Here is a 57,671-nt window from a genome sequence, read left to right as displayed (position 1 = left end):
TATGCAGTTCGACCGCGGCTATGCTTCCCCTTACATGGTGTCAGACTCTGACAAAATGGAAGCTGAGCTTGAGAATCCGTATGTGTTGATCACTGACAAGAAGATCACTAACATCCAGGAAGTTCTTCCGCTTCTTGAGCAAGTTGTTCAGCAAAACAAACCAATCCTTATCATCGCTGAAGACGTTGAAGGCGAAGCACTTGCAACACTTGTTGTGAACAAACTTCGCGGTACATTCAACGCGGTAGCAGTTAAAGCTCCTGGCTTCGGTGACCGCCGCAAAGCCATGCTTGAAGATATCGCAACGCTTACTGGCGGCCAGGTTATCACTGAAGATCTCGGCCATGACCTTAAGTCAGCATCTGTTGACATGCTCGGTCGTGCCGGCAAAGTTGTTGTTACAAAAGACAACACGACAATGGTTGAAGGTGCTGGTGACCCAAGCGAAATCTCCAACCGCGTTGCTCACCTTAAAGGCCAAATCGAAGAAACAACTTCTGACTTCGACCGTGAAAAGCTACAAGAACGTCTTGCTAAGCTTGCAGGCGGCGTAGCAGTCGTTAAAGTTGGTGCTGCTTCTGAAACAGAAATGAAAGAGCGCAAACTTCGTATCGAAGACGCCCTCAACTCCACACGCGCTGCGGTTGAAGAAGGTATCGTAGCTGGCGGTGGAACAGCTCTAGTGAACGTATACAAAGCCGTGAAGAGCCTTGAAGAGCAAACAGAAGGCGACGAAGCGACTGGTATCAGCATCGTAGCTCGCGCACTAGAAGAGCCAGTACGTCAAATCGCTCACAACGCAGGCCTTGAAGGGTCCATCATCGTTGAGCGCTTGAAAGGCGAAGAGCCAGGCCAAGGTTTCAACGCAGCCACTGGCGACTGGGTTGACATGATCGCAAAAGGTATCGTAGACCCAACCAAAGTAACTCGCTATGCCCTACAGCACGCATCTTCCGTATCTGCAATGTTCCTCACAACCGAAGCAGTTGTAGCGGACAATCCAGAAGAAGATGGCGGCGCTGGTGCTGCACCTGACATGGGCGGCATGGGCGGAATGGGTGGCATGGGCGGCATGATGTAATGAGAAAAGCGTAAGCGCCTTGGCGAGCGACAGGTACTGGAAGGACTTTGATAGAAGCCGCTTTTTGGCTTCAGAAAAGGCCTAAAGTGATCCCGAACTCGTAGAGACGCTGGAGCTGGACATCTGCCCCTGAAACCCAGTAAAGCCGGGGTTTATTGCCCCTTATATATTTCGGAAATGACCTGAGGGTAACAAAAAGGTAACGTTTTCTAGAATCAGGATATAAACTAGAGGTTTTCCATGAGTTCTTTGAACTTTTGGGAAGCCTCTTTTTTCATTACATCGTGTGGGCGTTTCTAGCGTCTACATTCCTGTTGAAAAATAAAAATTGTATTGGTTCTTTCTCCAATTTCACAAACTCCTGTTTATATTTCCCGCCGTTTTCTCCACTCTCTGGTTCTTCAACCAGTTCCCACAAAAGATGTCTGCAAAAGTGCATTAATTTTTATATGTACATAAACATCCATAAAATGAAAAAAATAAAAGAGTGTTTGGAGGCAAGGTGTTTTTGGGGCTCTCATCATGTTTTGTTAACCAATCATAAAAGGAGCTGAACGTAGTTGAAAATCAAAGCAGCTGTTACACAGAGCCAGGAAGATGAGTTCAAAATTGAAGAAGTGGAGCTTTCCGAACCGAAGACAAACGAAGTTTTAGTAAAAATTGTTGCTACTGGTGTCTGTCATACAGATGCGGTAGCCCGTGATGCCGGGCTGACTCCATACCCTGTTGTGCTGGGCCATGAAGGATCAGGGATTGTTGAGAAAACAGGTGATGGGGTAAAAACGGTGGAGTCGGGAGATCATGTTGTTTTATCGTTTGCTTACTGCGGCCACTGTGAAAACTGTCTCACAGGCCATCCAACGGTTTGTACCGATTTTAACGAATTGAATTTCGATGGAAAAATGGAGGATGAGACTCATCGTTTACAGAAGGAAGGCAACGACCTTTCCACCTTTTTCGGACAGTCTTCCTTTGGCACTTATGCGGTCGCTAATGAAAGAAACGTAGTGAAAGTGGATAAGGATGTAGATCTTGCCTTGTTAGGGCCTTTAGGCTGCGGTATTCAGACTGGCAGCGGGACAGTACTGAACCACCTGAAACCGGCGTTTGGAACCTCCCTCGTTATATACGGCGCGGGAGCAGTCGGTTTAAGTGCAGTAATGGCAGCAAAAATAACGAGCTGCAAACATATCATAGCCATTGATCTCCATGACAGCCGGCTAGACGCAGCCAAGGAATTGGGCGCTACCCACGTGATTAATGGCAAAGATGAAAATATAGAGGAACAAATCAAGGAGATAACGAATGGAGGAGCCCATTACGGGGTTGAAACAACAGGTGTGCCGTCTGTTGTTCGCCAGGGTCTTCGGACGCTTCGCCCGCTCGGGAAACTTGCAATTGTGGGGGTAACGCCGGAAGTGAGCATTCATGTGCATGAGGAAATTATGGCTGAAGGAAAAACAATGGTCGGAGTTATTGAAGGTGATGCCGTCCCTCAAGTGTTTATACCTGAGTTGGTGAAGTATTATAAGGAAGGGTTGTTTCCCTTTGATAAATTAGTGGAATTTTACGAATTCCACGATATAAACCAGGCATTCGAAGATTCAAAAAACGGAACGACAATTAAACCCGTCTTGAAAATAAGCAGCTGATAATATGTTAATGACTAACCAGGGGAAGCATTCACTTCTAAGTGGATGCTTTTTTAAGCTGGTTTCTATAAAAAAATATAAGTGACATCATCTCCCTCTATTCCTACATTAGCACCAGCATGAGCAGTACCCATTTAAACATGCTCTTCCATCAACTGGATCAACATCTACGCTACTACTATGGCGTGCAGCAGGGGCTTCTTCGCCTACTACACTTCTTCGCTCATTCCACATGGTGGTCCTGCTCTAATCATTTATTTTAACCTTCCATGTGAACCTTTAAAGTTCTAAAAACACTCATTTGGACGCGCCTGCATGAATTTCCTCTAATTTATATATTGTACCCCTTTCTTTTAGAAGATAAGATAGTAAATAGGTTTGTTAAATTTTCTGCCATTTAACATGAGAGGTGGGAACTTTCATGTTAGAAAATTTAACCAAAGTAATAACGAAGGTAAAGGGGCGGTGCCATTGAGTACTTTACAGGCAGTGAAACAAGATGAATTAGAAGTGACGCAGCAATATATAGATGAAGTGTTTGAAACGGTGATGAGGCGGAATCCGCATGAGCAGGAATTCCATCAGGCGGTAAAAGAAATATTCGATTCGCTTGTCCCGTTTTTAGCAAAGCATCCTGTCTACCGAAAAAACAATGTGCTTGAGCGGATGATTGAACCAGAAAGGATGCTTACCTTTAGTGTTCCCTGGATGGATGACGAGGGCAACGTTAAGGTGAACCGTGGGTACCGCGTGCAGTTTAACAGTGCGCTAGGACCGTATAAAGGCGGCCTTCGTTTTCACCCTTCTGTTTCTGCAAGCATCATTAAGTTTTTAGGGTTTGAACAAATCTTTAAAAATTCCCTTACCGGTCAGCCTATTGGTGGCGGAAAAGGGGGAGCTGACTTTGATCCAAAGGGGAAATCTGATGCAGAAATCATGAGATTTACTCAAAGCTTCATGACGGAATTGTCAAAGCATATCGGGCCGGACACAGACGTTCCTGCTGGCGACATTGGTGTTGGAGCGCGGGAAATCGGCTATATGTTCGGCCAGTATAAAAAGTTGCGCGGCGCGAATGAAGCAGGGGTACTAACAGGAAAAGGGCTCGATTATGGCGGAAGTTTAGCCCGAAAAGAAGCGACAGGATATGGAGCGGTATATTTTGTTGAGGAAATGTTGAAAGATCAAGGATTAACCTTTGAGGATAAAACGGTCGTTGTCTCCGGCTCAGGAAATGTTTCTATTTATGCAATGGAGAAAGCTCAAGAATTAGGGGCAATAGTAGTTGCCTGTAGTGATTCAAGCGGATATATTTATGACGAAAAAGGAATTGACCTTGAGATCGTTAAAAGTTTGAAAGAAGAACAGAGCAAAAGAATAAGCGAATACTTGAATGAAAGGCCGGAAGCTGAATTTTACGAAGGGGGCCACGGGATTTGGACCGTTCCATGTGAGATCGCTTTGCCATGTGCCACTCAAAATGAACTGGATGAGACCTCGGCTGACGTTCTGATTAGTAATGGGGTCATCGCAGTAGGTGAAGGGGCTAATATGCCTTCCACCCTCGAAGCGATTGAAGTCTTTTTAAAGAATGGCGTTCTGTTTGGTCCGGCAAAAGCGGTCAATGCAGGTGGAGTTGCGGTTTCCGCGTTGGAGATGGCCCAAAACAGCGGGCGCCTGTCATGGTCGTTTGAAGAGGTGGATGATAAGCTGAAAGAGATCATGAAAGACATCTATAAGACGTCCATGGAAGCGTCCGAAAAATACGGATACTCCGGCAACTTGGTCGTTGGGGCCAACATAGCAGGCTTTAAAAAAGTGGCCGATGCTATGATTGCCCAAGGAGTTATATAAGAAAGCTTTTTTATACCCATGGAAGTGTAATTGAAGTAGCAATGTAGGGTTTCCGGATACAGTTTTAGACGAAATACCCTGTGCTTCTGTTAAGTTAACACCGAATGCAAAGGAAGCTGAACCCGGTTTAGTTGAATTTATTAATTCATCTGCTTCAGATAAACAAAGAAGAGGCTTTCCAGAAGTCAAGTAACCTTGTGGAAGCCTCTTCTTTTATGCTTTTAGAAAGGTATATGAGAAATGGAATCTAAACCATTTAAAAAACTCGCCGAAAATGGGAGTTTTGGCTGATAAAGTGATCAAGGCTGGTCAGGCTGAGAAAACAGACTGTTTCTCTCCTTCACAATTGCTGATACTCACCTGAAAGGTGGCCACGAAGGGTTTTGCCCATGGTGATGGTGTCCGTGATGCGGTCCGTGATGGTGCCAGGGGTGATGGTGTCCATGATGCGGTCCATGATGGTGCCAGGGGTGATGGTGCCCCGGGTGATGGTGTCCATGATGCGGTCCGTGATGATGCCCCGGGTGATGGTGTCCATGGTGCGGTCCATGATGGTGCCAGGGGTGATGGTGCCCATGGTGATGGTGTCCATGATGCGGTCCGTGATGATGCCCCGGGTGATGGTGTCCATGGTGCGGTCCATGATGATGCCCCGGGTGGTGGTGCTTATGATGAGACCCATGAGGATGGCCGTGATGAGTCCCGTGTTGCTGTCCTGGCCATTGGCCAAATATAGTCATTTAAATCACTACTTTCTGTTGAGATAGGACATTTTATGAAAGACCTTCTCAAATTGAGCTTTTCCAGAAAAAATGGATGAGCCGCAACGTATGGGGACATTCGTCATCATACCTCTGCTTTTACCTTCTCCGCTTTAGCGTTTTCTTTTCTCCCTCCCTTTCATGGCAATGCCAATAATAAATTTTGGGCGTGTATATTAAAGGTAAATGATCTTTTGCTAGCGATAAGGTAACAAATGAAAGGAGATTCCAATCAATTTGACCCAATATTTTCATAACATACCTCCTTGTTTCTTTCCTAAAGAGTATGATGGGGTGGGTTTGTCTTAATACCGCGGCGTTGTCTTGAAAACAGGAGGGAAGCAGCCGGGTAGAGGCGCCGTACTGAAGGAACGTGACGCTGCACTTAGAACGAGCGACGCCGCACTCAAGCACCAGCAACCGCACTTAAACAAGGCCAATCGGCACGAGAATGCCAACACGCCGCACTCCACATAACTGCCCGCTCTATATTCGCTCTCGATGTTTCTACCAGACGCAATTTTCGACATAAGTTGTTGCAGTAAAATCGTTTTTAAACTGCTAATCTATTCTAGTTTTCACCACTTCCATAAGCACTTTGTAAAAGCGTAACCACACCGCTAAAAACCTAAGAATACCGGTCTACGGCGGTTGTCCTTCTTCGTACTTAGGAAATAACGGCTTTATTTTAGGACCTATTTAATGTAGTATACAAGATGGGTTTCGTCTGTCCTAGATACTTACAGGTTCTTTAATATTTTCTGCATTAATTTGTATGACTTGCAAGATTTTTAGAGTTTCTTGTCGTGTTTCCTAGTATGGAATGAGAGGTGACAGCATGATTGAATTTCGAAATGTCGGAAAGTCCTTTGATGATTTTCAAGCTCTTAAAAATATTAATTTAACAATCGAAACTGGAGAGCTGGTTACACTCATCGGGCCTTCTGGTTGCGGAAAGACTACAACGATGCGTATGCTTAATCGTTTAATCGAACCGTCTGAAGGCGAAATATTAATTGATGGTGAAAATATTCAAAAGAAAGACCCTGTCCAATTGCGGCGTGACACTGGGTATGTCATTCAACAAATTGGGTTGTTGCCGCATATGACAATTGAAGAAAACATTTTAATTGTGCCGAAATTAAAGAAATGGGAAAAAGAAAGAATGATGAAGCGCGTCGACGAGCTGATGAACCTTGTCGGGTTGGACCCGGAGACGTTTAAAAAACGCTATCCCAATGAGTTGTCAGGCGGACAGCAGCAGCGGATTGGTGTCATTCGGGCTTTGGCGGCTGACCCTCCGGTGGTTTTGATGGACGAGCCTTTCAGTGCATTGGACCCCATCAGCCGTGAGCAGCTGCAGGATGAATTAGTAAAGCTGCAGGATGAAATTAAAAAGACGATTGTTTTTGTAACGCATGACATGGATGAAGCTATTAAAATCTCTAAGCGGGTTGCCCTTATGCGGGACGGAGAAATTGTGCAGGTGGATACTCCGGATAAGATGCTGCGAGAACCAAAAGATGATTTCGTTCGTGATTTTATCGGGTCCAAACGGTTGAATCAGGAATTAGGCCAGCCTACTGCGCAGCAGTTGATGAGAAGTGATGTTGCTACAGTACGGGAACAAAGAGGGCTAGCAGAAGCCTTTAACTATATGAAAAAACACCATGTGGATCAATTATACGTTAAGAACAGTGAAGGTGAACTTGTAGGTATCGTCACGTTAGAAGACTTGAAGAACCACTATGAGGACGAAGATAAAAACGTTTCGGATATCATGGCTACTGATATTTTACATGTAACTTCCGACACGTTACTGCAAGAGGTTGCAGAGATCTTTACCAATCAGAAAGTCTATACATTGCCTGTTGTACAAGAAGGACAGCTGGTAGGGTTAATTACCAACTCCAGTATGATTCGCGGCATTGCAGAATGGGAACAGCAGGGAGGTAAAACATAATGGACTTCTTGATGCAACTTGTGGAACTTTTTCAACAGCGTTCTGATCAAGTGTGGGACGCGTTGCAACAACACATGTTCCTCGTCTTTGTTTCTATGGGGATAGCGATAGCGATAGCCGTTCCGTTGGGGGTTGCGTTGACAAGCATGCGCCGCTACGCAGAGCCGGTGATTGGTGTTGCTGCGGTTGCTCAAACGATCCCAAGTTTGGCTTTATTAGGGTTTATGCTTCCAGTTCTTGGGATAGGTACGAATAATGCTATTTTTGCGTTAACCATTTATGCGTTGCTTCCAGTTCTTCGGAATACGTATACCGGGATCCTGGAGGTGGATCAAGCATCCGTACAAGCCGGTAAAGGGATGGGCATGACCCGGGCGCAGATTCTTAGAAAAATTGAGCTTCCGCTCGCTTTTCCAGTTATTATGGCTGGTATTCGCACGTCCACGGTCATTGTTATCGGGATCGCGACGTTAGCAACCTTTGTTGGTGCCGGTGGTTTAGGGGATGTTATTATGCGTGGTCTTGCCGTTCAAAACAGTGCCCTTACGTTATTGGGAGCCATACCGGCTGCAATTTTGGCAATCATTACGGACTTTATATTGAAACGTATTGAAAATTGGGTGACGCCAAAAGGATTGAGAAAATAACAGACGGACGAAAGGAAGATGACTATGAAAAAGTTATTATCTATGATTATCGGTTCATCTTTAATTTTAGGTGCTTGCGGAGATGATGAAGATACAGTCGTAGTAGGCGGAAAAGACTTTACTGAACAAATTATATTAACACATATGATTGCGGATTTGCTTGAGGAAAATACGGATTTAAACATTGATAGAGAAGTGGATGTCGGTAGTACGGATGTCTTAACCCAGGGAATGCAGGATGAAGATATCGATCTATATGTGGAATATACCGGGACTTCTTATATAACAGTGTTAAATGAAGAAATTGACCCGGAAGACCCACCGGAAGCAGAAGTGATTTATGACGCTGTCCAAGAAGGGTATAATGAAGAATTCGACGTCAGCTGGCTTGAACCGTTCGATTTTGAAAATCGTTATGGTTTAGCCATGCGTGAGGAAGACACAGATGAAATTGAAACGCAAACGGAATTAGGTGACCATAGTGAAGAGTTGATTCTCGGCCACAACGCAGACTTTGCTGAGCGTGAAGATGGCTTGGCCCCGATGAATGAAATGTACGAGTATGAGTGGGGCGGAACCGAACAAATGGATGAAGGGCTAATGTACGATGCCGTCCGTAATGAAGAAGTGGACGTTATTGCCGCCTTTACAACAGACGGCCGGATCCCTGCGTTTGACTTAGAAATCTTAGAAGATGACATGGGCTACTTCCCTCCATATTTTGCGGCTCCTATTATTCGAAACGAAGTATTAGAAGCGCATCCAGAGATTGAAGAACAGCTTAATGAGCTTGGCTCTCTTTTAACAGAAGAAGTCATGGCTGAGCTAAACGCTGAAGTCGATATTGACCATGAACTCGAAGAAACGGTGGCCAACGACTTCTTGGTCGAAAATGGATTGATTGAAGAATAATCAATGAGCGAGGCGCTTATAACGGCGTACCTTGATAATCTAAAAAGAACCTTTCTCCCCAACCATGTGGGAGAAAGGTTCTTTTTAGTTGGCTTGATTTATGCGGGAGCAAACCGACTGTTCCATTTTATATTCGTGAGTGCCTTCCTGAAAAAGAGCGGATCGAATACGTGGCGCCACGCTCACCGGGAGAGACGCCAAACCAAAATATCTGACGCCACAAGTGGAGCACGCCACGCCACAATCAAAGTCCACCCTCATTCCTCTAACAGCTGAGTTAACGGTTTAAATATCATTTCCACTACTTCATTCGGACCGGGTACTTGTGGGAAAAACACCAATAAAACAGCGAGCGACCATCCTAAAAAGCTGAGCACTCCTAACGTTATTTTTTCTTTTTTTTGGTCAGGAAGTAATTGTGTCCGTTCATATAAGACCACCAAAACCACAATCAAGGTAATGCCTGCTGCTTGTACCCAATTCATTATTCCTCCACCTCGCCCTTTGGGATTCCTATTGGTTCAACGGTCATACCTGGTCGGTTAACAGTTGTTTCTACTTCAATGTTCACTTCAATCTCTGGATAGATTTCATCCCAATGAAGTTTGGCTTCTTTCCACTGATCGGGGTAATGTCTGCGAAATATCTCCCCAAAATGAAAAACATCTGCCTGGATATCTTTTTGAATGATTTGGAGAGCCAGTTCCATTCGTTCTTTTATCTCAGCGGCTAATTCCTGCTCCAACATTGCGATAGTGTCCGGGTCACCCGGGTCCAGGTGACTAGCATTTTCAAAAATATCGTCTTCACTTTTGGCGTAAATATGTAAACGCCATTTGCCGTTATGAATTTCAGGGGTAAATGAAGTGCTGGACTGAGCCATTTTCATAGTTAATCTACCCTCTACATCTTCAGGGGAGATGGTTACAATGGTTTCTTCGACTTCATCTTTTAACCAGAGCACCCCTCTGGTGGCTTTCATATTAATTGTATTTGTCATGTGTCCTTGTTTAATGATAGCGGCACCATTTATTTGTAAATCTTGTTTTTCATTTTTCCCCTGGCCAATAGGGGTGGTTTCTATGAGAGGCACTGCAATATCTATAGATTCTTCATCCATTGCTTTTAATAGCTCTAAGATATCGACTTCTATGCCAAGTTGCATTCTAGCCAGTTCCTTCATCGTGTCAGATGCGCTTTGTTCAAGATGGGGCGCTGTAGAAAATATCTCCACGGGATCTTCCTGGGTAATAAAAATGTGTTTTCGAAGGCGAGCTCCTGGATGACGGGCGAGAAAGTCCATCGCTCGCTGCATTCCTGATTCAGCCAAGCTTTCGCTGATAATAGTGGTTGACATCTGTCCCCAAAAAAGCTCTCGGGGTACTTTTTGCTGTAAATTTGCTATAGCGTCCATAATTGTTCTTCCCTCGGCTGCTTCTACATAAGTTGAAAGCTCGCTGTCTGCTTCTGCATCCGCTCCTACTTCTTGCTGGGGAAGCACCATTTCAATCGAAAGTTCGATCATTCCATCTTCGGTCTCGTGAAGCCCTGCTCCTAGGACAAACACGATGTCATTTACTTCAACGCGGTCCCAGCAAGCACTAAGCAACAAAAGAGAACAGCACATAAGTAAAAGGAAGAGTGGCTTAAGCCTGCTGGTTGGTTCACGTGAAGAACTCATCCTTTTGCCCCCTTTTGCACTTTCTTTTTGACCAGCACGAAGAGTAACAGAATTAGTGGTAGAACAGTTTGTAGGGAGGTTAAATAAAAAGGCCCGAGCGTGCCTACCGTCTCTTTTACTTCTGTTAAGTTGTCACCGGACCAGATTGCAACTACCACAAGCAATATCCCAAGAGGGAACACGGTTGATTTGTATTCGGAAAGGTTCAGCCATTGGGCCGTCCCCAAAGAAAGGGCGTAATAAAAGACAGATAGTTTAACAAAAGCTCCGGCAACCCAGATGGCCATAACGAGCGATTCAAGTTGTTCGATAAAATCAGCAATGCTTATATAACGAGCTGCAGACATTAATGGGTACAGAAATTTTGCAGTAAGATCGCCAAATAAAAATAACGCCGAGAGGTTTGCTGTTATAAAAGTCAACATAACGAAAACAACAGAAATGAAACTCCATTTCAGACTTTTTTCTCCGTCCGCTAAAAAAGGAAGAAAAAAGGAAATGAGAAAGAATTCACTAAACCAAGCTTGGTGGGTTAGCGCCCCTTTTAGAGAGGGAGTAATCCCTTCTTCAAATATCGGAAGAATATATCTTGGCTCTAAATCTTGAGATAGGAAAATAAAAACAGATAGTAACAAAATCACAACGATCGGCGTACAGATTTGGCTGGCTCTTGCTATCACTTCTACCCCTCCCCGCACCGCAAACGCACCCACTAATATCATGCTGCCAAGTATTACAATGATCGGGGTGTGCAAGAAAAAGATGCCGAGGATAAATTCACTGTATTCGCGCAGGACAATTCCAGTAATGTGTAAATAGAACAACAAATAAATAAGCCCCAACATTTTCCCTAACAACTTGCCAAGTATATCTTCGCTGTATTGTATAACGGTTTTTCCCGGATATTGGGTGTGCAATTTATAAGCAATGTACACCGTTGCGAAGCCAATAAATGACCCCCATATGGGAGAGATCCACATGTCACGGCCGGCATGTACTGCGGTGATGCTTGGAATCAAAAGAACGCCTGTGGCAATGATGGCAGGATACATGAAGATGGCCATTTGTAATGAAGAGATTTTACCTTGTTCAATCATGAAGAATCCCTCCCTCGATGAGGTCCTGGTTGTTGATGGGGAGATGCGCGGTACGTGTTCGCTTTTCCAGATAAGCGCGGGCGGGTGGTCAGCTTCCACTTTGGCGCGCGAATAAGCACATCTTTTATATCCCGGAACTCCATTGGGGCAATTGGGGTTAAATAAGGAACCCCAAAGGAACGCAGCGCACATAAGTGAACAATAATAGCTATGATGCCGAGTATGACGCCAAGCAATCCTAGCCCCCCAGCCAATATCAATAAGGGAAAACGAAGCATGCGAATGGCAATGCCTGCACTGTACCGGGGGATGGCAAATGAAGAAATCCCGGTTAAAGCAACAACAATTACCATTGGGGCAGAAACAATCCCAGCCTGAACAGCAGCTTCACCAATGATTAAACCTCCCACGATACTGACGGCAGGACCAATTTGTTTTGGCAGCCTGAGACCCGCTTCTCGCAATACTTCAAAAATGATTTCCATCACAAAGGCTTCCACTAACGCTGGAAAAGGAATCGGTTCTCTAGCAGCCGCAATGCTAATCATCAATTGGGTAGGAACCATTTCATGATGATACGTAAGGATTGCTACGTAGAGTGAGGGCAGCAGCAATGCAATAAACAAAAAGATATAGCGCAGCCAACGTACCGCGGTGCCGATCAGGAAGCGCTGATAATAATCTTCAGCCGACTGCATCATTGAGTAAAACGTGGTTGGGGCAATCAATACAGATGGACTGCCGTCAACGATAATGACAACATGGCCTTCGAGTAGGTAGGAAGTCGCAACATCAGTCCGCTCTGTATCGAGAACCTGTGGAAACGGAGAAAACGGGTGATCTTCAATAAGTTCTTCAATATCCCCGCTTTCCAAAATGCTATCGATTTTAATACGCTTTATACGATTTCTTGCTTCTTCTAGAAGGTTCTTGTCTGCTATTTCTTCAATAAAAGTAAGAACTACGTCCGTTTTTGTATAGTCTCCGACCTTTAATGCTTCCATTTTTAAGCGTGGGCTTTTAAGGCGGTGCCGCAAGCTGGCGGTGTTCACCTGCAACGCTTCCACGAACCCGTCCCGCGGCCCGCGGACGACATGTTCAGCTTCCGGTTCTTCAATGGAGCGTTTTTCCCAGTTTTCCAATCCTAGAGCAAGCCCCGCCTTATGCCCATTCATCATCAGAACGGGCTCACCTAGTGATATATGTTCAACAATATCGGTATAGGTGTGCACTTTACTGGTACCGGCAACTGATATCGTTTTATCGGTAAGATCATCGATCGTAGTAATTTGCAGGTCGGTGGCTTCCATTAAAGGGGCGAGAACATTTTGGTTTATTTCCTCTGCATGAGAAAGGCCTTCTATATAAATCAACAGAGCTCTCTCTTTTTGAGCGATCCAAAATGACCGAAAAACCACGTCCCAGCAATTTGCGTAAATCGTGCGCAAAGCTTCTTCGTTATGTAGCAAACTGGAAGATAATGGCGTTTGTGCGCTTTCTTCATCCGTGAGGCGAGGAAGGTGCTGCTGCTTATTCTTCGCCATTCTGCTCTTCAAGCGTAATTTTTTAATATGGCGCAGCATCACCCATCCCTCCTTCCGTATATTTACTGTTTGTTATTTTGAGGTGTTGCATGAAATTTATACCTACAAATATTTTTGTTTGACAAGGCTCTGGTAACGAAGCGTGTTGATCGTTCGTCCATAACCTCCCTTTCCGCGGGTGCATCTAGAGCCCCTTTAGCTAGCACCTTGCGAGCTCTCGTCAGGATCGTTGTTTCCGCAGGAGTAGCGGTCTTTCCAAGCATATAAGCGGTCTTTGTCAAAGAAGAAGAGAGCGCTTGAATAGTATCGCGCTGTAATGAGGATAGGTGGTGGAGCAACTAGCACGTATGGACTGGATACATAAAAATAATCGTTCTTCGCTCCCCCCACCCAACCTGCCAGTTGGCACGACCCCGTATCTTATGACTCTGCGGTCCAAGGCCAAGTCACCATTCATGTATTCCAAATTGTAAGACCCTAACCCCCCCTGCCATAAGAATCTTTTTTAGTAAGAGTAACGAGTAGAGCAACTACGTGTTATAAGCGTATAACGGGATCAGGGGTCTATTAAGGAGGGGGTTTTTATGGTGAACGCTCTTTCTTGTATTTATTGTTTATGTATCTAACGAACTGCTCCCAGCCTGAGGAGCAACTGTGGTAGTTGTTTTGAGGGAAATGGTTTAGGTGCAACTAGGGATCCTGCCCCATAGGCTTGGCTTTGTGACGTTTTCTATAGGGGGAAAACGTTGTTTCAAAGGTAAGGTGTGTAATTTCAGAAAGAGGGTAACAATAGAAGAGGAGAACGTTACACGTATGAGAAGGTACACTGACAAATCATAATAAAGCTAGAAGCTACTATAGCAGCTGCTTACTACGCAGTAGGAGAAGAGTATCCTTCTCTTTTGGTAGGCGGAATCTATGGTACTATGAATATTAAACCAATTTTTGTAAATAGGTTTTAAGAAACAGGAAAGCAAGAAAGAATGTTATTATGAAGAAGGTAGAATTCATTTGTTAATCAATGATGGAGGTATGACCTTTGACGCCATATATGACTTCACTTCAAAATATTAAGGAAAATGTGGAACGGGTCGTTGTCGGAAAAAGCCAAGAGATTGAGTTGAGTTTAACCGCACTGCTCGCAGGCGGCCATGTGCTCTTGGAAGACGTTCCCGGTGTTGGGAAAACAATGATGGTGCGGGCAATTGCTCAATCGGTTGGAGCCGATTTTAAACGAATTCAGTTTACGCCCGATCTGTTACCGTCCGATGTAACAGGGGTATCTGTGTTTAACCAACAATCTCTTCAGTTTGAATACCGTCCGGGCCCGGTTATGTCGCACGTTTTGCTGGCCGATGAAATTAATCGGACTTCACCGAAAACCCAATCCGCGCTGTTGGAAGCATTAGAGGAAGGCAGTGTCACGGTAGACGGGAAAACACGCGATTTAAAGAATCCTTTTTTTGTAATGGCCACGCAGAATCCAATCGAATACGGCGGCACTTATCCATTGCCAGAGGCGCAGCTTGACCGGTTCTTGCTAAAAATTGATGTCGGTTACCCGAGCCATGAGGAAGAATTTGAAATGCTGTCTCGCTTGGAAACTGGTCATCCGATTGACCGACTCGAATCAGTGATTTCGTTGGAAGAGATCGTAGCGATGAAAGAAGAAGTCGCGCGTGTGTATGTGGATGAAGCGGTGAAACAATACATGATCGACTTAGTGCAGTCTACGCGCAATGACTCAGAAATTGAACTCGGTGCCAGCCCTCGCGGCACGATCGCTTTAATGAAAGTAAGCCAGGCGTATGCCTTTATCCAGGGGCGGGATTATGTGCTGCCAGACGATGTGAAACAGTTGGCTCCTTATGCCCTCGGCCACCGCGTAATTTTACGTTCTGATTTGCATATGGCAGAACGGCAAGGAGCAGATGTAATACGTGATGTGATGGGCCGCATTCAAGTGCCTGCTACGCGTAAGGAAGCGAAGAAGTGGTCATGATTCGCTCAGCTTGGGAATGGATGAAAATAGGCATTCGTGTGGTCTTATTTATTGGGCTGCTTGCCAGTTTATTTGCCTATGCGATGTTTCAAGGCGGATTTGTCAGTTGGTTCCTCTTTTATGGAATGACCGCTTTGATAGGCGTTAGTGTGCTTTATATTCTTTACCCGCTTCATCAGCTTGAAGTGACGCGAACGGTGGAACCGGATTGGCTGATGCGGGGAGACGAAGCCGAAGTCACAGTTACGATTCGCAAACGCTGGCCTCTTCCGCTTCCCTACCTTTATGTAGATGACCGCTACCCGAGGCTTTTATCCATTCAAGAAGGCGAGTCGCGTTCCGTTTTCTTTTTATCCTGGAAAAGAGAAGCTACTCTCAGTTACCGGGTAAAAGGCTCAGCACGAGGGGAAGCGCAATTTAATGATATTCATCTGTCTACAGGAGACATGTTTGGCCTTTGGAAAAAAGGAAAAGTATGGCGTGAGCCTGCTGAGGTCCTTGTCTACCCGCGCTTGAAGAAGCTCTCCAACTGGGCATTCTATGTGAAAGAACAATCTGAGCGTTCCAATCCGGAACAACGATCGTATGATCAATCCGCTTCAGTGGCAGCGGTCCGGGATTATACGCCTGGGGACCGGTTAACGAGCATTGATTGGAAAGTGACGGCCCGTGCCGGCAAATTGGTCACAAAAGAATTCGAAGCTCAAGAAGGGAAAGGGTACACATTGCTCTTGAACCCGCAGGTAACAGAGTTTTCTCACGAACGGCTTGAAGAAGCGGTAGATTTTACAGCGTCCTTTGCCCATTATTGTTACCAGCAGGAAGTTTTGCTGGAATATGCTGCGCTTGCTTCGACAAAAAAAGAGTTGAACGAGGGCGTGGGAAGTCGCATGTGCATCGCATTCTGCGAAGCTTGGCCCGACAGGAGCAAAGTCATGTACGAGCAAAAGTTCAGGACGTTCACTTTGTCACTGGCCAAGGGTCTGAAATGATCTATGTATCTCCTGTACTTGAAAAAGAGATTCTTGAGGAGTTGCGTTTGTATGTAACGAAGGGGCGGCGGGTTATGTTTGTTTATTTCAGCCCGCGTGCTCAGTTGACAGACTTGGAAAGAGAATGGCTGTCAACCTGGAAGCAGGCTGGTGGAAGTGTCTACCTTGTCATGAGAAACCAGGCGTTTGAAAAAGAAGGGACTACGGTATTATAGCTCAAGGAGCGTGTAGATCATGAGAGAGTCGATGCGAACGCCTCGGCACGCACTTATTTATATATTAGGCTTTTTACTTTTGATGGAATGGCTCGTGCCGCTTCCGGTTATTTCTGATACAGGGTATATCCCTATATTTATGCTGATGACGGCTATCTATTTTCTAATTATGTTTTTGCGCTTGCCGTTTTATGTGACCATTCCTTTATTAGGTTTGGTCAGTTTGTATGGGCTGCACCATATATTTATGCCCGAACCGTTTTTAACACCTGCTTGGTGGGCGGCTTTATTCGCCGATATTCAAAGCAATATTAGTTTATTACTAAATGGGAATTGGCAGCTTCTATCTGAGAAGTTTCGAAGTTTCTTATTTTTACTGCTGCTCGCTATTATGAGTTATTTGATTTACTTTTGGGTTGTGTATGTTAAACGGGTCTTTTTCTTCTTCATCTTTACCGTTGCCTATGTGGCGGTAGTAGATTCCTTTACGGTATATGAAGCTAACATGGCAATGATTCGGATTTTCGTGCTCGGATTTTTGCTGCTCGGTTTGCTCCAAGCTTTCCGGATGGTAGATGAAGGCGGAGTTAGGCAGCGCGGAGGCTTGATGTTTCGCTGGGTGACAGGTACGGTCGTTATCGTGCTCGCTGCAGGGCTTGCGGGCATGGCTGCGCCAAAAGCAGAGCCGCAGTGGCCGGACCCTGTTCCCTTTATCGAAAATGCAGCCGGGATAGAAGATTACGGCGATGGCAGCGGCGGTCCGCAGCGCATCGGTTACGGAGATAACGATGAACGCCTCGGCGGTGGATTTGAAATGGATGATTCTCCAGTATTTGAAGCGGAAATGGAGGAAACCTCTTATTGGCGCGGAGAGTCGAAAAACATTTACACCGGCCACGGCTGGGAAAATGACTATGAATCTGAGGAAGGAAACTTTGATTTATATACCGACAATGTTGAGACCGAAGACGTGCATACAAATGTAGAGATGGCCGAAGGTGCCGATTATCCGCTCGTCTTTTATCCAGGGGACCTTGACTATATAGATCCTGGAGAGAACCCGCGTTTTGAAAATGTATCGCTCGACCCAAATACGGGAATGTTGGAACGTTTGTATGACACAGAGCCTGAAGCTTCTGACTCGTTTACGATCAATTATGAAGCAGCCCGTTTTCCAATTGAGCGCATGCGTGACGTGGAAGGCACTGAACAAGATGAAGCGCACATCCAAGAAGATTACTTGCAGCTACCGAATTCTTTGCCTGAGAGGGTGGAGGATCTGGCCCATGAGCTGACCGACGAATATGGGAACAGGTATGATAAAGCACGGGCTGTGGAAGATTATTTATCTGGGCCTGAATTCACTTATGATACGGAAAATGTAGCTGTGCCGTCGAGCGGTGAAGATTATGTCGATCAGTTTCTCTTTGAAACGCAGCGGGGATATTGTGATAACTTTTCCACGTCAATGGTTGTGCTGATGCGGGCTCTCGATATTCCAGCTCGCTGGGTTAAAGGCTTTACACCTGGGGAAGAGATCGAATTTTCCTCAGGGTATACAACCCGAGAAATAACGAATGCAAATGCTCACTCCTGGGTGGAAGTATACTTCCCTGAGGTAGGATGGGTCCCATTTGAACCAACTCAAGGGTTTTCGTCTACATTCGATTATTACTTTGAAGAGCATGGGGAGAGCAGTGAAGAGTGGGAAGCAGAAGCAAACACTGAAACAGAACAGCCCGATTCTGAAGAGGAACATGAAGAGACTGAAGAAGAGGAAGACGAGGAAGTTGCTGCAGGCAGTGGTACAAATGGCTGGTGGATGATTGCCTTGGGGGCAGGTATAGTTGCTTTGTTAGCTCTTCTCGCAGCAAAGTACCGCCATCGCTTAATCCGCGCGTATTTACTGCGTCGCTATCCAGACTTTAACGAAAAACACAGCTTCGTTTCTGCATATGAATCCTTGCTTGGGTTCTTGAAATTTGCGGGACTTGCGCGCGGAAGTGAAGAGACGTTAAGAGAATACGCAGCGCGTGTCGATCACACGTATCAAACAAAAGCGATGGAGACCTTAACCTCCTTTTATGAACGGCAATATTACGGCAGGAAAGAAGAAAACCAGCCGCCTCTCGAAGTGAAACGGGCCTGGGAACAGCTGGTGGCAAGAATTGAATCTTGACCCTTGATGGCCGTGTTGATAAAATATAGGTCGTATTTTAGAAGTGATACGTGAATAGTGTCAATATTGAACAGGGATGGGCTGGTACTGGTATCTGCCTGAATCAGGATCAAGCTGACGGTTACATCAGCCCTCCTGCGTTTTACTTACTAGAAGGGGAAAGGCAATCCCTTCTAGTTTTTTCAAATAGGAAATCTGCACATAGGCAAGAAACGAGAATGAGTTTGGCATTTAGTCGAACTCTATGAAAAGGTGGATGAAGAATGGAAAAGGTAGAGGGAATGATTGTTGTTCTTGACTTTGGCGGCCAATACAATCAATTGATCACGCGCCGCATTCGTGACTTAGGTGTTTACAGCGAACTGCACCCAAATACGATTAGCGCGGACAAGCTTCGCGAAATGAACCCGAGCGGCATTATTTTTTCTGGTGGGCCGAATAGCGCATATGTGGAAGGAGCACCCTCATGCGATCCGGCCATCTTTGACATGAATGTGCCGATCTTAGGGATCTGTTACGGCATGCAGCTGATGACCCATCACTACGGTGGTAAAGTAGAAGCGGCTTCGCATCGGGAATACGGGAAAGCGACACTTACCGTTGAACATGCGTCTAAACTCTACCAAGGCCTGCCGCATGAACAAAGCGTGTGGATGAGCCACGGTGATTTAATCGTAGCGCCGCCGGAAGGCTTCCGCGTGGATGGAACGAACCCGTCCTGCCCGGTTGCGGCCATGAGTGATGAATCGCGGAATCTCTACGGTGTTCAGTTCCACCCGGAGGTCCGTCATACTGAACATGGCGACGAGCTGCTGAAAAACTTTGCTTACGAGATTTGCGGTTGTGCCGGCGACTGGACGATGGAGAACTTCATTGATTTAGAAGTCGAAAAGATTCGCGAGCAGGTTGGCGACCGTAATGTACTTTGTGCACTTTCAGGCGGCGTCGATTCATCAGTGGCAGCGGCTCTTGTACACCGTGCGATTGGTGATCAGCTGACGTGTATGTTTATCGATCACGGGTTGTTACGTAAAGGTGAAGCGGACAGCGTGATGGAGACCTTTGGTGAGGACTTCAATATGAACTTGCTTAAGATTGATGCGAAGGACCGTTTCTTAGGTAAGCTTGCAGGTGTTTCAGACCCAGAAGAGAAGCGTAAGATTATTGGTAATGAGTTCATTTATCTGTTTGAGGAAGAAGCGCAAAAGCTGACGAATATGGACTTCTTGGCGCAAGGCACGCTTTATACAGATATTATTGAAAGCGGAACGGATACGGCTCAGACGATCAAATCACACCATAATGTCGGCGGTCTGCCGGAAGACATGCATTTTGAGTTGATCGAACCGCTCAATACGCTCTTTAAAGATGAAGTACGGAAGCTGGGCGAAGAGTTGGGCGTGCCGCATGAAATTGTGTGGCGCCAGCCGTTCCCAGGGCCAGGTCTTGGTATCCGTGTTCTCGGAGAAATTACAGATGATAAGCTCGAGATCGTTCGGGAATCAGATGCGATTTTACGGGAAGAAATTAAAAATGCTGGTCTCGACCGCGAAATCTGGCAGTACTTCACCGCACTTCCGGACATGCGCAGTGTCGGTGTAATGGGGGATGCACGTACGTATGATTATACGGTCGGCGTACGCGCTGTTACGTCAGTCGATGGTATGACCTCAGATTGGGCACGAATTCCATACGATGTGCTGGAGAAAATTTCGACACGCATTGTAAACGAAGTTTCACACGTCAACCGCGTAGTGTATGACGTAACCTCCAAGCCACCTTCGACGATCGAGTGGGAGTAAGAAAGCGAACGAATTATTTGGAAAAATGATGAATGTTCGGTTTTTATGTTGACACATGACTGTTCGCTTGCTAGACTCATAGACAGTTAAATAAATGAACGACAGGCGTATAATCGCGAGAATAGGGCTCGCGAGTCTCTACCAGGCCACCGTAAATGGCTTGACTACCTGTTGGATGCAGGGAGCTGCGGGCGTATGCCCGTAGTGTCCTGATTCCATCCAAACCCCGGGTAGCCTTTTACTTCCGGGGTTTTTTCTATGGTAGTTGGTTGGCTTTGTCGTTCTTCAGTATAGGGGGAGAGCCTGCATGAAGAACTATTTTCAGTTTGAAGAAAACCATACGAATTATAAGCGCGAAACGATGGCGGGGCTCACGACCTTCTTATCGATGGCTTATATTTTATTCGTCAACCCGACCATCTTAGCAGACGCTGGCATGGACGAAGGTGCTGTATTTACGGCCACAGCCGTTGCAGCAGCAATCGGGACGCTCATTATGGGGCTTGTTGCGCGCTATCCGATTGCGCTCGCACCAGGCATGGGCTTAAATGCGTTCTTTGCGTATACGGTCGTCATCAACATGGGAGTGGATTGGGAAATTGCTCTTTTTGGTGTGTTTATGTCAGGTATTATATTTATTATTATTACCTTGCTCCGAATTCGAGAATTAATTATTAACGCAATACCAGCTGAATTGAAATATGCAGCTGCCGCCGGTATTGGCCTTTTTATTGCGTTTATTGGTTTGAAAGATGCTGGAGTTGTTGTTCCAGATGAATCGACAGCAGTAACGCTCGGTGATATGACTTCACCGTTAACGTTGCTGGCCTTATTTGGTTTAGTCGTTACAGTCGTCTTGATGGTGATGGGCTATCGCGGCGGTATATTTTACGGCTTGATTTTAACCTCAGTGGCAGGAATTGTGGTGGGGCTTATTGATATGCCGGACGCGATTGTCGGTTCTGTGCCAAGTCTTGCGCCAACATTTGGGGCGGCCTTCACCGGTCTTGCTGAAGTAGAATGGACAACGGGCATGATCGTCCAGCTCTCCATTGTCATTTTAACCTTCTTGTTTGTCGACTTTTTTGACACAGCGGGGACGCTGTATGCAGTAGCAAACCAAGCTGGTTTTATTAAAAATAATAAACTGCCACGGGCTGGGAAAGCATTGTTGTCCGACTCGTCCGCTTCATCAATCGGAGCTGTGCTCGGAACTTCAACAACGACTGCTTATATCGAATCATCTGCCGGGGTTGCCGCCGGCGGCCGCACCGGTTTCACCTCAGTGGTGACAGCAGGATTGTTTCTAGTAGCACTATTTTTCTCACCGCTTCTTGGTGTAGTCACAGAACAAGTAACCGCAGCCGCCTTGATTGTAGTTGGAATCCTGATGGCCGCTTCACTCAGCCTGATCGACTGGAACAAGTTCGAGATCGCCGTTCCTGCCTTTTTAACAGTAGTGGCCATGCCGCTCACCTACAGCATCGCAAACGGCATCGCCCTCGGCTTTATCTTTTATCCAGTCACCATGCTATTAAAAGGACGCGGAAAAGAAGTCCATCCGATTATGTATTTCCTCTTCTTCGTCTTCCTCGCCTACTTCTTATTTTTAGGTGAATAAAAGTTTGAGGGTGTTAGGTGCCTGACCCCCGTCGTATTAACGTATTAACGTACCGGGGGCAGGCACCCCTCAAAATTTGTTGAAAAAAGCTGTTGCATGAGAAAGCATGGAATGATAATATTACATTTGTGGACAAAATGCCACTCAATCCCCTTTTACATAAGGTTTCTCTTAATTGTTACGGGGCCATAGCTCAGCTGGGAGAGCGTCGCGCTGGCAGCGCGAAGGTCAGGGGTTCGAGCCCCCTTGGCTCCACCATTAATAGTGAGTGCAAGTACGTTGAGTTGACTGCAAGGCAAACGAACATCAGTCAGTACTCGAACGGTGCACTATATTTCAACTAGTCTCACTTGAGAGGCGACCAAATATAGGGCGCTGGGCACTCAAAAGGCTACATAACCACCGTGAATAACGACTCAGTTCTTGATAAAAATCAGGAATTGGGTCGTTTTTTTATACTGATTGTACAAATTTTGAAGATTACCACAGCTTACTATAAAAATATTGAATGAATGCAGAGCGAAACAAATCACATACCAGGCAGCGTTACAGTAATGTTTAATAGTAACATAAGGGGAAACTAGGTTACTAAATTCACCAGAAATGAGTTATGTTACTACTGTTTAAAAGGGTGGATATAATGTACAAGATAGTTACTGCTTGTTTTGGTGCTCCCGCTACTAATGAAAAGTTTTTTAAATTTTTTCATTGGGGAGCTATTATAGTGTATTTTGCAGCTTTTCCTTTTCTTATATTTAACATTCTCTAGACGGGAGAGTGGCTTGAAGGTATTATTCCTATTGTGATTTTCCCTGCACTAGTCAGGATCATAAATTGGTGCAATAGGAAGTATCGATCCTTACTTTTAAAAAAAAGCTGATGTCCTAGATACTAAACTTTGCATAAAGTGAAGCTTTTAAGCCAATGTGGTGGACATACTTTGCAACCGCAAAACTGATTTTACTTAGAGTTAATGTTTGTTTTAAGAGAGGCCCCGAGTCTTCGAAGGAGGGCTAGTTAATCTTTATTGCCCCACCCTCCACCCGCTTATATCCCCGTATTTTCGCTATTTCTTCTATTAATTTCAAAGCAGCTTTATCTTTGGCTTTTGCTTCAATCATAATATCTGCCGATTGGCCATAGGCTTTGAGCGCTTTTATAAATGGCAGGGCAAAGTCCAGGTCAACGTAGTCTGCGTGAGATCTGAATTCTGTCTCTGATTTAGGAGAAGAGAGATGGAATTTTGCCGGTTGGCTCCTGTTTTTCCATGTATCAAAAATAGCAGGTAGCAAGTTTTCGAATGAGTCGTTTCCGGGATTGGCCCAATGGTGGTGATAATCAAAAACGAATGGCAGGGAATGATGTTCGCAAAGGCGCAATGTTTCTTCTGCCGTATAGGTTTTATCGTCATTTTCAAGTGTGGTTTGGGCTTGGATAGAAGGATCCAGCTTGGCGAAATTCTTATTGAATGTGTTGAGTGCTGCTTCTTTATCACCGTAGGCGCCACCGATATGGATATTAATGGTAGATTCCTTATCGAGGCCCATTGCTTCTAGCATTGTGTAATGATAGGTCATGTCCGTTATCGAATTTTCAGTTACGTGCTCTTTAGGGCTTGTGAATAAGGTGAACTGATTTGGGTGGAAGCTAACGCGCAGTTGGTGCTTTTTAACCAGGTCTCCAATCTCCGCAAAACGATGTTTAAATGGAGTGACATAATCCCAGCCTGCCTCGGGATGGGTGGCAAGCGGGACGAGCGATGATGACATCCGGTAAACAGAAATGCCGTGGGCAATATTATAATGCAAGGCTCGGATTGTATTTTTTAAGTTCTGCTCTATGGAATCGTGAAGTTTTTCTTTGCGTTCTTCTTTATTAAGTTTTTTCCAGTTGGTGAACGTTAATGTCCGTGAAGGAGAGGCTTCCCACAGTGAAAGTGCTGTGGAGACGTATCCGAATCGTAGCAGCATGACTAATAACCACCTTACATAATGGTGAGGCAAGCTACACGGTAGTATGCCCTCTACACTTTAGAAATAATATGTTTTCCCTTCCCTTGTAAGTTTTACCACCTAATAAACCTGATAGAGGATAAACGCATGAGTAACACTATAGTGAAGAATATCCTTAAGGAAGCAAGGTGAAGGAATGTATGAATCAATTTGATGCCGAAACACACTATCAACCAGGCGAGATTGTTTATGTGATGTATCGTAATCCCCATACCCAGGACGTAGCTCATATTCAAGAAGCGGCCGTTGTAGAGAATCCAGAAGAGCCGGGCGAAATGGCATTATTTTTATATGAGACGTATTATCCGCTCAATGAACAGCTGGCCATTTACAAAACCGAAAATGAAGCAGAAGCCGCTTATGAGTATTATTTTGGTGACCCGGAACATGGTGATATAAATGCTTAAACCCTTTTATCCCCAATTGGTGTATTTTGAACCTGGAGCTTTAGAATATCCGCTTGGCAGAGAGCTAATGGCCAAGTTTAAAGAAAGTGATGTTGAAATTAGAAAAACTACCTCCCACAACCAAGTTCGTAACTTGCCGGGGGAAAATGATTTTCAAAAGTATAGAGTGGCAAAATCCACGCTTGTCGTGGGGGTCAGGAAAACATTAAAATTTGATACATCCAAGCCGTCGGCAGAATATGCAATTCCGTTGGCTACTGGCTGCATGGGCCATTGCCATTATTGTTATTTGCAAACGACAATGGGAAGTAAACCGTATATACGAACGTACGTGAACACCGAGGAAATTTTTGATGCGGCCGCTCAATACATGAAAGAACGAGCGCCGGAAATTACCCGGTTTGAGGCGGCGTGTACTTCCGATATTGTAGGAATTGATCACCTGACCCATTCCTTAAAACAAGCGATAGAATACATGGGGCAAACAGATTACGGCAGACTCCGGTTCGTGACAAAATTTTCTCATGTGGATCATTTATTAGATGCAAACCACAATTATAAAACCCGTTTTCGCTTCAGTATTAACGCTGATTATGTAATCAAATATTTTGAACCTGGCACCTCACGCTTAGATGATCGTTTAGAAGCAGCCAGAAAAGTAGCAGAGGCCGATTATCCCTTAGGATTTATCGTTGCTCCGATTTATTTGCATGAAGGCTGGAAAGAAGGATACTATACGATGTTTGAGAAATTACATGAACAAATCCCGCAAAGGTTAAGAAAGGATTTAACCTTTGAATTCATTCAGCATCGCTTTACAAAACCAGCTAAGAAAGTCATCCAAAAAAATTACCCGATGACGAAGTTAGAACTCGAGGAAAACAAGCGCAAATGGAAGTGGGGCCGTTACGGCATTGGGAAATATGTTTATACGACCGAAGAACAAGAGGACATTAAAAATACACTGACTGAATATCTAAACACATTTTTCCCAGAAGCAGCATTTGAATATTTCGTATGAACAGGTGGTTGTTTGGTGCCTGACCCCCGGCGCAGTAACGCGTCAGGGTCAGGCACCATTTTTGTTTGCGATTTGCGTCGATGACCTGTAAAATAGGCATGATGTAAACCATAAGATTAAGATTTTGACTATAGATAAGTAACCAGAAGGGGGGAAGGGCTGTTCTGAGGAAACCTCACTCGAACGCCCGCACGAACGATGAAAAATGAACGAGCTGTTGTCGTGTTCAGTGGGGGGCAGGACAGTACGACTTGCCTGTTCTGGGCACTGGAGCGTTTTGAAAAGGTCTATGCGGTCACGTTTTCTTACGGTCAGCGTCATGACGACGAAGTGGAAGTGGCGAAAGAGATTGCTGCTGAGCTGGGGGTTGAGCATGACGTTTTGGATATGGAGTTGTTAAATCAACTGGCTCCCAATGCGTTGACGCGCGATGATATTGAAGTGACAGAAGGAGAAGATGGGGAACTGCCGTCAACTTTCGTCGATGGGCGGAATCTGTTATTCTTATCTTTTGCTACGATTTACGGGCGCCAGCGCGGAGCGAAGCATGTCGTGACAGGCGTCTGTGAAACAGACTTCAGCGGCTATCCGGATTGCCGGGACGTGTTTGTGAAATCACTCAATGTGACACTCAACCTGTCGATGGATGACAGCTTTGTCCTGCATACCCCGCTGATGTGGCTGGATAAAAAAGAAACGTGGGAACTCGCTGATAAGTTGGGTCGTTTGGATTATGTGAAAAACCGTACCCTCACTTGTTACCACGGCATTCGTGGCGGAGGCTGCGGAGAGTGTCCGTCCTGTAAGCTACGTCAACAAGGGCTTGATCAATATATTGAAGAAAAAGGAAGCGATCAGTAATGCTTCAACAATTTTACCCGCAGGTGCCTCACAACTTTCGCTATGAACTGAATAAAGATATGCACCTGGCTGCTGCTCATTTTATTCCAGATGAGCGGGCGGGTGTTTGTCAAAACGTTCATGGCCACACGTATTTCATTAATGTGACCCTGGCCGGAGATGAACTGGATGAGACTGGTTTTCTCATTAATTTTAAAGAACTGAAAGAAATTATTCATAAACGCTATGACCACACGATTTTAAATGACCATGAAGAGTTTCAGGTGGATGATGAAGAACCTTTACCGACAACGGAAGTTGTGGCGAAATCGATCTGGAATGAAGTGGACAAGCAGCTGGCCAAACGCTCCAACCGGCCGTACTGCCTGCAGTTAATCGTCCGGGAAACACCGACAAGCTATGTGGTGTACCGGCCAAAAGAGGAGGACCACCGATGAGTAAGCGAATTCCAGTCCTCGAGATTTTTGGGCCGACGATTCAAGGTGAAGGCATGGTAGCGGGGCAAAAAACGATGTTCGTGCGCACGGCCGGCTGTGATTATCGCTGCGCCTGGTGTGATTCGGCCTTTACGTGGGACGGCTCGCAAAAGCCGGAGATGATGGCACCAGATGAGATTGTAGCGCAGCTGCGTGACAAAGCTGGCTCTAATTTTGCCCATGTCACGATTTCAGGCGGCAACCCGGCTCTTCATGCTGGCATTGGAGATTTTGTCACGCTTTTACATGAACACGGGATTGCCACCGCGGTGGAAACGCAAGGGAGTGTTTGGCAAGACTGGATGCGCCAGATTGATGAGGTCACCGTTTCACCGAAACCTCCTAGTTCAAAGATGGAAACGAATTGGGGAGAGCTCGATCATTATATGAATGAACTCGCAAATACGTCTGCTAACGCCCACAGTATAAAAGTGGTCATCTTTGATGAGGCGGACCTCGAGTATGCTAAAACGGTGCATGAACGATACAAAGAGGTGCCGTTTTATCTGCAGGTTGGAAATGATGATTTGGGCGCAGGCGATACAGGCAGTTTGCGTGAGCGCTTGATGGTCTCTTATGAATGGCTCGTGGAGCAGGTCGCGGCTGAGCCGGCCTTTAACCGCGCGCGCGTATTGCCGCAGATTCATGCGTTGCTCTGGGGAAACAAGCAAGGTGTCTAATATTTATAATTTGGAATAAAAACTGGAAAAAAGGAGGGTCTCTGATGGCAGGACGCGAACCAGAAGATTTAGATGGAGTTACACATCTCGGCAGCGAAAAGACGTCGTATACATTTGATTACGACCCAAGTCTGCTGGAAACGTTTGAGAACCAGCACCCAAACCGCGATTACGTCGTGAAATTTAACTGTCCGGAATTCACCACTCTTTGCCCGATGACCGGCCAGCCTGATTTTGCAACTGTATATGTCCGCTACATTCCTGACGTGAAAATGGTGGAGAGTAAATCGCTGAAACTCTACTTGTTCAGCTTCCGCAACCACGGCGGCTTCCACGAAGACGCGATCAACACGATCATGAACGATCTTATTGAATTAATGGACCCGCGCTTTATCGAAGTGTGGGGCAAATTCACTCCGCGCGGCGGCATTTCTATTGATCCGTACGCTAATTACGGCAAACCTGGCACGTCATTTGAAAAAATGGCGCAGGAACGCTTGTTATACCACGATCTGTATCCGGAAAATATAGATAATCGATAACGTGGGGAACGACCTCGGCAGCGGGGTCGTTTTTTTAATGGAGAAATGTAGGGATTGCGCGAGCAGAAGTGGATGCGGCTGTGGCGCTAATGGCGGGGTGGTGCTGCGATGGGAGTTTTAGCGGCAGACGGATGTATAGTTGCGCAGTGACCGTTCCAATTTGCACAATCACGCTAATTCGTTGCGTAGTGTGCCCGCAGCGGCCCCCTCATACGGCGCTTCCACCTTTAAAAACGTCCAAATTTCAAGGGTGAACGTAACAGAGTTTTGTCGAAACGTCTGAGAATCTTGTCGAAACGTCCAAATTGGAGCCAAAAGCGTCCATTTATATGTCGAAACGTCCAAATTGCGCGCGTTCTTCTATCTCTGCTCTTATAAAAAACCTGGATTCTGCTCAAGAATCCAGGTTCCTTATTGAATTTAAGAATTCGACATCCCGATCGGTTTATTATTTTTATCATAGGTGAAGCCTTCACCGGTCACTTCGCGAACGTCGTGGACGGAGAAGAAGGCGTATGGATCGACATCATTGACAATCGTCCGAAGGTGAACGAGTTGATTTCGGTTGATGACACAGTATAAAATGTTACGTTCTCCTTTTGTGAAGCTACCCCGTCCGGTGATGACGGTGGATCCGCGAGCCATACGTTCAATGATGGCATCGCCGATTTCATCGCTTTTGTCAGAAATGATCATGGCAGATTTTCCAGCGTTAGCCCCTTCGATGATAAAGTCGATTACTTTAGCGGCGACAAAGACGGTGACCAGTGTATACATCGCTTGCGGTAAACTTAAATGAATCAAGGAAGACGTAATAACAAACGAGTCAAACATGAACATAAACGTACCGAGACTGATCCCGAAGTATTTTTCCGCCAAACGGGCTAAAATATCGACGCCTCCGGTAGTGCCTCCTGCCCGAAAGATAATGCCCAGCCCTGCGCCGGCAAAAACACCAGCAAACAAGGCAACGAGTGTCATATCTTCTTGGAGCGGGACAGCGACATTCCAGTAGGTTTCAAAAAAATGCAGCCAGGCCGACAGACTCAACGTTCCGATGATGCTGTACATTAACACCTTACGTCCTAATAGTTTATAGCCGATTAAAAAAAGTGGCACATTCAAAATCAGATTTGAGATGGATGGTTCAATGGCAAATAAGTAATAACCGAGCAGAGTAATGCCGGTAAAGCCGCCATGGGCCAGGCCGTTTTGTAAATTAAAATGGATGATGCCGAACGCAAAAATGATCGTTCCGAAAATAATGATGGCGATGTTTACGAGCCTGAGCCCGGAAAACCATGCGCGTACTTGAGCCATTTTCATGCTCCTTTCTGTGTGTTCTCTATACTTTATTAATTGAGTGATACAGCTTGTTTAGCAAGGCGAAAGCTTGCCAATACGCCTTTTTTAAAATGCTGTGCTGTTTTTCATACGAACTGAAGCAGTATAACATATTAACAGTTTGCACCCAACCATAAAACATCAAACATTATTGGTAGCGTTATCAACATGAAAGTAGGTACAATTAAAACGAAAGGTTTGAATTTTCTGGAGGTGTGCATACATGGCAACATTTCAAGCACTTGTCGTAGACCAACTGGAAGAAGAGGTTGAAACGAAGATTCGGGAAATCAGCCTTGATGATTTGCCTGCGGGTGAAGTACTCATTAAGGTGCATTATTCCAGTGTCAATTTTAAAGATGGCTTAGCCACGAAGAAAAATGGAGGCATTGTTGAGAGCTATCCTTTCATCCCTGGTATTGACTTGTCCGGCGTAGTAGAAGCCTCAGAGGATAGTCGCTATGAGCCAGGCGATGAAGTGATTGTAACGAGCTACGATTTAGGGGTCACACATGACGGCGGTTTTAGTGAATATGCCCGGGTCCCTGCAGATTGGGTGGTTTCCTTGCCTGCAGGACTTTCATTGCGGGAAGCAATGGTCTTCGGGACAGCAGGATTTACAGCTGCCTTGTCTGTTGATCGCTTGGAAGAGGCAGGACTTACCCCAGACAAAGGACCGGTTCTCGTAAGCGGTGCGACAGGCGGCGTGGGCAGCATGGCTGTTGCGATGCTCGCAAAACGAGGATTTGAAGTGATCGCAAGTACCGGCAAAGAGTCAGAGCATGACTATTTGCAACAGATCGGTGCCACTGAAGTCATTGACCGTAAAGAACTCACTCCTGAAAAAATTCGCCCGCTTGATAAACAGCGCTGGGCAGGAGCAGTCGACCCGGTGGGCGGAGAAACGCTAGCTTATATGTTAAGTGCCACCAAAAAAGATGGTGCCGTAGCCGTTAGCGGTCTAACTGGGGGGACGAGTGTTCCAACTAGTGTCTTTCCTTTCATTTTGCGCGGTGTAAGCCTGCTTGGCATTGATTCCGCCTATTGTGAGATGGAGAAGCGCCAGCACGTATGGTCACGACTGACTTCTGATCTGAAAATTGCAGACCAACTTGAGACGATTGCCGAAGACATTTCCTTGCAAGAGCTTCCCCAGACGCTATCATCGATTCTCACAGGGGAAATCAAGGGAAGAAAAATTGTGAAGCTCTAATCTATGTAACTGTAAAACGATAAAGGTAGATACAGCTCTTTGCTCGTATTCATATACAGCAAGAGCTGTCCTATTTTTTAGCTTTCAAATATTTTAATGCCTCGGTTCGACTAAGTTGTGATAGATTGTGCTGGTTCACAAACTGAACCACAGAAGGTCCATTGGTTTTAGAGTATTCTCTTAACGCCCATCCAATCGCTTTATTGATAAAGAACTCCTCTGACCCTAGGCATTGGTTAATATAATGGTACAGAATTTCTTCATCAGTGTCTTGTTTATACTTTAATTGAAAGAGAATAGCAGATCTTTTGAGCCAGAAATTGTTCGATTGAATCCAATGACCCGTTATGTTTTGAATATGCTGAGGGTAATGTTGAAAATAAGCCCCTGCATGTTTGCTGGCGATCCAATCCACGGTATCCCACCACGATTTATGTGTAATCAAATACTCTAGCAGTTGAATGTCTTTATCTTTGAACTCTTTTCTTCGATCAAGTATATCTAGAGCGGCATACTGACACTCTCTTTCTGGAAGTCCCCATAGCTCTTTTATAATCTTGCTGAACTCTTTTTCTGGAGGAGGACCGTACTCTTTCATTACTTCGCGCACAATTTTCCTTCTGGGAGTTGCCTTGACGCCAAAAAAATCGTACTTCTCTCGCATATATTTTTTCATTCCTATAGCTTGATCTTGAGTACCATGTTCAACCAATTTAGAATGAATCCTTTGCGTATACAGATGATTCATTTTGCCTTCCTCCTTAAACACTCTTTCACTCAATTTTTACATATTCTCTATCCATTTGTAGGGTGTTGCCGAAGAAGTAGAGCTGTGCTACGAAGGCCATATTCAAACCCAATCACTACGAGCTGGGGTTATCGAATATCTCGAAGAAGCAAAGGCATTAGGCTTGAAAGTCGCCATTGCTTCAAGTTCCGAGTATAAGTGGGTATCGTACTATTTGAAAACTCATCAGATTCATCATTATTTTGATGCTATAGCAACATTTGATGATGTAGAACGAAAGAAACCTTGCCCTGACGTATATAGTAAAGTATTAGAAAAGTTAAATGTACAGGAAAAGGAAGCCATCGCATTTGAAGACTCTCTTAATGGTCTAAAAGCAGCAAAAAATGCAGGATTAAAATGTGTAGTAGTTCCAAATAGTATTACAAAAAATCTACCATTTGAACAATATGACCGCAGATTAAACTCGATGGCTGACACTTCATTACAAGATATAATAAAAGCAGACAACTAAATGATAGTTACTTCGACAAACTTAGCGTGGGCTATGCTATTCGCTTTGGCAACATGGGAATTGTTCCATGTTGCCAAAGCTTTTTTATAGGCTCTTTATGATGGCTGAATCCTATGCTTCGGCTCTTTCCCGGCCAGGGCAAGCTTGATATCTTCAGCCGCTAAGCGGGCCATGTTTTCTTCGTTTTCATGGGTGGATGAACCGATATGGGGTGTCGTTACGACCTGTTCCATCTGCAAAAATGGATGGCCTTCCGGCAGCGGTTCTTCTTCGAAGACGTCGAGTCCGGCGGCTAAAATTTCGCCTTGGTTAAGGGCCTCAATTAATGCTTTTTCATCAACGGTGCTGCCGCGTGAGCCGTTGATAAAAATGGCGGAGGGTGTCATTTTTTTAAAAGCGGAAGCGTCGATTAAATGCTTGGTGTCTTCGGTTAACGGTACCATGATGCAGATAAAATCAGAGGTTTCGAGCAGCTCATCCAGTGATAAGCGGGTGGCGTCCAGTGTTTGTTCTACTTCTTCTTTTTGGCTGCGGTTGTAGTATTGGATGTTCATTTGAAAGCCAAAGTGAGCGCGTCTGGCGATGGCTTCGCCGATGCGGCCCATTCCAATCATGCCTAGAGTTTTATGGTGAACATCTACTCCGAATTTTGCTTCAGGAAGCATCTCATTCCAGGCCCCGGTTTTGACGTAGTGATCCAGTTCAGGAATGCGCCGGGCGGTGGAAAGAAGCAGGCCGAAAATGGCGTCGGCGGTCGTTTCTGTAAGTATCCCAGGAGTATGAGTCGCGTAAATCCCGCGTTTCTGCAATGCCTCGACATCCAGATTGTCATAGCCAACGGAGACGTTGCTCACGATTTTCACATTGGGGGCATATGCTAAAAGTTGATCATCCACTTCTAAGTCGACATTCATGATGGCCTCTGCTTCCTGCAGCGCAGCCCGGAAGGCAGGGTCTTTGGTCGTTTCAAAATTGGTAAACGTCCGTACATCGTAGTCTTTTTTCATGTCTTCGATGGCGGGAGTGGAGATACGGTTATATGTGACAACAGTAGGTTTGGTCATAACGGTCTCCTTTCGTCAAAGAGGGTAGTTGGCAGACGAGTTCTGTCTGCGTGAAGGCCGAATACAGGCGGGCGAGTAGCTCTCGCTTTTATTTTACCAAAATGGGTAGAGGTTTTCGCGGTTTCTGGAAAAGAACAGGCTCTAAAAGTAAGCGTTTTCATGTATAATGAGATAGGAGTTGTAGAAAGGGGAGAAGGTAATGAAGTCTAGTCGGTTTGATACGAAGTTGATTCATGGTGCGTATGATCGGGCGGGGCATTATGGAAGTTTGACACCTCCGCTTTATCAGACGTCGACGTATTCGTTTGATTCGGCGGAGGCGGGGGAGCGCCGTTTTGCTGGGGAAGAGGCAGGGTATGTGTATTCGCGGCTCGGTAATCCGACGGTGCATACGTTGGAAGCAAGGATGGCGGAGTTGGAAGGTGGGGAGGCGGCTGTTGCGTTTAGTTCGGGGATGGCTGCTGTGTCCGCTGTGCTGGTGACAGAAGGGGTGTATGGTTGTACGTATGGGTTCTTCTCGATGCTTGAAGAACGCTTCGGTGTAGAAGTTGATTTTTTGGCGATGGAAGATGAGGAAGCGCTCAGTCAGGCTCTTCGCCCAGAAACCAAAGTAATTTATGTAGAGACGCCGATTAATCCGACGATGAAATTGGTGGATGTTGAGATGGTGACTCGTTTTGCGCGTGAGCATGGTTTGCAGGTGGTGGTGGATAATACATTTGCTACACCGTATTTACAACGACCGCTTGCTCAGGGCGCGGATGTTGTGGTCCATAGCGCGACGAAGTATTTAGGCGGGCATGGTGATTTGATTGCGGGTGTGGCAGTCGGCCGAGAGAATTTTATGGAGCAAGTGCGAATGGAGACGCACAAAGATATTGGTGGAATCTTGGCTCCATTTGATGCATGGTTGTTGCTGCGCGGCTTGAAGACACTCAGTCTACGGATGGACCGGCACTGCGAGAATGCAGCGTATGTGTTTGAACGTTTAAAGGACCATCCTAAGGTGCGATCGATTCGATTTCCGGGAGATCCCGCTTCCGATACTTTTCGCCTGGCTGAGCGGCAAATGAGTCAATTTGGCGGGTTAATTAGTTTTGAATTACATGGTGGCAAAAAAGAAGCGCAGGCGTTTTTAAACCGGCTTAAGCTGGCACAAATTGCCGTCAGTTTAGGGGACCCGGAGACGCTTTGTCAGCATCCGTATACGATGACGCATTCAGTGGTTCCGGTGGATAAACGGCGGGAAATGGGAATTAGTGACGCGCTGCTGCGTGTGTCCGTCGGTTTGGAACATCCGGAAGATATCTGGCAGGACCTTAAGCAAGCCCTCGATGGATAGTCTCTCTCCAAACGCATAAAAAATGTTTAACTATATGAATGAATTTCATAAATCTCGTTCCTTATGGGCCAAGGGTGAATGCGGTCTTCACTTGAGACGGACGCTTTCCCGAGGGCTTGTCTTCAGCTAACTTGTTCGATGGATGGTAAAAACATCGAACAAGTGGATCTTCAGACTGCGCGTTATCCTCTGGGAGTCGCCGTCTTACGTTGCCGCCACTTTTACTTTCCATATCCATATAGTAAAAAACAAAAAGATCGTATTCGTTTTATTGCTATATAGGAACAATTAGTTACCGATAGAAAAAGCCTGTATCGTAGGTTAGCAAGTAATCATTGATACAGGCTTTTTTGATACTATTTTTCTCTATAGTTCTTATAATATACCCATGGTTACTTTTCCTTTTTTTCCTCCCAAAGCTGAAGACGTTCTTCATGACTAACCTCTTTATGAACTTGGTGTAGCATCCATACATAACCAAAAGGGTCCATGAATATGGCGTTCGCTACGCCGTAGTCAGGAAGCTCCGTTACCGGTTGTACCTCTGTACAACCTAAATCCATCGCCTTGGCATAGGTCTCTTTAATGTCTGGAACAGTAACATTAACCCAACTAGTTTTAGGGTCGTCAGGCGTTGGTGCGATCAAATGGAAGTCAGGGTTTTCATCTAACAAGTGAAAGTGAACGTCGTATAGGGTGAAAATTGCTTCATTTTCACCACGAGGAAAGTTTGAAACCTCCACCCGCTCGATATCAAATATAGTTTCGTATAATTCCAATGCTTTTAAGCTATCTTTCACAACCATATCAATTTCTACTCCAACCATTTCGATAACACTCCCTTAACAAATTCATTTCCTCATTCAACATAAGATGTTAACATCCGCATAATGAATGTGGCCTTCACTTCAGACGGACGCTTTCCCGAGAGCTTGTCTTCAGCTAACTTGTTCGATGGGTAAAACCCATCGAACAAGTGGATCTTCAGAGTGCGCTTTATCCTTAGGGAGTCGCCGTCTTACGTTTCAGCCACTTTTAATATTCCGTATAGTAAATAAAAAATCAAAAGAAAGTATTCATTTTATTGCTCATAAAACGTCATGATGAAATTGATTCTAACAAGTGAATAACTATGTTGTACCTCACTATTTTGCCCAATCAATTAAAGTATACCAAATTTAATATGAATCACCCGGTATATATGGATTTCTGCTTGTATTGTTCCAAATCTCCCATTAATCATAGCTGCCTTTCTGTCATGTGTGAAGTATGCCATCAATAAACATCCTAAGGAGTTTTGATGGGGATTCATCATGGACGGCATGAAAACGAGCCCTTCGTTTAGCGAAGGACTCTGGAGGTGGTCAAAAGCTCTTATTCTTCTACTTCAAGCTCTTCTTCAAATTCTGGCAGCTCTTGATATTCCTCGTTCATTTGCTCATCGAGCCAGTCGAGATATTCTTCTTCAGAAATGATGTCTTCTTCAGCTGGAACTCCGTATTCAAACGAAATCTCTTCATTGAAATCATCCATATCGAGGGCGTATGTCATATCCATAGAGACGGTTTCGCCTGCTTCTTGAATGGAAAGAGCAAGCTCGCCGCTGTCATAGGTGACGTTTCCATCACTATCGATGGCTTGATGCCATTCAAGTGTTTCGAAATCAATCAGCTCAAAAATATCGTCAATATCAATATCACCTTCTGGGACGTCTGTTTCTTCACCAGCCGCTGAGATGGCTGCAGACATGATTTCAGGTGACTGCAGGGCTTCATCAAAGCCAGGGATTTCAATGTTGCCGAGCTGCTCAAATAAAAGTTCTAAATCAGTTTGATCAAGAGATACGGACACAACCCGCTCGTGGTCGATACCTTCTGGGATTGCGTCATGGCTCGCCTCTGTAATTTCGAAAAATTCGGTGCCGCGGACTTCAAATAGTTCGTTGTAAAAGGCGTGCATTAATTCTTGCTGCTGGGTAATATCAAACAAGTCACCGTTATACCCTTCAGGAGCAAGTGGGGTTTCTAAGAATTGTCCTTCCCACTCTTCAGGGAAAAGGCCTGGTGTGTCTTCAGGGATGCCTTCTGGATTTTGGATCTTGGAGTACACAGCATCTTCTGTGACGATGCCTACATCTTTCATAGATTCCATCGCTGGGTCAGGCATGCTTGTGTTTGTAATAGTTTCTGTGATTAATGGGTCATATTGATAAGAACCGCGCAGATCTGCTTCAAGTGAAATCGTATCTTCAATGTCCATTTCTACGTCTTCTTCTAATAACGGCATGGTCATATCAATGGTCATGTCGCCTGTAAATGTATACGATTCTAGCTCTAGCAGCTGATCCGAGATTTCACGCAGCTCATCTGCTTGTGCTTCATCATATTCAGGCTCTTTTTCACCAGGTCCTTCGCTGAGTGCTCGGACTAAGAATGTAGTAAATTCAGCCCGCGTCACTTCTTGGTTAGGTCGAAACTCTTCGCCATTTTCATAGCCTGTGGCCAAACCAAGGCTGACTAGTGTATCGATCGATTCGTGAGCCCAATGGTCCTCGCCAACATCTTGGAAATTTGAGCTTGATGGATTTTCAGTTTCAAGAGCAAAAGCATCGGTAAGAAGTTCTGCTACCTGGGCGCGTGTTAAAGAAGCATCCGGAGCGAACGAACCGTCTGGAAGTCCAGTGATCCAGCCTTCAGCTTCTGCGGCAGCGGCTTCGTCAAACCACTCATCGTTTTCACTAATATCAGTAAAGCTAGGTTTAAACCCTTCATCAGCCGAAGAGTCGAGGGCACGAACTAAAATGCCGGCTCCTGCTCCTCTCGTAATAGAATCAGTTGGACGGAAGGTGCCATCTCCAAACCCTTCAATAACCCCTTTTTCTACTGCTTGTTGAATCTTTTCGGCAGCCCAATAGTCTGCCTCCACATCTGGAAAACTATGTTCTTCTGCTGAAACGCTTGGTGTAAGTACAGTGGCTGCAAGAAGAGCCGTGAGCGAGATACTGCCCCATTTTTTTACCATAATAAAGCCTCCTATAAAGTTTTTACAAAGGATCGAGGAAAGGCACAAACGCCTCTTTACCCGAGCCTCTTTCATAGAATACGAGTGAACAGTCAATTTGTTTCAAAGAAAATAAAAATTTTAAATTATTTTACACCGTAAGATATGAATAGTTGAAGGAAGCGGTATACGTGCAACTAAGGCTCAGCCTGCACCGTAGGCTTGGCTGAGCCAATTTTTCTTGAAGGTTCAGTTCTGGTAAACGGGATAAAAACTAGGGTGTGAACTGGTAGAAGGGAAGGCATTCGTGTTGGAGGAGGATCTTCTCTTGGTAGGGTGTTAAGGCTTCTACCGACAGGGTTTGTGAACTTATTACTCACCAGCTGCTTGCAACTCCTATGGCTATTAGAAGCGAAAATGAATGGCGAACACGCAGTGACAGCAAGCGCGATGAAGATGAAGCCAATCACGCGCTTGTGCCTGGGGGAAAGTGTGTCCGCCGACGCCGGGATTGCAACGGACATGAGCTCACTAGCGTTGCAAATGTTTCCACAAGAAGTGCTTGGAGTGATGGGTTTCTAGTTTTGTTTGTTTAGCGGCGTCATTCATCCACGCTTTTTTTCGCGGGGAGCGGTCCGCATCTTGCCGGGCAAGTCGAGTCCGACGGCGTGTTTTCAACGTCGTTCTTAGTCATTAAGCGACTCCTTGCGCATTCTTCGTTTGCTTTCCTTGCTCGAAAACGACATGTGCCACTTTTCGTTTACACGGGCTGTGGTTCATGTTGTGTTACTTGTTCAATTGTTGGCTCTTCATGCCAGTGTTGGAGTTCCGGCCATAATTCTTTGGCATGGCGGTAGCCTGCTTCGTAAAGACGCAGTAATTTCTTCGGGTCTTTTTCTGTACGTTTGACGTTTATTTCATAAGGGGGACGCAGTACTTTAATTTCGTCTCGGGCTTCTAGTTCATCAATCCAATCCAGTTGTTCATTATAAAAGTCGGTGCGGTGCATCATTGTCGTGGCAAACTCAGGGTATTCTTTGTAGATGCGGGGTGCTAGTGGTGACAACGGTGATTGTTTTTTGCGGAATCCTCTTTCCCGCGTTAACACGACTACGTTCTTTTTAAATCCGGCATGCCTGGCTTGCGCTAATGGGATGGGGTCTGCCACGCCGCCGTCCATTAACTTTTTCCCATCAATGGTTACGTAGGGAGATAACAAAGGCAGGCTGCTTGAGGCTTTAACCGCTTGTAAAATGTCACAGTTTCCGTCGTTGGAATGATATACGGCTTTGCCAGTTGTCATGCAGGTGGTGGCAACTTGGAAGAGCTGGTCGTTGTTAAGTACCTGCTCCACATTTAGTGGAATAATAGACTTTGGCACTTCGTCAAATAAAAAATTCATCCCAAATAAACTGCGCTCCCGCAGGATGTTGCGAAAGCTTATGAAACGTGAATCTTTGATTAAGCCAATATTTACTTTTTTATTGCGTCCTTTTTGCCTGGCTAAGTATGAACAAGCCATAGAAGCTCCGGCAGATGCGCCTACAACGTAAGGGAAATGCAGCTGTTGTTCGAGAAAAAACTCAAGCACGCCAGCAGTGTAAATGCCGCGCATGCCTCCTCCTTCGAGCACGAGTCCGACGTTATTCATCTTATTGCCTCCTGTTGTATTAAAAAGCTAGTTAGACAATAATGTTCCCTATTTCTTATTACCATATCAGAAAAAACGTAAACCTGAAATCATCGTGCTTGAAAATTGAAAAGAGGGAATGGAACAGGTAGGTGCCATCAGGTTTAGTAAGAAGTGTATAACTCGAATTCATGCTAAGGTGCAAGCATAATACATGAGGCTCCATTTCAATAGGGGGTAGGGACCGGCACTACTTATAAAAGAAAGTGAATAAAAGCCTGTATTTTTTAAAATAATCGAGTAAATGTTTCCATTCAGGGAAGACTAACTTTTATTCACGTGGTTAGATTTTTGGAGAGGAAGTGAGCGCATGCCGGTTATCCGCTCTGTGGCCCGTGCCCTTCCGGCATACCATGTTTCGCAGGATGAAATGGAGTCTTTCATTCGCGAACTTTTTAATGAACGTTTGTCTTCACTTGAGCGTATGCTGCAAGTGTTTGAAAACGGTGGCATTAAAGAACGACAATTTGTTATGCCGATTGATTGGTATAAAAAAGACAAAGGTTTGGAAGAACGAAACACTCTTTTTATCGAGCACGCTGTTGATTTAGGGACTGAAGCTGTGCTGAACTGTATCAAACAAACGAAGCAAGCGGTGGGCATTGAAGATATTGATGCCTTTATAAGCGTAACAAGCAGTGGGATGGCCGCACCGACGCTGGAAGCTCGCATTATGAATGGTACAGGCTTGAAAAATGAGACGACACGTATTCCCTTGTGGGGCCTGGGTTGTGCGGGAGGAGCTGGTGGTTTAGCAAGAGCATATGATTATTGTCTCGCTCATCCAACGGCGAATGTGCTCGTGCTTTGCGTAGAGCTTTGCAGTTTAACATTTCAGCGGGATGATATTTCGAAAAGCAACTTTGTGGGCACTTCACTTTTTGGCGACGGTGTAAGCTGTGCCCTGGTAAGTGGTGAAGAAAGTAGCGGTTACTGTGCAGAAGGTCCACATATTCTAGGCACTCAAGCTGAGCTGATGCCGGATTCAGAGCGGGTCATGGGCTGGGACATTAAAGATACGGGCTTTCATGTCGTTTTTTCGCGGGACATTCCTTCGCTTATTTCGACGTGGCTCAGGCCCCGGATTGAATCGTTTCTTAGCTCTTTTAATTGGGACATTGAAAGTACCGATCGTTGGATTTTGCACCCGGGCGGGCGAAAGGTGCTGGACGCTTACCGGACCTCACTGAATGTATCACAGGAGCAGCTGGCCTTATCGGAACAAATACTTAAATGGCACGGGAATATGTCCTCGCCCAGCGTATTGTACGTACTTGAAGATGTGATGAATAGCTCGCCGCTAAAAGGGGAAGTTGGCCTGCTTGGCGCATTGGGTCCTGGGTTTAGTGCAGAAATGCTCGCAATGGAATGGAGGTAACTAGAATTGCTTTTTGCAATTGTGATGATATGGACGATTGGGCAGCGGCTGATTGAACTAATGATTGCGAAACGCAATGAAAAATGGATGAAAGCACAAGGAGCTAAAGAATACGGCCAGGACCATTATAAGTGGTTCATCTTTTTACACGCTGGTTTCTTTTTAGTGCTGTTGGCTGAAGTCGGCTTGATCAGATCGGGTCTGCCGGGCTGGTGGTGGCTGCCCTTTATGCTTTTTCTCACAGCACAGATGGGCCGTATGTGGGTTCTTGTTAGCTTACATCGTTACTGGAATACAAAAATCATCGTGCTGCCTGGAGCAACGCCAGTAACGAAAGGGCCCTACCGGTTTATGAAGCACCCAAATTATATCATCGTCAGTGTCGAGATTCTCGCGCTGCCTCTGATGTTTGGTGCGTATGTTACAGCTGTACTGTTTACGGTGTTAAATGCCATGCTTATTCTATTAATTCGTATTCCAGCGGAGGAACAGGCCTGGCGTTTGTATAGCTCTGGCCTCCAAGAAAGGAGCTCTCCATAACGTGGAGAGCTCCTTTTTGCGGACTTATTTAGCCTCTTGTTTGATCGGTTGTGCTTCGATAATCTCTGCAAGTTGTTCAATTCCTGTGATTAAATCAGGACCGGGCTGGGTGAACAGATGAGCGTCGAGGACGTGTACTTGTTGCTCTCTTACGGCGCGGATCCTTTTCCACTCGTCTTTTTCCATATAGGCAGCAAGTTCGTTTTCGGCTTCGGCCCCGCTTAATCCACACGGGGCTGCGATGATTAAGTCAGGGTCATACGCTTCGAGTTCGGCAAGTGTAACGGTTCCTGATTTACCGCCCTTCTTGGCAAAGGCATCATACCCTCCAGCTGCTTCGATCATTTCCGGAATCCAATGCCCAGCATGGAAAATGGGGTCCATCCATTCCATAAAAAACACGCGCAGAGCGTTAGCGGGGCTTCGCTCGCGTACCGCTTCAAGACGCTGGTCGATCTCCTGGACGAGTTGCTCTCCGCTTTTCTTTGCCGCCAGGGCTTCACTGACTGTTAGTATATCGTTTCTCACGTCGCTTAAGGTGGCTGGAGAGAGCGAGATCACAGTCGGAGGGTGAGGGAGATGGGAGAGTGCTTCTATGGTTTCGTCTTCGCCGATTTGACAGATGGTGCAGACGCGTTGGGTGAAGACGACGTCGGGGGCGAGCTCTCTTACTTTGTCGAGGTCAACAGTATAGAGAGAGCGGCCGGCTTTAGCGGCTTGGCTGACGGCAGTGTTAATTTCTTCACTTGAAAGTGTCTCGTTTTCTAGTTCGGAATGGACGACGACAGGGCGGTCGATTGGGCATTCGAAGGTGACGCCTGCGAGTTGGTCGGTTAAATCAAGCTTTTTAATGATTTCAGTAGCTGCTGGTAAAAAAGATAGGGCCCGCATCATACAGCCTCCTTTATTTATTAAATTGGATCTGAGTTCTTTTAGTGGTGCTTGTTTTGCGCACTAGCATCCTTTAACAGAGTCGAAAATGAAATGGTTTTGGTTTAGTATAACATGCTATAAGGTTGGAGAAGCTCTTCGTTTTTTTGTGGTTTGTTGTCGAATGGAAGTGTTTTAATTGCGGTGAAATCATGATATTGTTTTCTAACTTCCCTCATATTTAATAGAAGATTCGGTAAGGGGGAGGCGGCATTAGTGGTAGAAGCATTGATTGAAAATGCGTGGTCGTTACTGTTAGTGATTCTGTTGATTAATGTAATGTATGTTAGTTTATTTACTGTCCGCATGATATTCACACTAAAGGGCCGGCGCTATACAGCAGCTTGTGTTGGAATGGTAGAGGTTACGGTTTATGTGCTGGGGCTCGGGCTAGTGTTAGACAACATGGATTCAGTTTTGCATGTAGTAGCTTATGCGTTAGGGTATGGCAGCGGCGTGATTATGGGGATGAAAATTGAAGAGAAGCTGGCCTTAGGATATATTACAGTAAATGTGATTACGCGCGAGTATGAACCAGATATTCCTAATGCGTTAAGGGATCGCGGTTACGGGGTGACAAACTGGATCGCTTACGGGCGGGAAGGTGAACGATTAATGATGGAAATTCTAACGTCGCGGCGTTCGGAATTGGATTTATATGATACCATTCGCGCGCTTGACCCACGAGCATTTATTATATCTCATGAACCGAAAAACTTCTTTGGTGGGTTTTGGGTGAAAGGAGTACGAAAATAGTGGCGAAAAAAAAGAAAAAGAAAAAAGCTTCGGCTGCAAATACGGCACAGCCGCAGCCGAAAAAGCGGTTTGAAGTGATGGAGAACGAATCAATTGATGACTGTTTAGCTCGTATGAAAGCAGAAGGATATATGCCGGTACGGCGCATGGAGGAGCCGGTGTTTACGGAAGCTGAGTCTGAACAAGATGGTGAGCCGGTGTTGTTAAGGCAGCAGATTGTATTTGAAGGAAAACAGCTATTGTCCGAATAACGGCTTGAAAAGAGGTTGATCTTACGGTGTTATCAGCAAAAACCGAACAATATTTCAATTATTTCTATCAATATTCGATTATACTTTGACAATATATCTAACAATCGCTAAAATAATAACTAAGAGTTCTTCATTAAATAAAGTAAATTACCTCATATATCGTTGGGAATATGGCCCAAAAGTTTCTACCTGGCTACCGTAAATAGCTAGACTATGAGGGAGAGCATATAACCTTTATATATGTGAGCTGTGTCGAATATTCAGTTTACATAGGTAAACCACCGGGTTCCTGCTGCTTTCTCTCATAACTAGAGAAGCATGGAACCCGTTTTTTTATAGGTCTGTTAAAGGATAGTGTAGATACAGGTTGTTGAATGTCCGGGAATGGCCGAGACTCCTGCGGGAAAAGCGGACCTGGCGAGACCCCGCAGGGCTTCAGCCTGAGGAGGCTCGCTGTTCGCCCGCGGAAAGCGAGGCCATGGAAGGAAGAATTCCCCCCTCTTTAACAGATCCTTCATTAATAAAAGGCGCTAAAGACCTTTTAATCTGAGGACGTGTTGAATAGCAGCTACTCACAACCAGTGAAGGAGGAACAGTCATGACAATTGAAGTAGGCGTCATTATGGGAAGCACGTCAGATTGGGAGACGATGGCCCATGCCTGTGAGATATTGGATGAACTAGATGTATCTTATGAAAAAAAGGTCGTATCGGCACACCGCACGCCGGATGTGATGTTTGAATATGCAGAGTCGGCTCGGGAGCGGGGCGTAAAAGTGATTATCGCTGGAGCCGGCGGCGCGGCACACTTGCCGGGCATGGTGGCAGCGAAAACGACGCTGCCGGTTATCGGGGTGCCGGTTCAGTCTAAAGCGCTGCAAGGCATGGATTCTTTGCTTTCGATTGTACAGATGCCTGCCGGCGTGCCGGTCGCGACGGTAGCGATTGGGAAAGCGGGCGCCACGAACGCCGGCCTCCTCGCTGCGCAAATGCTGAGCGCTTTTGATGAAAAGCTGGCTGCTCGCTTGCAGGAACGCAGGGATCAGCTCGCTGAAAAAGTGAAAGCGGATGGTGAAACGATATGACTGTCATTCAACCAGGAGCAACGATCGGCATTCTCGGAGGCGGCCAACTCGGCCGGATGATAGCACTTGCGGCCCGGGAAATGGGGTATCGCATTGTGGTGCTGGAGCCGAAAGCAAATTCCTCCGCCGGGCAGATTGCCGACGAAGAGATCATAGCGCCTTATGACGATGCAGAAGCGATTGCTGCTTTGAACGCCAAGTGTGACGTCGTGACATTTGAGTTTGAAAACGTCGATGCTGTGGCGGCGCGCCCGCTTGAAGAAGCTGGCAAGCTCGTTCAAGGGACAGACCTTCTCAAAACAACCCAGCACCGTTTGCGGGAAAAAGAAGCACTAGAAGCTGCCGGCCTGCCGGTTGCGAAATATCAAGCCGTTCGTACGGAAGCAGAAGCTGAACAAGCAGTGAAAGCACTTGGCGCGCCGTCCGTGCTAAAAACGTGCCGCGGCGGGTACGACGGCAAAGGCCAGGTTGTGATTGAAGGTGAACGTGAAGCAGCAGAGGCTTTTAAACAGCTGCAGCATGCCGAAGAACTCGTTATGGAGCAATGGATTCCTTTTCACAAAGAGGTCTCTGTCATTGTTTCGAGAACGCCAACCGGAGAAATGACTGTTTTTCCGGTCGCTGAAAACGACCATCAAAATAATATTTTGCATCAAACGTTCGTACCGGCACGTGTTTCTCCGCTTGTTCATGAGCGAGCCGTTCAACTCGCGCAGAAGCTAGCCCGGCACATCCAGCTTGTTGGGACGCTTGCTGTTGAAATGTTCGTCACAGAAAACGAAGAAATTTACGTAAATGAATTGGCACCGCGCCCGCATAATTCTGGCCATTATAGCCTTGATGCCTGCACGGTTTCCCAATTCACCCAGCATATCCGCTCGATCTGCAATTGGCCGCTTATTGAGCCGGAGATGACCCGCCCGGTTGTGATGACGAATGTGCTCGGTGAACATGTGCAACCGCTCAACGAACAGCTTCCACGACTTTCAAGTGCCTTCGTGCATCTGTATGATAAAGGAGAGGCTCGTCCCGGCCGCAAGATGGGCCACGTAAATGTCATCGGTGCCTCGATTGAAGAAGCAATCCAAGAAACGGAGCGGCTCACCGTATGGGACGCGCCAACAACTATTAATGGCTAGGAGTGGAGAGAAGAGATGATCGAACGGTATACACGAGAGGAAATGGGAAGCATCTGGACAGAAGAAAACCGCTATAACGCTTGGCTGGAAGTAGAAATCGCAGCTTGTGAAGCGTGGGCGAAACTAGGAGATATTCCTGAAGAAGACGTGAAAAAAATTCGCGCCCATGCTTCATTTGCTGTCGAACGCATTCATGAAATTGAAGCAGAAACGCGCCATGATGTGGTGGCTTTTACCCGGGCGGTATCGGAAACGCTTGGCGATGAAAAGAAATGGGTACATTACGGCTTAACTTCGACCGATGTTGTCGACACTGCTCTTTCCTACTTATTAAAACAAGCCAATGACATATTGCGAAAAGACCTGGAACGGTTTATTGACGTATTGGCTAATAAAGCAAAAGAACATAAATATACGATTATGATGGGGCGTACCCACGGCGTTCACGCTGAACCGACAACATTTGGCTTGAAGCTTGCGCTCTGGCATGACGAAATGAAGCGGAATTTAAAACGGTTCGACGAAGCGGCTGAAGGCGTGCGCGTTGGCAAGATGAGCGGCGCTGTCGGCACATTCGCCAATATTCCGCCGGCGATTGAAGCAACCGTCTGTGACGCGCTCGGACTTGAAGCAGCTCCGCTCTCCACCCAGACCTTGCAGCGCGACCGCCATGCTCATTACGTAAGCACCTTGGCGCTCATTGCCACCTCGATTGAAAAGATGGCTGTAGAGATTCGCCAGCTGCAAAAAACGGAAACGCGCGAAGCTGAAGAATTTTTCGCCAAGGGCCAAAAAGGGTCTTCAGCCATGCCGCATAAACGCAACCCAATCGGATCGGAGAATATGACCGGGCTTGCCCGTGTCATTCGCGGCCACGTCCAGACGGCTTTTGAAAATGTGCCACTTTGGCATGAACGTGACATTTCTCATTCGTCGGCAGAACGGGTCATTTTACCGGACAGCACCATTCTGCTGAATTACATGCTGAACCGTTTTACCGGCATTGTAGATAAGCTCACGGTTTATCCAGAGAACATGAAAGCAAACATGGATAAAACGTTCGGCTTAATCTATTCACAGCGGGTACTGCTGACGTTAATCGACAAAGGGATGGTCCGGGAAAAAGCATATGATCTCGTGCAGCCAAAAGCGATGGAAGCGTGGGAGAAAGGTGTGCCATTCCGGGAGCTGGTTGAAGCAGAACCAGAAATTACGGATGTACTTTCTACAGAAGATTTAAATGAGTGCTTTGATGAGAACCATCATATGAAACAAGTGGATGAATTGTTCCGCCGCGCAGGCTTAGAAGACTAGCAGGCTAAGCGTAAACTTGAATTCTAGCGAGGAGGGGTCCGCATGGGTGCTGACGGATTATTGTATGAAGGAAAAGCGAAGAAGTTATTTCAAACGGAGAACCCGAACGTATTGCGTGTTGAGTATAAAGACGAGGCGACCGCATTCAATGGGGAAAAAATGGATGAGGTGGCCGGTAAAGCCCGCTTGAATAACGAACTCTCTGCGCTTTTCTTTGCAAAAATGAATGCGGCGGGATTGCCGACGCATTTTATTGAGCGCACGTCGTCGACAGAGCAGTTGGTGAAAAAAACAAGGATTCTGCCGTTGGAAGTGGTGGTCAGAAACATTGTAGCCGGCAGCTTGCAGCGCCGCACGGGGATTGCGGAAGGCAGGGAGCTCACTCAACCGATTGTCGAGTATTATTACAAGGATGATGAGCTTGGCGACCCGCTCTTAAATGAAGATCATATCCGGCTTGTGGAAGCAGCCACCCCGCCTGAATTGAAGCAGATGCGGGAGCTGGCGCTTCAGACGAATGAGGCACTCACCGCTGCCGTTCGCGCAGCTGGACTCCTTCTCGTAGATTTCAAGCTGGAATTTGGGTTAACGGAAGACGGGGAGCTTGTTGTTTCCGATGAAATCTCGCCGGATACATGCCGGTTTTGGGATGAACAGACACGCGAGAAACTGGATAAAGATGTGTACCGCTACGGTCTTGGTGAACTTACTGACACGTATGAGCAAATTCTAGAACGTATGGGAGGCAGCGTATCATGAAAAAAGTCCATGTTTATGTCACGTTGAAAGAAGGCGTATTAGACCCGCAAGGCAGTGCAGTAGCTCGTTCTTTACACGCGCTTGGCTATGACGAGGTGCAGGAAGTAAGCGTCGGTAAATGGATCGTGGTTGAAGTCGAAGAAGGGCCAAATCTAGAAGCACGCGTGACAGAAATGTGTGAAAAACTGCTTTGCAATCCGGTCATTGAAGATTATTCTTTCTCGGTTGAGGAGGCGGTCTCTTCATGAAGGCGGCTGTACTCGTTTTCCCAGGATCGAATTGTGACCATGACATGTACTATGCGCTCGAGAAAGGAATTGGCGCTGACGTGGAATTTGTTCGGCATACAGAGAAGAGCGTAGCGGAGTATGACGCGATTTTCATTCCTGGCGGCTTTTCATATGGCGACTACTTGCGTTCAGGCGCGATTGCCCGCTTTGCCCCGGTGATGGAAAGCGTGGTGGAAGAAGCAGAGAAAGGCAAGCCTGTGCTAGGCGTGTGCAATGGCTTTCAAGTGCTCTTAGAAGCCGGTCTCTTGCCTGGGGCGATGAAGAGAAACAAAGACTTGAAGTTTATTTGCCGACAGGTGGAGCTGCGTGTGGAGGAGAATTCTTCTCTATTTACACAAGATTATCAAGCTGGAGAAACAATCAAAGTGCCGGTGGCTCACGGTGACGGTAACTACTATTGCGACGATGAGACACTGGCCTCTTTAAAAGAAAACGGGCAGATCGTATTTACGTATGAAGATGATGTGAATGGATCCCGCGCCGGTATTGCCGGCATTCGCAACCAAGCAGGCAATGTGCTGGGCATGATGCCGCATCCGGAGCGAGCTGTAGAAGAGCTGCTCGGTTCGAAGGATGGCCTCGCGTTATTTGAATCTATGTATAAGCATTGGAGGGAATCTCGTGTCGTTACAACTTGAACCATCAGCACAGCAGATCAAAGAAGAAAAAGTCTATCAAGAAATGGGCTTAATAGACGGAGAGTTTGCTTATATTGAAAAGATTCTCGGACGCCTGCCGAATTATACCGAGCTCGGTTTGTTTTCGGTTATGTGGTCAGAGCATTGCAGCTATAAACATTCGAAAAATGTATTGAAAAAATTCCCGACCAAAAGTGAAGCCGTCCTGCAAGGTCCGGGCGAAGGCGCGGGTGCGGTCGACATTGGCGACGGGCAGGCGGCCGTGTTTAAGATTGAAAGCCACAACCACCCGTCTGCGGTAGAGCCTTACCAGGGCGCTGCAACCGGAGTCGGTGGTATTTTGCGCGACGTCTTTTCCATGGGCGCCCGCCCGATTGCGCTTCTTAACTCGTTACGTTTCGGTGAGCTCGATACGCCGCGTGTTCGTTATTTGTTTGAAGAAGTGGTTGCTGGAATAGCCGGTTATGGCAACTGTGTCGGCGTGCCGACTGTCGGCGGCGAAGTTCAGTTTGACCCGTGCTATAAAGAAAATCCGCTTGTCAATGCGATGTGTGTCGGTTTGATTGACCAGAAAGACTTGCAAAAAGGAGTCGCGCAAGGTGCTGGCAATACAGTGATGTACATCGGCGCGAGCACAGGCCGTGACGGGATTCACGGAGCAACCTTTGCATCAGAAGAGCTGACTGAAGAATCTGAAAGCAAGCGCCCGTCCGTGCAGGTCGGTGACCCGTTTACAGAAAAACGAGTGCTTGAAGCCTGCCTGGAAATCATTCAGTCCGACGCTTTGATCGGGATTCAAGATATGGGCGCGGCCGGCCTCACTTCTTCCTCAGCGGAAATGGCCAGTAAAGCAGGCTACGGCATCGAAATGAATCTTGACCATGTACCGCAGCGTGAACATGCGATGACTCCGTATGAAATGATGCTGTCTGAATCGCAAGAACGCATGTTGATTGTGGTGGAAAAAGGCCGAGAAGACGAAATGAAAGCAATCTGTGAGCATTGGGAGTTGCATGCGGTTGAAGTTGGCGTTGTAACCGAAAAGCAGCACCTGACGCTGCGCCATAACGGCGAAACCGTGGCTGATATTCCAGTTGATGCGCTTGCAGAAGATGCGCCAGAATACAATCCGCCGTCCGCTGTTCCTGCCTACTATAAAGAATTTCAAGCGCAAACGCCGTGGGCTCCGGCTGATGTGAAACCGGAAGAAACACTCGTCGATTTGCTCGCCCGCCCGACGATCGCAAGCAAAGAGTGGGTGTACGACCAGTATGACTATATGGTGCAGACAAACACTGCAGTTGCACCTGGCGCTGGCGCAGCGATCCTCCGCATTAAAGATACCGACAAAGGAATCGCACTTACAACCGACGGAAACAGCCGTTACATTTACCTCGACCCGGAACGTGGCGGCCAGATTGCCGTGGCTGAAGCAGCGCGCAATATTGTTGCAAGCGGCGGACGCCCGCTCGGCATCACGGACTGCTTGAATTACGGCAGCCCGGAAAAGCCGGAGATTTTCTGGCAGATTGAAAAGTCAATCGACGGCATGAGCGCAGCCTGCGCGAAGCTGAACGCGCCGGTTGTAGGCGGAAATGTTTCGCTTTATAACGAAACGCCAAACGGTTCTATTTATCCAACACCTGTAATTGGCATGGTCGGGCTTGTCGAAAATATCGAACACCGTACCACTTCTGGCTTTAAGGCCGACGGAGATATCATTTACGTTCTCGGTGAAACGAAAGCTGAGTTTGGCGGCAGTGAACTGCAGCAAATGCAGGAAGGCAGCATTTTTGGCCCGGCGCCGGCGATTGATTTGGACGTGGAAGCCAAACGCCAGGAAAACGTGCTTGCAGCCATTCAAGCCGGTGTGGTTGCTTCCGCGCAAGATATTGCGGAAGGCGGCCTGGCCGTTGCGGTCAGCGAAGGCATCATGGGTGGCACAGAAGGATTGGGCGCGGAAATCAGCTTTGATGAGGATGCGAGCCTGCTCTTTTCTGAAAGCCAATCCCGCTACGTACTCACCGTGCCTGCTGAAAAGCGCGACCAGTTTGAACAGCTTCTGCCTGATGTTTTTGAAATCGGACGCGTCACTTCCACAGAGAACCTTCATATTACGACACCGGCCGGAGACACGCTTGTGAATATTAGCCGAGAACAGTTGGAACAGTCCTGGAAAGGAGCAATTCCATGTATGGTGAAATCAAAGGCTTAAACGAAGAATGCGGCATTTTTGCAGTCTGGGGGCATCCGGAAGCGGCTCCGATTACGTACTACGGCCTGCACAGCCTGCAGCACCGTGGCCAGGAAGGAGCGGGCATCGTTACGAGCGATCGCATGCATTTGCAAGTCCATAAAGGATTGGGGCTTGTGACTGAAGCTTTTAAAGAAGGGGACATTGATAAGCTAACCGGCGATACAGCTCTTGGCCATGTTCGTTATGCCACAGCTGGAGGCGGCGGCTTGATTAACTGCCAGCCTCTTCACTTTCAGTCGCAGACAGGCGGTCTTGCTATTGCCCACAACGGCAATCTAGTCAACGCCCATAAACTAAAAGCTGAACTCGAACAAGCCGGAAGTATTTTTCAATCGACGTCTGACACGGAAGTGCTGGCGCATTTAATCAAAAAGAGCACGCACGTCCGCCTGCGCGACCAGATGAAAGAAGCGCTCCACCGCATTGAAGGAGCATATGCCTTTTCAGTCATGACTGAAAACGAACTGATTATTGCGCTTGACCCGCATGGGCTGCGGCCGCTCTCGATCGGCCGGATTGGCGATGCTTATGTCATCGCGTCGGAAACGTGTGCGTTTGATGTGGTCGGCGCCACGTTTGAACGCGAAGTCCAGCCCGGTGAAATGATCAGCTTTGACCAGAACGGCATGCACATTGATCATTTCACTGAAGCAAATGACCGCGCGATTTGCAGCATGGAATACGTCTACTTTGCCAGACCGGATTCCAACGTGGATAAAGTCAATGTTCACTCAGCCAGAAAACGGCTTGGCAAAACGCTAGCCGACGAAGCACCGATTGAAGCGGATGTGGTGACTGGTGTCCCAGATTCCTCGATCTCGGCTGCGATCGGCTACGCCGAGCAGGCCTCGATTCCGTATGAACTCGGTTTGATTAAAAATCGCTACGTCGGCCGCACCTTCATCCAGCCTTCGCAAGAACTGCGCGAACAAGGCGTAAAAATGAAACTTTCTGCTGTCCGTGGTGTCGTGGAAGGAAAGCGCGTCGTCATGGTCGATGACTCGATCGTGCGCGGCACGACCAGCCGCCGCATCGTCGGGCTGTTAAAAGAGGCAGGCGCGACAGAAGTGCACGTGCGCATCAGTTCACCGCCGATCATCAGCCCGTGTTTTTACGGAATTGATACGTCGCAAAAAGCTGAACTGATTGCGGCCAAATATACGACCGAAGAAATGCGGCAAATGATGGGAGCCGATTCACTCGCCTTTTTATCAATCGACGGCATGACAGAAGGCATCGGCCGCGATGATGCTTCCGCGAACTGCGGCCAGTGTCTCGGCTGCTTTACGATGGAGTATCCGACGCGGATTTACGATGATACGATTCATCCGCATGAAAAAGCCTAACCATTTGAAAAGGAGCATCCCAAATGTCTGAAGCCTACAAACGAGCCGGTGTTGATGTTGAAGCCGGCTACGAAGCAGTCTCTCGCATGAAACAACATGTTGCCCGCACCGTGCGCCCGGAAGTCTTGGGTGGCCTCGGCGGATTTGGCGGCGTGTTTGACCTCTCAGCCCTTCCATACAAACAACCCGTGCTCGTAAGCGGTACAGACGGTGTGGGAACGAAACTGATGCTGGCGTTTGCGGCCGATAAGCATGATACGATTGGAAAAGATGCTGTCGCCATGTGCGTGAACGATATCGCCGTTCAAGGCGCCGAACCGCTTTTCTTTCTCGACTATATCGCTACAGGCGCGCAGGAGCCAGCGCGGATTGAAGCAATCGTAAAGGGAGTGGCAGATGGCTGCGAGGAAGCGGGTTGCGCACTCGTCGGCGGGGAGACCGCGGAAATGCCGGGCATGTACGAGCCAGCCGAGTATGACATTGCCGGCTTTACGGTCGGGGCTTGTGAAAAGTCGGACCTTATCACCGGTGAACGGATTGTACCCGGTGACGCGCTGATTGGCATCGCTTCTTCCGGTCTGCACAGCAATGGCTTTTCGCTCGTGCGCCGCGTGCTGCTTGATGAAGCTGAGCTGAATTTAGATGAGGTGTACGAACCGTTCAAGCGGCCGTTAAAAGAAGAACTGCTCGAGCCTACGAAAATTTATGTACGGGCTGTCCAGGCTCTGCAAGGAGCGCTTGACGTGAAAGGGATGGCACACGTGACCGGGGGCGGTTTTTTCGAGAATATTCCGCGCATGCTGCCTGCTGGGAGCGGGGCAGTGGTTGACCCCCACAATTGGGAAAAGCCGGCGGTGTTCTCGTTTTTGCAGGAGCAGGGAAGCTTGAGTGATGTGGATATGTACGGTACGTTTAACATGGGAATAGGTTTAGTCGCAGCGGTTGCTGCTGAAGAAGCAGAGCAGGCTGTGCGCACACTTACAGAGGTTGGCGAAGGAGCATTTATAATCGGGCGCGTAACAGAAGGAGAAGGCTGTAAAATAGAGGGTGTGAGCGAATGACACGGATTGCTTTATTTGCCTCAGGCAGCGGCAGCAATGTCGAAGCGATATTGGAAGCAGTGGCTGATGGGCGCTTGGATGTTGAGCCGGTACTCGTCTTTTCCAATCGCGCGGATGCGGGTGTGCTTGCGCGCGCAGAACGATACGACGTAGCGACAGCAGTACGGATGCCGCGTGATTACGCTGATAAACGAGCGTATGAGGAAGACGTCTTGGCAATACTGCAAGCCTATGAGGTGGAAACGATCGTGCTTGCCGGCTATATGCGCCTCATGGGAGAGACGTTGCTGGAAGCGTACGAAGGACGTATCATTAATATTCACCCTTCTTTATTGCCGGCCTTTCCTGGGAAAGATGCGATTGGCCAGGCTTGGGAAGCGGGTGTGAAAGTGAGCGGGGTTACGGTTCATTACGTCGATGAAGGGATGGATACCGGTCCGATCATCGCCCAGGAAGCGGTGCGCATTCATCCGACTGATTCGCTAGCTTCGCTCACGCGCGCGATTCAAGCGGTTGAGCATCGGCTGTATCCGGAAACACTGCAGCAGTTATGGGGGAAAAAAGAATGGAGCGGTTAGAGAACCGGCCGACGGTGTGGCCCAGCGATAACTAGAGACAGTCAGCTTGGGCTGAATGATAGTTTCTAGTTGTAGTACCGGTGCTATCTGGATGAGCAGCCAGCCCTGCAGTAAAGCATTACGACAGCAATGAGTTTAATAAGAGCCGAGAAGAAAGGACGTACGATCTGTATGACAATCAAACGAGCATTACTAAGCGTATCTGATAAAGAAGGGCTTGTTCCGTTTGCTAAAAGCTTGGCCGAGCGCGGCGTTGAGCTGATTTCTACCGGCGGAACAAAGAAAAAGCTTGAAGAAGCGGATGTGCCGGTGATCGGCATTTCTGAGGTGACCGGCTTTCCAGAGATTATGGATGGCCGCGTAAAGACGTTGCACCCGAGTATTCATGGCGGTTTGCTTGGAAAACGGGATAATTCCGAGCACGTTGAACAAATGAAAGAACAGGCGATCGAGCCGATTGACCTTGTCGTTGTTAATTTATATCCATTTAAAGAAACGGTCGCAAAAGAAGATGTCACTTATGACGACGCCGTTGAAAATATTGATATTGGCGGCCCGGCGATGCTGCGTGCTTCGGCAAAGAACCATGCCCATGTCACAGTTGTGACCGACCCGGCCGATTACGAGCGCGTCTTAGAAGAATGGCAGCAACACGGGGAAATTCCATTTGCCACGCGCCAGCAGTTGGCGGCCAAAGTATTTCGCCACACAGCAGCTTATGATGCATTGATTGCTGAATACATAACGAATGAAACAGGGGAGACGCTGCCGGAATCGTACACCGTTACGTACGAAAAGGCTCAGGACCTGCGCTACGGCGAGAATCCGCACCAGCAGGCGGCGTTTTACCGGAAGCCGCTCAGCCCGAACAGCTCGCTTGCTAACGCCAAGCAGCTGCACGGCAAAGAATTGTCTTACAACAACATTAATGATACCGAAGCGGCGTTAGCGCTTGTGAAAGAATTTGAACAACCAGCAGCTGTGGCAGTTAAGCATATGAACCCGTGCGGAACAGGCATCGCAGCTTCAGTTGCAGATGCGTTCTCGCGTGCTTATGCAGCCGACCCTGTCTCGATTTTTGGCGGCATTGTCGCCTTTAACCGTGAAGTCGACCAGGCCACTGCCGAACAGTTAAAAGAAATTTTCCTGGAAATTATCATAGCGCCGTCATTTTCCGATGAAGCGCTCGAGCTTTTGCAGAAAAAGAAAAACTTGCGCTTATTAACTCTCGAAGTCGCGGCATCGACCGTAGCTGAACAACAGCTGACCTCGATTCACGGCGGGCTACTTGTGCAAGACGAAGACCGCTCTGGCTTAAAGGACGCCGAGGTTCGAACAGTAACGGAGCGCGAGCCAAGCGAGCAGGAAATGAAAGACCTGGAACTTGCCTGGTCGGTCGTGAAACACGTCAAGTCAAACGCGATCGTGCTAGCTAAAGACAATCAAACGGTCGGTGTTGGTGCCGGGCAGATGAATCGCGTCGGTTCAGCAGCGATTGCTATTGAAGCAGCCGGCGAAAAAGCGGCAGGCAGCGCGCTGGCGTCAGATGCCTTTTTCCCAATGAAAGATACAGTAGAAACAGCTGCTGAAGCGGGAATCACTGCAATTATCCAGCCGGGCGGCTCTATCCGTGATGAAGAGTCCATCCAGGCTGCAAACGAACACGGCATCGCCATGATTTGCACAGGCATGCGTCATTTTAAGCATTAAAACAAGTATACTGAAAGAACGGTTCTTGTAAGAAAGGGCTCGCAACATGTAGATAGGATTTTCCCTAGAAGAGCTGGCTTAACTGAAGTTGAGAATTTGGAATCGGAAGGGGAGCGTATGCAATGAACATTCTCGTAGTGGGAAGCGGTGGCCGCGAACACGCTGTTGCTGCCAAATTGGCTGAAGGGAAAGCGCGTGTAGCGGTTGCTCCCGGAAACCCAGGCATGAAAGATGTGGCGATGATTCTTGATATCAAAGAAACCGACCACGAAGGGCTCATTCAAGCTGCCCGCGAACTCGAAGCTGACCTAGTAGTAATTGGGCCTGAAGCTCCTCTTTTAAATGGCTTAGCAGATGATTTCAAAGCTGCCGGTTTCCGTGTCTTCGGGCCAGATCAGAAAGCAGCTGAAATTGAAGGCAGCAAATCTTTTGCCAAAAACATAATGGAGCAGTATCAGATTCCGACCGGTTCTTATTATGTAACGACCTCGTATGATGAGGCGGTTCAGCACGTGCAAAATCAAGGTGCGCCAATTGTTATTAAAGCCGACGGACTGGCAGCAGGCAAAGGTGTGACGGTGGCAATGACGTTTGAAGAAGCGGAAGAAGCTCTAGCTGATGTGCTGCTGGACGGGAAATTTGGCGAAGCCGGGGCCCAAGTGGTGATCGAAGAGTATTTAGAAGGGGAAGAGCTGTCATTAATGGCTCTCGTTCATGGTGAGACGGTCGTTCCTCTTGTTGGTGCTCAAGACCATAAACGCGCTTATGATGCAGACCAAGGTCCAAATACCGGCGGCATGGGCGCCTATTCTCCAGTCCCGCAGTTTACGAGCGCTGATGTAGATGAAGCCGTCGAACGCGTCTTAAAACCGACAGCGCAGGCCATGGTTAAAGAAGGGCGGCCGTTTACAGGCGTTTTATATGCAGGGCTGATGATGACAACAGAAGGGCCAAAGGTGATTGAATTTAACGCTCGTTTTGGCGATCCGGAAGCACAAGTGGTGCTGCCGCGCTTAACCTCTGATCTTGCTGAAGTGTTGAGTGAGCTGGTAGCTGGCGGCGAGCCTCAGCTTGAATGGTCCGATGACGCTGTAGTCGGCGTTGTTTTAGCCGCGGAAGGATACCCAGCGAGTTACCAAAAAGGAATATCTGTCTCTCACTTGCAGTTCTCAAGGCAGACGTCGGTTTATTGGGCAGGAGTGAAAACCGAGGAAGATGACCTTGTCACCGCAGGAGGCCGTGTGGTCCTCGTGGCTGAGCGCGCAGAGGACCTTAAAACAGCGCAGCAAAAAGTCTATGACCAGCTGCAGGAAAAAACAACAACTGGATTATTTTATCGAACCGATATCGGCGACAAAGCAATTAAGAACGCTTCCTCTTAAACCAGACATAAAGCAGTACGATGATACAACCAAGAATGAGCGCATAGATAAAGGCAGAATCAGTACCAAATTCCATCTGCCACGTTGAGACGTTAAACATCAGTAAGCACCTCCAAGTATGAGTTGACCGGCCTCCGCAGCAAGCGGCGGGCCGGTCAGTTTTTAAGGATGTGTCTCTGTCTAAGATGAAAGTGAATATATTCCGGCTGGTATTGTCGAGGCCTGATGTAGGAGCGAGTCCCACTCTCTTTTATAGAAAGTAGGAGGCAGGCAGTCCAATACCTTCAATAGTTAGCGCTGAACTCCAATAAACATAACCATTTTCACGCACGCATACATATTAGCTGCTCTACACTTCACGTTTATCTCCGACCTTTGCCATTTCGAAATAATGCCGTCAATGGGCAAAAGCGAAGGGTCCCTTCACCTATTTTCATGCCGCCCAACATGGCAAAGACAATTGCCCAATAACTAAACGGACGGCGGATGCTGCACTGCGTTGCGATGGCCATGAGTGTATAGCCAATGATAAAGCGACATAATGCATTTAAAATTCCAATGTTAGGTTTCATTACTAATTCCCTTCCTTCTTTTGGATACTAATGTTAAGATGTTGTCACTTCCTTTCGTAATGTAACGGACGAAAATGTGATAAGATTAAAAGTGTAATGAAACTAAAGAAAGTGATCAACGTAAACATTAACTATATAGAATTAAAAGGGGATCCCCCTTTTATGTTGACTGCTTTTAGCACTGAACTAGGTTGCAACAGTGAAACACAACGAGAATCCTCAGCACGTACACATTTAAAGCAGGTGATAAACAAATGCCTTGGAAATACAAGCGTTGGACAAAAATAAACATGCGAGCACAGCTAGAAGTCGTTCGCGGTCAAAAGTCTCCTACGAAACTGCTTAAAAATGCTACATTTTTAAGTAGCGGCCGAGGAGATTGGAATAAAGGGAATATTTGGATATATGGTGATCGGATTGTGTACGTAGGTCAAGACTGGCCAGAACGGACGGAAGAAACAGAGATCATTGATTGTCAGGACAAAGTAGTGGTGCCTGGGTATATTGAGCCTCATGTTCATCCGTTTCAGTTATATAATCCCCATTCGTTTTCCGTTTATGCGTCACAGCTTGGAACGACGACGTTGATTAACGACAACCTCTTCTTTTTATTAAATTTAGAAAAAAAGAAAGCGCTTTCTTTGGTTGAATCCTTAGATAAAGGACCGGCGTCCATGTATTGGTGGGCGAGATTGGACCCGCAAACAGAAATGGAAGATGAGGATCTCATTTTTTCTACGTCAGCCATGAAGGCGTGGCTTGAACATCC

Annotated in this window: 54 protein-coding genes, 1 tRNA gene and 2 riboswitches (2 of these 57 cut by a window edge); of the genes, 41 read left to right on the top strand and 14 right to left on the bottom strand. The window is 46.8% G+C overall.

Translation table 11 applies throughout. From position 1 onward, the window contains the following. The 7 genes from groL to D469_RS0112010 form a co-directional block, all read left to right on the top strand. Positions 1-1,081: the 3' portion of a chaperonin GroEL gene (groL, locus tag D469_RS0112045; protein WP_018923647.1), read on the top strand. 569 nt of this gene lie to the left of the window's left edge; 1,081 of the gene's 1,650 nt are visible here — the last part of the coding sequence; the start codon falls outside the window, past its left edge; its stop codon occupies positions 1,079-1,081. 560 nt (positions 1,082-1,641) lie between these two features. Beyond that, complete coding sequence (locus D469_RS0112040) at positions 1,642-2,733, top strand: NAD(P)-dependent alcohol dehydrogenase (protein ID WP_018923646.1); 1,092 nt, start codon at positions 1,642-1,644, stop codon at positions 2,731-2,733. Between the two features lie 471 nt (positions 2,734-3,204). After that, a complete protein-coding gene (gene gdhA, locus D469_RS0112035; RefSeq protein ID WP_018923645.1) occupies positions 3,205-4,587 on the top strand; it encodes an NADP-specific glutamate dehydrogenase in 1,383 nt (460 codons plus the stop codon). Positions 4,588-4,954: 367 nt separating this feature from the next. Further along, a complete protein-coding gene (locus D469_RS21215) occupies positions 4,955-5,323 on the top strand; it encodes a hypothetical protein (RefSeq protein WP_018923644.1) in 369 nt (122 codons plus the stop codon). Between the two features lie 863 nt (positions 5,324-6,186). After that, the gene (locus D469_RS0112020) at positions 6,187-7,311 is read left to right on the top strand and encodes a betaine/proline/choline family ABC transporter ATP-binding protein (protein WP_018923642.1); all 1,125 of its coding nucleotides are present in this window, start codon (positions 6,187-6,189) and stop codon (positions 7,309-7,311) included. Positions 7,312-7,322: 11 nt separating this feature from the next. Next, positions 7,323-7,958 carry an ABC transporter permease gene (locus D469_RS0112015; RefSeq protein WP_026286220.1) on the top strand — a complete coding sequence of 212 codons (636 nt, stop codon included), beginning with the start codon at positions 7,323-7,325 and terminating at the stop codon, positions 7,956-7,958. Between the two features lie 24 nt (positions 7,959-7,982). Then, positions 7,983-8,870, top strand: coding sequence for a glycine betaine ABC transporter substrate-binding protein (locus D469_RS0112010; protein WP_018923640.1), 888 nt, complete (start codon positions 7,983-7,985; stop codon positions 8,868-8,870). Positions 8,871-9,127: 257 nt separating this feature from the next. Here D469_RS0112010 and D469_RS0112005 read toward each other — a convergent pair whose 3' ends face one another. From D469_RS0112005 to D469_RS0111990, 4 genes are read right to left on the bottom strand one after another with little or no spacing between them, the layout of a single operon-like run. After that, positions 9,128-9,355: a hypothetical protein gene (locus D469_RS0112005; RefSeq protein WP_018923639.1), complete on the bottom strand. Its 228-nt coding sequence runs from the start codon at positions 9,353-9,355 to the stop codon at positions 9,128-9,130. Next, positions 9,355-10,551: a Ger(x)C family spore germination protein gene (locus D469_RS0112000; protein WP_018923638.1), complete on the bottom strand. Its 1,197-nt coding sequence runs from the start codon at positions 10,549-10,551 to the stop codon at positions 9,355-9,357. Before D469_RS0112000 ends, D469_RS0112005 begins: the two co-directional genes overlap by 1 nt. Beyond that, positions 10,548-11,648, bottom strand: a complete 1,101-nt coding sequence (locus D469_RS0111995) for a GerAB/ArcD/ProY family transporter (RefSeq protein ID WP_018923637.1) — start codon at positions 11,646-11,648, stop codon at positions 10,548-10,550. The genes D469_RS0112000 and D469_RS0111995 overlap by 4 nt, the downstream gene beginning before the upstream one ends. Continuing rightward, positions 11,645-13,231: a spore germination protein gene (locus D469_RS0111990; RefSeq protein WP_018923636.1), complete on the bottom strand. Its 1,587-nt coding sequence runs from the start codon at positions 13,229-13,231 to the stop codon at positions 11,645-11,647. The genes D469_RS0111995 and D469_RS0111990 overlap by 4 nt, the downstream gene beginning before the upstream one ends. A 1,000-nt stretch (positions 13,232-14,231) precedes the next feature. On the opposite strand from D469_RS0111990, the gene D469_RS0111980 reads away from it, so the two are divergent. From D469_RS0111980 to D469_RS0111950, 7 genes are all read left to right on the top strand, one after another. Continuing rightward, a complete protein-coding gene (locus D469_RS0111980; protein ID WP_018923634.1) occupies positions 14,232-15,194 on the top strand; it encodes an AAA family ATPase in 963 nt (320 codons plus the stop codon). Continuing rightward, positions 15,191-16,186 (top strand): DUF58 domain-containing protein, encoded by a 996-nt coding sequence (locus D469_RS0111975; RefSeq protein ID WP_240473338.1) that lies wholly within the window; start codon positions 15,191-15,193, stop codon positions 16,184-16,186. The genes D469_RS0111980 and D469_RS0111975 overlap by 4 nt, the downstream gene beginning before the upstream one ends. Beyond that, positions 16,183-16,401, top strand: coding sequence for a hypothetical protein (locus tag D469_RS0111970; RefSeq protein ID WP_018923633.1), 219 nt, complete (start codon positions 16,183-16,185; stop codon positions 16,399-16,401). Before D469_RS0111975 ends, D469_RS0111970 begins: the two co-directional genes overlap by 4 nt. 19 nt (positions 16,402-16,420) lie before the next feature. Further along, positions 16,421-18,580 (top strand): DUF4129 domain-containing transglutaminase family protein, encoded by a 2,160-nt coding sequence (locus D469_RS0111965; protein ID WP_018923632.1) that lies wholly within the window; start codon positions 16,421-16,423, stop codon positions 18,578-18,580. A 263-nt stretch (positions 18,581-18,843) separates the two neighbouring features. After that, positions 18,844-20,382 (top strand): glutamine-hydrolyzing GMP synthase, encoded by a 1,539-nt coding sequence (gene guaA, locus D469_RS0111960; RefSeq protein WP_018923631.1) that lies wholly within the window; start codon positions 18,844-18,846, stop codon positions 20,380-20,382. 85 nt (positions 20,383-20,467) lie between these two features. Then, a riboswitch (purine riboswitch) is annotated at positions 20,468-20,567 on the top strand. A 122-nt stretch (positions 20,568-20,689) separates the two neighbouring features. After that, positions 20,690-22,003: an NCS2 family permease gene (locus D469_RS0111955; RefSeq protein ID WP_018923630.1), complete on the top strand. Its 1,314-nt coding sequence runs from the start codon at positions 20,690-20,692 to the stop codon at positions 22,001-22,003. Positions 22,004-22,185: 182 nt separating this feature from the next. Beyond that, positions 22,186-22,261 (top strand) — tRNA-Ala (locus D469_RS0111950). Between the two features lie 755 nt (positions 22,262-23,016). Here D469_RS0111950 and uvsE read toward each other — a convergent pair. Continuing rightward, positions 23,017-23,973, bottom strand: coding sequence for a UV DNA damage repair endonuclease UvsE (uvsE, locus tag D469_RS0111940; RefSeq protein ID WP_018923628.1), 957 nt, complete (start codon positions 23,971-23,973; stop codon positions 23,017-23,019). 182 nt (positions 23,974-24,155) lie between these two features. Here uvsE and D469_RS0111935 point away from each other — a divergent pair, with 182 nt between their 5' ends. The 6 genes from D469_RS0111935 to queF all read left to right on the top strand — a co-directional run bounded on the left by D469_RS0111935 (position 24,156) and on the right by queF (position 28,002). Next, positions 24,156-24,422 carry a transcriptional regulator SplA domain-containing protein gene (locus tag D469_RS0111935; protein ID WP_018923627.1) on the top strand — a complete coding sequence of 89 codons (267 nt, stop codon included), beginning with the start codon at positions 24,156-24,158 and terminating at the stop codon, positions 24,420-24,422. Continuing rightward, entirely contained in the window at positions 24,415-25,443 is a 1,029-nt protein-coding gene (splB, locus tag D469_RS0111930) for a spore photoproduct lyase (protein WP_018923626.1), read from the top strand. Before D469_RS0111935 ends, splB begins: the two co-directional genes overlap by 8 nt. A gap of 198 nt (positions 25,444-25,641) precedes the next feature. Next, the gene (queC, locus tag D469_RS0111925) at positions 25,642-26,304 is read left to right on the top strand and encodes a 7-cyano-7-deazaguanine synthase QueC (protein ID WP_018923625.1); all 663 of its coding nucleotides are present in this window, start codon (positions 25,642-25,644) and stop codon (positions 26,302-26,304) included. Further along, on the top strand, positions 26,304-26,741 hold the full coding sequence (queD, locus tag D469_RS0111920) for a 6-carboxytetrahydropterin synthase QueD (protein ID WP_018923624.1): 438 nt from the start codon (positions 26,304-26,306) through the stop codon (positions 26,739-26,741). The genes queC and queD overlap by 1 nt, the downstream gene beginning before the upstream one ends. Then, a complete protein-coding gene (queE, locus tag D469_RS0111915; RefSeq protein WP_018923623.1) occupies positions 26,738-27,460 on the top strand; it encodes a 7-carboxy-7-deazaguanine synthase QueE in 723 nt (240 codons plus the stop codon). Before queD ends, queE begins: the two co-directional genes overlap by 4 nt. Positions 27,461-27,504: 44 nt before the next feature. Beyond that, positions 27,505-28,002: a preQ(1) synthase gene (queF, locus tag D469_RS0111910; RefSeq protein ID WP_018923622.1), complete on the top strand. Its 498-nt coding sequence runs from the start codon at positions 27,505-27,507 to the stop codon at positions 28,000-28,002. Positions 28,003-28,422: 420 nt separating this feature from the next. On the opposite strand, the gene D469_RS0111900 is transcribed toward queF, so the two are convergent. Continuing rightward, on the bottom strand, positions 28,423-29,322 hold the full coding sequence (locus tag D469_RS0111900; RefSeq protein ID WP_018923621.1) for a YitT family protein: 900 nt from the start codon (positions 29,320-29,322) through the stop codon (positions 28,423-28,425). Between the two features lie 247 nt (positions 29,323-29,569). Between D469_RS0111900 and D469_RS0111895 the strand changes: the two genes are divergently transcribed. Then, positions 29,570-30,559 (top strand): NADPH:quinone oxidoreductase family protein, encoded by a 990-nt coding sequence (locus D469_RS0111895; protein ID WP_018923620.1) that lies wholly within the window; start codon positions 29,570-29,572, stop codon positions 30,557-30,559. Positions 30,560-30,629: 70 nt separating this feature from the next. On the opposite strand, the gene D469_RS0111890 is transcribed toward D469_RS0111895, so the two are convergent. Continuing rightward, entirely contained in the window at positions 30,630-31,307 is a 678-nt protein-coding gene (locus tag D469_RS0111890) for a DNA alkylation repair protein (RefSeq protein WP_018923619.1), read from the bottom strand. Positions 31,308-31,389: 82 nt separating this feature from the next. Here D469_RS0111890 and D469_RS20270 point away from each other — a divergent pair, with 82 nt between their 5' ends. Then, positions 31,390-31,821: an HAD-IA family hydrolase gene (locus tag D469_RS20270; protein WP_083910798.1), complete on the top strand. Its 432-nt coding sequence runs from the start codon at positions 31,390-31,392 to the stop codon at positions 31,819-31,821. A 95-nt stretch (positions 31,822-31,916) separates the two neighbouring features. Here D469_RS20270 and D469_RS0111880 read toward each other — a convergent pair whose 3' ends face one another. Then, the gene (locus D469_RS0111880) at positions 31,917-32,885 is read right to left on the bottom strand and encodes a 2-hydroxyacid dehydrogenase (RefSeq protein ID WP_018923617.1); all 969 of its coding nucleotides are present in this window, start codon (positions 32,883-32,885) and stop codon (positions 31,917-31,919) included. Positions 32,886-33,084: 199 nt separating this feature from the next. Between D469_RS0111880 and D469_RS0111875 the strand changes: the two genes are divergently transcribed. Beyond that, on the top strand, positions 33,085-34,227 hold the full coding sequence (locus D469_RS0111875; protein WP_018923616.1) for an aminotransferase class I/II-fold pyridoxal phosphate-dependent enzyme: 1,143 nt from the start codon (positions 33,085-33,087) through the stop codon (positions 34,225-34,227). A 392-nt stretch (positions 34,228-34,619) separates the two neighbouring features. On the opposite strand, the gene D469_RS0111870 is transcribed toward D469_RS0111875, so the two are convergent. Together D469_RS0111870 and D469_RS21210 are read right to left on the bottom strand one after the other, a co-directional pair. Continuing rightward, the gene (locus tag D469_RS0111870) at positions 34,620-35,054 is read right to left on the bottom strand and encodes a VOC family protein (protein ID WP_018923615.1); all 435 of its coding nucleotides are present in this window, start codon (positions 35,052-35,054) and stop codon (positions 34,620-34,622) included. Positions 35,055-35,601: 547 nt separating this feature from the next. Next, positions 35,602-37,248, bottom strand: coding sequence for an S-layer homology domain-containing protein (locus D469_RS21210; RefSeq protein ID WP_018923613.1), 1,647 nt, complete (start codon positions 37,246-37,248; stop codon positions 35,602-35,604). A gap of 342 nt (positions 37,249-37,590) precedes the next feature. On the opposite strand from D469_RS21210, the gene D469_RS0111855 reads away from it, so the two are divergent. Next, complete coding sequence (locus D469_RS0111855) at positions 37,591-37,809, top strand: hypothetical protein (RefSeq protein ID WP_156816978.1); 219 nt, start codon at positions 37,591-37,593, stop codon at positions 37,807-37,809. A gap of 178 nt (positions 37,810-37,987) precedes the next feature. On the opposite strand, the gene D469_RS0111850 is transcribed toward D469_RS0111855, so the two are convergent. Then, positions 37,988-38,878: a patatin-like phospholipase family protein gene (locus D469_RS0111850; protein ID WP_018923611.1), complete on the bottom strand. Its 891-nt coding sequence runs from the start codon at positions 38,876-38,878 to the stop codon at positions 37,988-37,990. Positions 38,879-39,227: 349 nt separating this feature from the next. Between D469_RS0111850 and D469_RS0111845 the strand changes: the two genes are divergently transcribed. Beyond that, the gene (locus tag D469_RS0111845) at positions 39,228-40,295 is read left to right on the top strand and encodes a type III polyketide synthase (protein WP_018923610.1); all 1,068 of its coding nucleotides are present in this window, start codon (positions 39,228-39,230) and stop codon (positions 40,293-40,295) included. A 6-nt stretch (positions 40,296-40,301) separates the two neighbouring features. Beyond that, entirely contained in the window at positions 40,302-40,835 is a 534-nt protein-coding gene (locus D469_RS0111840; protein ID WP_018923609.1) for an isoprenylcysteine carboxyl methyltransferase family protein, read from the top strand. A 24-nt stretch (positions 40,836-40,859) separates the two neighbouring features. On the opposite strand, the gene D469_RS20260 is transcribed toward D469_RS0111840, so the two are convergent. Beyond that, the gene (locus D469_RS20260) at positions 40,860-41,729 is read right to left on the bottom strand and encodes an ABC transporter substrate-binding protein (RefSeq protein WP_083910796.1); all 870 of its coding nucleotides are present in this window, start codon (positions 41,727-41,729) and stop codon (positions 40,860-40,862) included. A gap of 252 nt (positions 41,730-41,981) precedes the next feature. On the opposite strand from D469_RS20260, the gene D469_RS0111830 reads away from it, so the two are divergent. The 14 genes from D469_RS0111830 (at position 41,982) to purD (ending at position 56,330) form a co-directional block, all read left to right on the top strand. Continuing rightward, positions 41,982-42,521, top strand: a complete 540-nt coding sequence (locus D469_RS0111830) for a DUF2179 domain-containing protein (RefSeq protein ID WP_018923607.1) — start codon at positions 41,982-41,984, stop codon at positions 42,519-42,521. A gap of 77 nt (positions 42,522-42,598) precedes the next feature. Beyond that, positions 42,599-42,772, top strand: coding sequence for an NETI motif-containing protein (locus tag D469_RS20255; protein WP_083910803.1), 174 nt, complete (start codon positions 42,599-42,601; stop codon positions 42,770-42,772). A gap of 132 nt (positions 42,773-42,904) precedes the next feature. Further along, a riboswitch (purine riboswitch) is annotated at positions 42,905-43,006 on the top strand. Between the two features lie 364 nt (positions 43,007-43,370). Next, the gene (gene purE, locus D469_RS0111820) at positions 43,371-43,856 is read left to right on the top strand and encodes a 5-(carboxyamino)imidazole ribonucleotide mutase (RefSeq protein WP_018923605.1); all 486 of its coding nucleotides are present in this window, start codon (positions 43,371-43,373) and stop codon (positions 43,854-43,856) included. Further along, the gene (purK, locus tag D469_RS22095) at positions 43,853-44,995 is read left to right on the top strand and encodes a 5-(carboxyamino)imidazole ribonucleotide synthase (protein WP_018923604.1); all 1,143 of its coding nucleotides are present in this window, start codon (positions 43,853-43,855) and stop codon (positions 44,993-44,995) included. The genes purE and purK overlap by 4 nt, the downstream gene beginning before the upstream one ends. A gap of 15 nt (positions 44,996-45,010) precedes the next feature. After that, positions 45,011-46,309 (top strand): adenylosuccinate lyase, encoded by a 1,299-nt coding sequence (purB, locus tag D469_RS22090; RefSeq protein ID WP_018923603.1) that lies wholly within the window; start codon positions 45,011-45,013, stop codon positions 46,307-46,309. Between the two features lie 42 nt (positions 46,310-46,351). After that, positions 46,352-47,068, top strand: coding sequence for a phosphoribosylaminoimidazolesuccinocarboxamide synthase (gene purC / locus D469_RS0111805; RefSeq protein WP_018923602.1), 717 nt, complete (start codon positions 46,352-46,354; stop codon positions 47,066-47,068). Continuing rightward, a complete protein-coding gene (gene purS, locus D469_RS0111800; protein WP_018923601.1) occupies positions 47,065-47,316 on the top strand; it encodes a phosphoribosylformylglycinamidine synthase subunit PurS in 252 nt (83 codons plus the stop codon). The genes purC and purS overlap by 4 nt, the downstream gene beginning before the upstream one ends. Then, on the top strand, positions 47,313-47,996 hold the full coding sequence (purQ, locus tag D469_RS0111795) for a phosphoribosylformylglycinamidine synthase subunit PurQ (protein ID WP_018923600.1): 684 nt from the start codon (positions 47,313-47,315) through the stop codon (positions 47,994-47,996). The genes purS and purQ overlap by 4 nt, the downstream gene beginning before the upstream one ends. Beyond that, positions 47,980-50,211, top strand: a complete 2,232-nt coding sequence (gene purL / locus D469_RS0111790) for a phosphoribosylformylglycinamidine synthase subunit PurL (protein WP_018923599.1) — start codon at positions 47,980-47,982, stop codon at positions 50,209-50,211. The genes purQ and purL overlap by 17 nt, the downstream gene beginning before the upstream one ends. Continuing rightward, positions 50,187-51,599, top strand: a complete 1,413-nt coding sequence (gene purF / locus D469_RS0111785) for an amidophosphoribosyltransferase (RefSeq protein WP_018923598.1) — start codon at positions 50,187-50,189, stop codon at positions 51,597-51,599. Before purL ends, purF begins: the two co-directional genes overlap by 25 nt. Before the next feature lie 23 nt (positions 51,600-51,622). Next, a complete protein-coding gene (gene purM / locus D469_RS0111780; RefSeq protein ID WP_018923597.1) occupies positions 51,623-52,660 on the top strand; it encodes a phosphoribosylformylglycinamidine cyclo-ligase in 1,038 nt (345 codons plus the stop codon). Beyond that, the gene (purN, locus tag D469_RS0111775) at positions 52,657-53,238 is read left to right on the top strand and encodes a phosphoribosylglycinamide formyltransferase (RefSeq protein WP_018923596.1); all 582 of its coding nucleotides are present in this window, start codon (positions 52,657-52,659) and stop codon (positions 53,236-53,238) included. Before purM ends, purN begins: the two co-directional genes overlap by 4 nt. A 171-nt stretch (positions 53,239-53,409) precedes the next feature. Beyond that, positions 53,410-54,948, top strand: coding sequence for a bifunctional phosphoribosylaminoimidazolecarboxamide formyltransferase/IMP cyclohydrolase (gene purH / locus D469_RS0111770; protein ID WP_018923595.1), 1,539 nt, complete (start codon positions 53,410-53,412; stop codon positions 54,946-54,948). A 122-nt stretch (positions 54,949-55,070) separates the two neighbouring features. After that, the gene (gene purD / locus D469_RS0111765; RefSeq protein ID WP_018923594.1) at positions 55,071-56,330 is read left to right on the top strand and encodes a phosphoribosylamine--glycine ligase; all 1,260 of its coding nucleotides are present in this window, start codon (positions 55,071-55,073) and stop codon (positions 56,328-56,330) included. On the opposite strand, the gene D469_RS22780 is transcribed toward purD, so the two are convergent. Then, positions 56,311-56,406, bottom strand: a complete 96-nt coding sequence (locus D469_RS22780) for an EYxxD motif small membrane protein (RefSeq protein WP_420834855.1) — start codon at positions 56,404-56,406, stop codon at positions 56,311-56,313. The two genes, purD and D469_RS22780, sit on opposite strands and share 20 nt — an antisense overlap. A 286-nt stretch (positions 56,407-56,692) precedes the next feature. Beyond that, positions 56,693-56,902, bottom strand: coding sequence for a YgaP family membrane protein (locus D469_RS20250; protein WP_018923593.1), 210 nt, complete (start codon positions 56,900-56,902; stop codon positions 56,693-56,695). Between the two features lie 254 nt (positions 56,903-57,156). Between D469_RS20250 and D469_RS0111750 the strand changes: the two genes are divergently transcribed. Further along, a protein-coding gene (locus tag D469_RS0111750) for an adenine deaminase C-terminal domain-containing protein (RefSeq protein WP_018923592.1) crosses the window boundary here: on the top strand, positions 57,157-57,671 show its start. It continues 1,228 nt past the right edge of the window; only the first 515 of its 1,743 coding nucleotides appear in the window; it begins with the start codon at positions 57,157-57,159; its stop codon lies beyond the right edge, outside the window.

It is taken from the genome of Salsuginibacillus kocurii DSM 18087, assembly GCF_000377705.1.
In the GTDB taxonomy this organism is placed as follows: domain Bacteria; phylum Bacillota; class Bacilli; order Bacillales; family Marinococcaceae; genus Salsuginibacillus; species Salsuginibacillus kocurii.
The sequence above is the reverse complement of the archived record's forward strand: the minus strand, read 5'-3'. Positions and strand labels throughout refer to the sequence as shown.

Coding starts and splice junctions, on each gene's coding strand:
- D469_RS0112020 (WP_018923642.1), top strand. CDS start 6,187: ATGATTGAATTTCGAAATGTCGGAAAGTCCTTTGATGATTTTCAAGCT.
- guaA (WP_018923631.1), top strand. CDS start 18,844: ATGGAAAAGGTAGAGGGAATGATTGTTGTTCTTGACTTTGGCGGCCAA.
- D469_RS0111850 (WP_018923611.1), bottom strand. CDS start 38,878: ATGAATAACGTCGGACTCGTGCTCGAAGGAGGAGGCATGCGCGGCATT.
- D469_RS0111880 (WP_018923617.1), bottom strand. CDS start 32,885: ATGACCAAACCTACTGTTGTCACATATAACCGTATCTCCACTCCCGCC.
- purS (WP_018923601.1), top strand. CDS start 47,065: ATGAAAAAAGTCCATGTTTATGTCACGTTGAAAGAAGGCGTATTAGAC.
- queE (WP_018923623.1), top strand. CDS start 26,738: ATGAGTAAGCGAATTCCAGTCCTCGAGATTTTTGGGCCGACGATTCAA.
- D469_RS20250 (WP_018923593.1), bottom strand. CDS start 56,902: ATGAAACCTAACATTGGAATTTTAAATGCATTATGTCGCTTTATCATT.
- D469_RS0111965 (WP_018923632.1), top strand. CDS start 16,421: ATGAGAGAGTCGATGCGAACGCCTCGGCACGCACTTATTTATATATTA.
- queD (WP_018923624.1), top strand. CDS start 26,304: ATGCTTCAACAATTTTACCCGCAGGTGCCTCACAACTTTCGCTATGAA.
- purQ (WP_018923600.1), top strand. CDS start 47,313: ATGAAGGCGGCTGTACTCGTTTTCCCAGGATCGAATTGTGACCATGAC.
- D469_RS0111900 (WP_018923621.1), bottom strand. CDS start 29,322: ATGGCTCAAGTACGCGCATGGTTTTCCGGGCTCAGGCTCGTAAACATC.
- purB (WP_018923603.1), top strand. CDS start 45,011: ATGATCGAACGGTATACACGAGAGGAAATGGGAAGCATCTGGACAGAA.
- purK (WP_018923604.1), top strand. CDS start 43,853: ATGACTGTCATTCAACCAGGAGCAACGATCGGCATTCTCGGAGGCGGC.
- D469_RS0111870 (WP_018923615.1), bottom strand. CDS start 35,054: ATGGTTGGAGTAGAAATTGATATGGTTGTGAAAGATAGCTTAAAAGCA.
- purE (WP_018923605.1), top strand. CDS start 43,371: ATGACAATTGAAGTAGGCGTCATTATGGGAAGCACGTCAGATTGGGAG.
- D469_RS0111890 (WP_018923619.1), bottom strand. CDS start 31,307: ATGAATCATCTGTATACGCAAAGGATTCATTCTAAATTGGTTGAACAT.
- purN (WP_018923596.1), top strand. CDS start 52,657: ATGACACGGATTGCTTTATTTGCCTCAGGCAGCGGCAGCAATGTCGAA.
- D469_RS0111995 (WP_018923637.1), bottom strand. CDS start 11,648: ATGATTGAACAAGGTAAAATCTCTTCATTACAAATGGCCATCTTCATG.
- purH (WP_018923595.1), top strand. CDS start 53,410: ATGACAATCAAACGAGCATTACTAAGCGTATCTGATAAAGAAGGGCTT.
- D469_RS0111845 (WP_018923610.1), top strand. CDS start 39,228: ATGCCGGTTATCCGCTCTGTGGCCCGTGCCCTTCCGGCATACCATGTT.
- D469_RS0111975 (WP_240473338.1), top strand. CDS start 15,191: ATGATTCGCTCAGCTTGGGAATGGATGAAAATAGGCATTCGTGTGGTC.
- D469_RS0112015 (WP_026286220.1), top strand. CDS start 7,323: ATGCAACTTGTGGAACTTTTTCAACAGCGTTCTGATCAAGTGTGGGAC.
- purM (WP_018923597.1), top strand. CDS start 51,623: ATGTCTGAAGCCTACAAACGAGCCGGTGTTGATGTTGAAGCCGGCTAC.
- purF (WP_018923598.1), top strand. CDS start 50,187: ATGTATGGTGAAATCAAAGGCTTAAACGAAGAATGCGGCATTTTTGCA.
- D469_RS20255 (WP_083910803.1), top strand. CDS start 42,599: ATGGAGAACGAATCAATTGATGACTGTTTAGCTCGTATGAAAGCAGAA.
- D469_RS0111955 (WP_018923630.1), top strand. CDS start 20,690: ATGAAGAACTATTTTCAGTTTGAAGAAAACCATACGAATTATAAGCGC.
- uvsE (WP_018923628.1), bottom strand. CDS start 23,973: ATGCTGCTACGATTCGGATACGTCTCCACAGCACTTTCACTGTGGGAA.
- D469_RS0112000 (WP_018923638.1), bottom strand. CDS start 10,551: ATGAGTTCTTCACGTGAACCAACCAGCAGGCTTAAGCCACTCTTCCTT.
- purC (WP_018923602.1), top strand. CDS start 46,352: ATGGGTGCTGACGGATTATTGTATGAAGGAAAAGCGAAGAAGTTATTT.
- D469_RS0111935 (WP_018923627.1), top strand. CDS start 24,156: ATGAATCAATTTGATGCCGAAACACACTATCAACCAGGCGAGATTGTT.
- splB (WP_018923626.1), top strand. CDS start 24,415: ATGCTTAAACCCTTTTATCCCCAATTGGTGTATTTTGAACCTGGAGCT.
- purD (WP_018923594.1), top strand. CDS start 55,071: ATGAACATTCTCGTAGTGGGAAGCGGTGGCCGCGAACACGCTGTTGCT.
- queF (WP_018923622.1), top strand. CDS start 27,505: ATGGCAGGACGCGAACCAGAAGATTTAGATGGAGTTACACATCTCGGC.
- D469_RS0111990 (WP_018923636.1), bottom strand. CDS start 13,231: ATGCTGCGCCATATTAAAAAATTACGCTTGAAGAGCAGAATGGCGAAG.
- D469_RS0111875 (WP_018923616.1), top strand. CDS start 33,085: ATGAAGTCTAGTCGGTTTGATACGAAGTTGATTCATGGTGCGTATGAT.
- queC (WP_018923625.1), top strand. CDS start 25,642: ATGAAAAATGAACGAGCTGTTGTCGTGTTCAGTGGGGGGCAGGACAGT.
- D469_RS20260 (WP_083910796.1), bottom strand. CDS start 41,729: ATGATGCGGGCCCTATCTTTTTTACCAGCAGCTACTGAAATCATTAAA.
- D469_RS0111895 (WP_018923620.1), top strand. CDS start 29,570: ATGGCAACATTTCAAGCACTTGTCGTAGACCAACTGGAAGAAGAGGTT.
- D469_RS0112010 (WP_018923640.1), top strand. CDS start 7,983: ATGAAAAAGTTATTATCTATGATTATCGGTTCATCTTTAATTTTAGGT.
- D469_RS21210 (WP_018923613.1), bottom strand. CDS start 37,248: ATGGTAAAAAAATGGGGCAGTATCTCGCTCACGGCTCTTCTTGCAGCC.
- D469_RS0111970 (WP_018923633.1), top strand. CDS start 16,183: ATGATCTATGTATCTCCTGTACTTGAAAAAGAGATTCTTGAGGAGTTG.
- D469_RS0112005 (WP_018923639.1), bottom strand. CDS start 9,355: ATGAATTGGGTACAAGCAGCAGGCATTACCTTGATTGTGGTTTTGGTG.
- D469_RS22780 (WP_420834855.1), bottom strand. CDS start 56,406: ATGGAATTTGGTACTGATTCTGCCTTTATCTATGCGCTCATTCTTGGT.